47 protein-coding genes, 2 tRNA genes and 2 pseudogenes are annotated in these 57671 nt (G+C 41.4%); 21 read left to right on the forward strand and 30 right to left on the reverse strand.

Going from position 1 to position 57671, the window contains the following annotated elements:
* Positions 1-275: 275 nt before the first annotated feature.
* The gene (gene ribB, locus MSHOH_RS19560; RefSeq protein WP_048142202.1) at positions 276-1019 is read right to left on the reverse strand and encodes a 3,4-dihydroxy-2-butanone-4-phosphate synthase; all 744 of its coding nucleotides are present in this window, start codon (positions 1017-1019) and stop codon (positions 276-278) included.
* Positions 1019-1693, reverse strand: coding sequence for a winged helix-turn-helix domain-containing protein/riboflavin kinase (locus tag MSHOH_RS19565; RefSeq protein WP_048142204.1), 675 nt, complete (start codon positions 1691-1693; stop codon positions 1019-1021). The genes ribB and MSHOH_RS19565 overlap by 1 nt, the downstream gene beginning before the upstream one ends.
* 193 nt (positions 1694-1886) lie before the next feature.
* Between MSHOH_RS19565 and MSHOH_RS19570 the strand changes: the two genes are divergently transcribed.
* The 7 genes from MSHOH_RS19570 (at position 1887) to MSHOH_RS19600 (ending at position 6542) form a co-directional block, all read left to right on the forward strand.
* Entirely contained in the window at positions 1887-2381 is a 495-nt protein-coding gene (locus MSHOH_RS19570) for an HVO_0476 family zinc finger protein (protein ID WP_048142206.1), read from the forward strand.
* Positions 2382-2564: 183 nt separating this feature from the next.
* Positions 2565-3197: an HVO_0476 family zinc finger protein gene (locus MSHOH_RS19575; protein ID WP_239451070.1), complete on the forward strand. Its 633-nt coding sequence runs from the start codon at positions 2565-2567 to the stop codon at positions 3195-3197.
* Entirely contained in the window at positions 3157-3873 is a 717-nt protein-coding gene (locus tag MSHOH_RS19580; protein WP_082089429.1) for a protein-L-isoaspartate O-methyltransferase, read from the forward strand. The genes MSHOH_RS19575 and MSHOH_RS19580 overlap by 41 nt, the downstream gene beginning before the upstream one ends.
* 113 nt (positions 3874-3986) lie before the next feature.
* Complete coding sequence (locus MSHOH_RS19585; RefSeq protein ID WP_048142212.1) at positions 3987-4451, forward strand: bifunctional nuclease family protein; 465 nt, start codon at positions 3987-3989, stop codon at positions 4449-4451.
* A gap of 196 nt (positions 4452-4647) precedes the next feature.
* Positions 4648-5469, forward strand: coding sequence for an imidazole glycerol phosphate synthase subunit HisF (hisF, locus tag MSHOH_RS19590; RefSeq protein WP_048142214.1), 822 nt, complete (start codon positions 4648-4650; stop codon positions 5467-5469).
* Between the two features lie 142 nt (positions 5470-5611).
* Positions 5612-5899, forward strand: a complete 288-nt coding sequence (locus MSHOH_RS19595; protein ID WP_048142216.1) for a MazG nucleotide pyrophosphohydrolase domain-containing protein — start codon at positions 5612-5614, stop codon at positions 5897-5899.
* 241 nt (positions 5900-6140) lie between these two features.
* On the forward strand, positions 6141-6542 hold the full coding sequence (locus MSHOH_RS19600) for a hypothetical protein (RefSeq protein ID WP_048142218.1): 402 nt from the start codon (positions 6141-6143) through the stop codon (positions 6540-6542).
* 208 nt (positions 6543-6750) lie between these two features.
* On the opposite strand, the gene MSHOH_RS19605 is transcribed toward MSHOH_RS19600, so the two are convergent.
* Positions 6751-7605: an NmrA family NAD(P)-binding protein gene (locus MSHOH_RS19605; protein ID WP_048142220.1), complete on the reverse strand. Its 855-nt coding sequence runs from the start codon at positions 7603-7605 to the stop codon at positions 6751-6753.
* Positions 7606-7778: 173 nt separating this feature from the next.
* Between MSHOH_RS19605 and MSHOH_RS19610 the strand changes: the two genes are divergently transcribed.
* From MSHOH_RS19610 to MSHOH_RS19620, 3 genes are all read left to right on the forward strand, one after another.
* Positions 7779-10382 (forward strand): DUF3656 domain-containing U32 family peptidase, encoded by a 2604-nt coding sequence (locus tag MSHOH_RS19610; protein ID WP_048142222.1) that lies wholly within the window; start codon positions 7779-7781, stop codon positions 10380-10382.
* Between the two features lie 24 nt (positions 10383-10406).
* A complete protein-coding gene (locus MSHOH_RS19615; RefSeq protein WP_048142224.1) occupies positions 10407-10856 on the forward strand; it encodes a nucleoside 2-deoxyribosyltransferase in 450 nt (149 codons plus the stop codon).
* 151 nt (positions 10857-11007) lie between these two features.
* Entirely contained in the window at positions 11008-11265 is a 258-nt protein-coding gene (locus MSHOH_RS19620; protein WP_048142226.1) for a pro-sigmaK processing inhibitor BofA family protein, read from the forward strand.
* Between the two features lie 108 nt (positions 11266-11373).
* On the opposite strand, the gene MSHOH_RS19625 is transcribed toward MSHOH_RS19620, so the two are convergent.
* A complete protein-coding gene (locus MSHOH_RS19625; RefSeq protein ID WP_239451071.1) occupies positions 11374-12084 on the reverse strand; it encodes a class I SAM-dependent methyltransferase in 711 nt (236 codons plus the stop codon).
* Positions 12085-12101: 17 nt separating this feature from the next.
* A complete protein-coding gene (lysS, locus tag MSHOH_RS19630; protein WP_048142228.1) occupies positions 12102-13715 on the reverse strand; it encodes a lysine--tRNA ligase in 1614 nt (537 codons plus the stop codon).
* A gap of 131 nt (positions 13716-13846) precedes the next feature.
* Between lysS and MSHOH_RS19635 the strand changes: the two genes are divergently transcribed.
* Positions 13847-14113: a hypothetical protein gene (locus MSHOH_RS19635; protein ID WP_048142230.1), complete on the forward strand. Its 267-nt coding sequence runs from the start codon at positions 13847-13849 to the stop codon at positions 14111-14113.
* Between the two features lie 621 nt (positions 14114-14734).
* Here the strand turns inward: MSHOH_RS19635 and mtbB are convergent.
* The 8 genes and pseudogenes from mtbB to MSHOH_RS19680 all read right to left on the reverse strand — a co-directional run bounded on the left by mtbB (position 14735) and on the right by MSHOH_RS19680 (position 23138).
* Positions 14735-16138 (reverse strand): annotated as a pseudogene (mtbB, locus tag MSHOH_RS19645) ([dimethylamine--corrinoid protein] Co-methyltransferase).
* A 57-nt stretch (positions 16139-16195) separates the two neighbouring features.
* Positions 16196-16345: a hypothetical protein gene (locus MSHOH_RS24860; RefSeq protein WP_204245353.1), complete on the reverse strand. Its 150-nt coding sequence runs from the start codon at positions 16343-16345 to the stop codon at positions 16196-16198.
* Between the two features lie 20 nt (positions 16346-16365).
* Entirely contained in the window at positions 16366-16659 is a 294-nt protein-coding gene (locus tag MSHOH_RS19650; protein WP_048142233.1) for a hypothetical protein, read from the reverse strand.
* Between the two features lies 1 nt (position 16660).
* Positions 16661-17722, reverse strand: coding sequence for a DMT family transporter (locus MSHOH_RS19655; protein WP_204245354.1), 1062 nt, complete (start codon positions 17720-17722; stop codon positions 16661-16663).
* A gap of 505 nt (positions 17723-18227) precedes the next feature.
* On the reverse strand, positions 18228-18878 hold the full coding sequence (locus MSHOH_RS19660) for a cobalamin B12-binding domain-containing protein (protein WP_048142237.1): 651 nt from the start codon (positions 18876-18878) through the stop codon (positions 18228-18230).
* Positions 18879-18908: 30 nt separating this feature from the next.
* Positions 18909-20396, reverse strand: a pseudogene (gene mttB, locus MSHOH_RS19670) ([trimethylamine--corrinoid protein] Co-methyltransferase).
* 26 nt (positions 20397-20422) lie between these two features.
* Complete coding sequence (gene mtbC, locus MSHOH_RS19675) at positions 20423-21064, reverse strand: dimethylamine corrinoid protein MtbC (protein ID WP_048142243.1); 642 nt, start codon at positions 21062-21064, stop codon at positions 20423-20425.
* 913 nt (positions 21065-21977) lie between these two features.
* Positions 21978-23138 (reverse strand): (Fe-S)-binding protein, encoded by a 1161-nt coding sequence (locus tag MSHOH_RS19680; RefSeq protein WP_048142245.1) that lies wholly within the window; start codon positions 23136-23138, stop codon positions 21978-21980.
* A 292-nt stretch (positions 23139-23430) separates the two neighbouring features.
* Between MSHOH_RS19680 and MSHOH_RS19685 the strand changes: the two genes are divergently transcribed.
* Together MSHOH_RS19685 and MSHOH_RS19690 are read left to right on the forward strand one after the other, a co-directional pair.
* Positions 23431-23991 (forward strand): CDP-alcohol phosphatidyltransferase family protein, encoded by a 561-nt coding sequence (locus MSHOH_RS19685; RefSeq protein ID WP_082089430.1) that lies wholly within the window; start codon positions 23431-23433, stop codon positions 23989-23991.
* 178 nt (positions 23992-24169) lie between these two features.
* Positions 24170-24247 (forward strand) — tRNA-Pro (locus MSHOH_RS19690).
* Between the two features lie 95 nt (positions 24248-24342).
* On the opposite strand, the gene MSHOH_RS19695 is transcribed toward MSHOH_RS19690, so the two are convergent.
* Complete coding sequence (locus MSHOH_RS19695; protein ID WP_162197665.1) at positions 24343-26271, reverse strand: hypothetical protein; 1929 nt, start codon at positions 26269-26271, stop codon at positions 24343-24345.
* A 172-nt stretch (positions 26272-26443) separates the two neighbouring features.
* Here MSHOH_RS19695 and MSHOH_RS24435 point away from each other — a divergent pair, with 172 nt between their 5' ends.
* The 5 genes from MSHOH_RS24435 (at position 26444) to MSHOH_RS19720 (ending at position 34049) form a co-directional block, all read left to right on the forward strand.
* Positions 26444-26626 carry a hypothetical protein gene (locus tag MSHOH_RS24435; RefSeq protein ID WP_048142250.1) on the forward strand — a complete coding sequence of 61 codons (183 nt, stop codon included), beginning with the start codon at positions 26444-26446 and terminating at the stop codon, positions 26624-26626.
* Between the two features lie 327 nt (positions 26627-26953).
* Positions 26954-29656 (forward strand): DNA mismatch repair protein MutS, encoded by a 2703-nt coding sequence (gene mutS, locus MSHOH_RS19705; protein ID WP_048142251.1) that lies wholly within the window; start codon positions 26954-26956, stop codon positions 29654-29656.
* Positions 29657-29795: 139 nt separating this feature from the next.
* Positions 29796-31835, forward strand: coding sequence for a DNA mismatch repair endonuclease MutL (gene mutL / locus MSHOH_RS19710; RefSeq protein WP_048143673.1), 2040 nt, complete (start codon positions 29796-29798; stop codon positions 31833-31835).
* 538 nt (positions 31836-32373) lie between these two features.
* A complete protein-coding gene (locus MSHOH_RS19715; RefSeq protein WP_048142253.1) occupies positions 32374-33393 on the forward strand; it encodes a cobalt-precorrin-5B (C(1))-methyltransferase in 1020 nt (339 codons plus the stop codon).
* Between the two features lie 68 nt (positions 33394-33461).
* Entirely contained in the window at positions 33462-34049 is a 588-nt protein-coding gene (locus tag MSHOH_RS19720; RefSeq protein ID WP_048142254.1) for a cobalt-precorrin-7 (C(5))-methyltransferase, read from the forward strand.
* Between the two features lie 93 nt (positions 34050-34142).
* Here MSHOH_RS19720 and MSHOH_RS19725 read toward each other — a convergent pair whose 3' ends face one another.
* Positions 34143-34907 carry an A24 family peptidase C-terminal domain-containing protein gene (locus MSHOH_RS19725; RefSeq protein ID WP_048142256.1) on the reverse strand — a complete coding sequence of 255 codons (765 nt, stop codon included), beginning with the start codon at positions 34905-34907 and terminating at the stop codon, positions 34143-34145.
* Positions 34908-35167: 260 nt separating this feature from the next.
* Here MSHOH_RS19725 and MSHOH_RS19730 point away from each other — a divergent pair.
* Positions 35168-35241, forward strand: a tRNA-Val gene (locus tag MSHOH_RS19730).
* Here MSHOH_RS19730 and MSHOH_RS23250 read toward each other — a convergent pair.
* The 8 genes from MSHOH_RS23250 to MSHOH_RS19760 all read right to left on the reverse strand — a co-directional run bounded on the left by MSHOH_RS23250 (position 35230) and on the right by MSHOH_RS19760 (position 43407).
* On the reverse strand, positions 35230-35535 hold the full coding sequence (locus MSHOH_RS23250; protein ID WP_082089431.1) for a hypothetical protein: 306 nt from the start codon (positions 35533-35535) through the stop codon (positions 35230-35232). The genes MSHOH_RS19730 and MSHOH_RS23250 overlap by 12 nt on opposite strands.
* Before the next feature lie 497 nt (positions 35536-36032).
* Positions 36033-36581: a hypothetical protein gene (locus MSHOH_RS19735; protein ID WP_048142258.1), complete on the reverse strand. Its 549-nt coding sequence runs from the start codon at positions 36579-36581 to the stop codon at positions 36033-36035.
* A 98-nt stretch (positions 36582-36679) separates the two neighbouring features.
* Complete coding sequence (locus tag MSHOH_RS19740; RefSeq protein WP_048142260.1) at positions 36680-37213, reverse strand: hypothetical protein; 534 nt, start codon at positions 37211-37213, stop codon at positions 36680-36682.
* Positions 37214-37509: 296 nt separating this feature from the next.
* A complete protein-coding gene (locus tag MSHOH_RS24115; protein ID WP_158024243.1) occupies positions 37510-37680 on the reverse strand; it encodes a hypothetical protein in 171 nt (56 codons plus the stop codon).
* A gap of 320 nt (positions 37681-38000) precedes the next feature.
* Positions 38001-39491, reverse strand: coding sequence for a type I restriction-modification system subunit M (locus tag MSHOH_RS19750; RefSeq protein ID WP_048142262.1), 1491 nt, complete (start codon positions 39489-39491; stop codon positions 38001-38003).
* Entirely contained in the window at positions 39484-39747 is a 264-nt protein-coding gene (locus MSHOH_RS25900; protein ID WP_338037953.1) for a Fic family protein, read from the reverse strand. The genes MSHOH_RS19750 and MSHOH_RS25900 overlap by 8 nt, the downstream gene beginning before the upstream one ends.
* A 143-nt stretch (positions 39748-39890) precedes the next feature.
* Positions 39891-41921 carry a restriction endonuclease subunit S gene (locus MSHOH_RS19755; RefSeq protein WP_239451072.1) on the reverse strand — a complete coding sequence of 677 codons (2031 nt, stop codon included), beginning with the start codon at positions 41919-41921 and terminating at the stop codon, positions 39891-39893.
* A complete protein-coding gene (locus MSHOH_RS19760) occupies positions 41899-43407 on the reverse strand; it encodes a PIN domain-containing protein (RefSeq protein ID WP_162197666.1) in 1509 nt (502 codons plus the stop codon). Before MSHOH_RS19760 ends, MSHOH_RS19755 begins: the two co-directional genes overlap by 23 nt.
* Positions 43408-43799: 392 nt before the next feature.
* Between MSHOH_RS19760 and MSHOH_RS19765 the strand changes: the two genes are divergently transcribed.
* Positions 43800-44369: a hypothetical protein gene (locus MSHOH_RS19765; RefSeq protein ID WP_048142266.1), complete on the forward strand. Its 570-nt coding sequence runs from the start codon at positions 43800-43802 to the stop codon at positions 44367-44369.
* Positions 44370-44539: 170 nt separating this feature from the next.
* Here MSHOH_RS19765 and MSHOH_RS19770 read toward each other — a convergent pair whose 3' ends face one another.
* Positions 44540-46219 (reverse strand): RNA-binding domain-containing protein, encoded by a 1680-nt coding sequence (locus MSHOH_RS19770; protein WP_158024244.1) that lies wholly within the window; start codon positions 46217-46219, stop codon positions 44540-44542.
* A gap of 217 nt (positions 46220-46436) precedes the next feature.
* Between MSHOH_RS19770 and MSHOH_RS19775 the strand changes: the two genes are divergently transcribed.
* On the forward strand, positions 46437-47816 hold the full coding sequence (locus MSHOH_RS19775) for a hypothetical protein (RefSeq protein ID WP_162197667.1): 1380 nt from the start codon (positions 46437-46439) through the stop codon (positions 47814-47816).
* Positions 47817-48401: 585 nt separating this feature from the next.
* On the opposite strand, the gene MSHOH_RS19780 is transcribed toward MSHOH_RS19775, so the two are convergent.
* The 6 genes from MSHOH_RS19780 to MSHOH_RS19810 all read right to left on the reverse strand — a co-directional run bounded on the left by MSHOH_RS19780 (position 48402) and on the right by MSHOH_RS19810 (position 57522).
* Positions 48402-51155: a type I restriction endonuclease subunit R gene (locus MSHOH_RS19780; RefSeq protein WP_048142270.1), complete on the reverse strand. Its 2754-nt coding sequence runs from the start codon at positions 51153-51155 to the stop codon at positions 48402-48404.
* A 582-nt stretch (positions 51156-51737) separates the two neighbouring features.
* Positions 51738-52613: a hypothetical protein gene (locus MSHOH_RS19785; RefSeq protein ID WP_162197668.1), complete on the reverse strand. Its 876-nt coding sequence runs from the start codon at positions 52611-52613 to the stop codon at positions 51738-51740.
* 601 nt (positions 52614-53214) lie between these two features.
* Positions 53215-53865, reverse strand: coding sequence for a YggS family pyridoxal phosphate-dependent enzyme (locus tag MSHOH_RS19795; protein WP_052730944.1), 651 nt, complete (start codon positions 53863-53865; stop codon positions 53215-53217).
* Between the two features lie 340 nt (positions 53866-54205).
* Entirely contained in the window at positions 54206-55453 is a 1248-nt protein-coding gene (locus MSHOH_RS19800; protein ID WP_048142276.1) for an RNA-guided endonuclease InsQ/TnpB family protein, read from the reverse strand.
* Complete coding sequence (gene tnpA / locus MSHOH_RS19805; RefSeq protein ID WP_048140969.1) at positions 55416-55856, reverse strand: IS200/IS605 family transposase; 441 nt, start codon at positions 55854-55856, stop codon at positions 55416-55418. Before tnpA ends, MSHOH_RS19800 begins: the two co-directional genes overlap by 38 nt.
* A gap of 1345 nt (positions 55857-57201) precedes the next feature.
* Positions 57202-57522, reverse strand: a complete 321-nt coding sequence (locus MSHOH_RS19810) for a M14 family metallopeptidase (protein ID WP_162197669.1) — start codon at positions 57520-57522, stop codon at positions 57202-57204.
* Positions 57523-57671 lie beyond the last annotated feature (149 nt).

Below are 57671 nucleotides of genomic sequence, written 5' to 3' on the forward strand. Positions count from 1 at the left end.
AAAGGCTATGTAAGCCAGAGATAATGCTATTATTGTATACTAACTTGCGCTGTTTTATATTATAATATTCTGCTGTCATTAAAATGCAGATTGTCCACTGTTAAGCAGTTAATATTTTGGGACTCTGGTTTTCTAATATAGTTGAAGATTAAACCTGAAGTGATCGAAACCTATCGGGCAGTAGTAAATAGTGCCTGTCAAAAAATAGAAAAAAGAAAGTTAACAAATAAGTTGGGAGTTAAAAAGGACAAGAAGGGAAACAAAAAAAGAATATTTCAGCAGCCTGCACCTGTCCACAGCATGTAAGCTTCAACTATTTCCTGCCCTTCAAGGAAGATAAGCCCGTGATCTTTGCCATATTCTTTAGATTTTTCTTTTGAAAGAGCTTTTCCGCTCTCATCGTCCAACATCTCACAGACAACCATTGCAGGGGTGATTCCTGCCATCCGGGCAAGAGCGACTGAAAGTTCGGTCTGACCCATACGCTCATCAAGAAGACCTTCGGCAGCCCTCAGGAGAGCCACGTGCCCCGGAGTTCTGAACTCGTTTCCAAAACGGACTCCGTTTCCTGAAAGGGATCCTTCTGTGATTTCTCCTATTTTCCTGATTGTAAGAGCTCTTTCAATATCAGGAATACCTGTCCTTGTATCCCTGTGGTTGACCCAGAGAGAGAAAGAAGAATGTGAATCGTATTTAAGATCCCCGTCTTTTTCAACTACTTCTCCAAGGGAGTCGCTGGTTTTGCTGGCTTCTCTGACAAGTTCTGCCATAAAGGGTAATTTGAGCTGCTTTGATGCCACAGGGTCCACTGCAACGCAGATAAGCCCGCCTGCATCTTTTCGCATCCACTTCACATCCGTGTAAGTGACAACCTTTGCAGGGATTACAAGATCTGTTTCTCCTTCCCTGGAGTCCGAGTCATAGATCTGGATCATTTTCCCGGCACGCAGGGCTTCCAGCGCCCTGTTGATGTTCTCGTTACCGTACTTCAGGCATTCGTATACCGTGCTCTCACTCATTACTGTCCCTCCGTACCCTGCTTTTTTAGCCTTGTCACAATTTTATCTCCGTCTTTTAATTTCAGGGCATCCCTGAGTTTTACCGGTGCAATAATCTCAATTAAATCTGAAGGGTAATGCGTCCTGTCAGGGACGACAACAGCAGCCTCTATGCCCCCTACTCTGACAGGATAACAGTTTCCACCCCCGAAAGTGCGTTCCCCGTCATTGAAACCGTCTATCCGGACAGCAGGCATTTCTCGCAGCCTGTTTCGAAGAGCTGAGCTGTTTTCCGAAAGCTGCACGTTAAGGGTTCCCGGAAAGGGTACGAAGTGCAGTTTTTCTTCAAATTGTTTCCTGTATCCGGGGATGTTTATATAGTACTGACCTTCGCCAAGGCCTTTAAGCACGTTTCCTTCTAGTTCCAGAGTATCGGGCTCTGAGGAAAATATCCTGCTGTATTCAACATATTCGTTCTTTAGGATTTCAATCCCTTTTTCTGTCATTTTTATCAACTGGCCACCGGGAACTATTTTTCTTTCAATTAGCCGCTCTTCCTCAAGCTGTTTTAGCTTTCGTGCTGCGGTTTTGGAACTATCCCCCGTATGCTTGTGAAACTCACTAGAAGAGACCTTAACAGTTTTATTTACTGCCCCTCTGAGGGCAAGTTTCTTCAGGTATTCAATGTCCGACACGCTCGGCACCCATATTGCCTTAATTTTGAGATGCGTCTCAATTATGAGATACTAGACTACGCGTTTCAATATAATAAAACTTTTGATATCGAGCAGACTGATAGGAAACAGGAAGCAGTATTCCTAACATGCATATAAAAAGCTTTACGAAACTATTAAGTAGAATAAGAAGAATTAAAAAATCAGACTTGCCATGACACAGCATATCAAAATAGAATGTCCCTCATGTTCGCCTGAGGAAAGAGTCTCGCATGAACTGATAAAACTTGGAATAAGCCCTCTGGTGCACTGCCTTGAGTGCGGGCTTGTTTACGTTGCCCAGGGGATAAAAATTCCTGAAAAAGTAAGCGTAAGGGTCTTCGTAAACAGGATAGAGCAGCCCTTCACCCGCTGGGTAAAGCTGAGTGCCGGAGAACTTCTATGCGAAGATGAAGAAATAGTCCTGGATAAAGTAAAAACCGGCGACGGCAGCCCATTTGTTATAACTTCGCTCCAGGTTGGAGTAAGGAGGGTTTCTTCTGCCCTTGCTGAGGAGCTTGACACAATCTGGGCAAGACCTCTGAACGAAATTACTTTCGCAAAGAGAAGAAAAACAAGGCAAAAACACCCGATATCCTCTGAAAACATGACATCCGTAGCTGGAATTTCTGTTCCTTCAGAATGCTTGAAAGCAGTCCAGGAAAGCTGATTTATAAACAGGCGATTACAGATCATAAATCCTTAATATAGTGAAATTCTGCTTTTGCTCTTGCTTTTTTATTTTCCTGTAACTTTTTTTCTTCCTGACAACTCCGGCAGAATACATTCTGGAAAACATCACCGGAGAAGTTAAGTATTTAGTATCTTGAATCCATCTATTGATTAGACTATGATGAGAGAAATTGAAGTGGAGTGCCCCTCATGCTCTCCGAGAGAGGAAATAGGGCACGAGGTCCTTAAAGAAGGACAGAGTCCGCTTGTCCGCTGTCTTGAGTGCGGACAGGTACATGCAGCGAAGATAAAAACCCCTAAATCAGTCAGTTTGAAGGTTATAGTAAGCAAACAGGATATTTCGAATACCTACAAAACCGAACTCGATTCCGAGACTATCCTTCAGGTAGACGACGAACTGGTTGTTGACGATGAAGAAACAGGTGTAGTCTGTCCTATCCTGATTACAGCCCTTGATGCGGGAGGAAAAAGGGTCAAAGTAGCTAAGGCAGAAAACACCGAAACAATATGGGGGAGAGCCATCGATGAGGTGACTGTAAAGTTTTCTGCACAGGAAGGAACTGAAAAAACAGAGGTAATTGAAAAACGCGTTCCTGGAGATTACGAATTTGTTGTGGGAGCGGAAGAAAAAGTTGGGAACACCCGCCTTTTCATCAACAAAATAAAAGTCAGAGACGGAATATTCAGGTCCAGAAAAGGCGATGTCGTACTTGCAAAATATGTGAAAAGGATTTTTGCCAGAAAGAAGGGGGATGGTTCTGGTCAACGCAGTTTCAGAAAAGGACCGTGGTGAGGATAGAAAAAAAAGAGAAGAAGAGAGAGAAGAGTTCGAAAAGCTCCGCAAGCTTCTTGTAGAAGGGCTTGAAGGTTTCGTACTGGACGAAAAAGTGCTCAGGGCCATGCTCCGTGTTCCCAGGCACATGTTTGTTCCGGAATATGAGCAAAGGGCAGCTTATACGGACAGGCCCCTGGAAATCGGCCATGGGCAAACGATATCTGCCCCTCATATGGTTGCTATCATGTGTGAAGTCCTAGAGCTGTCTGAAGGACATAAAGTCCTGGAAATAGGGGCAGGTTCCGGATACAATGCTGCAGTGATGGCAGAGCTTGTAGGAAAAACCGGGCATGTTTACACTGTAGAACGAATAGATTCTCTTGTAGATTTTGCAAGGAATAACCTGAAGGAAACAGGGTATGATAACGTTACAGTATTACTTGAAAATGGGTCAATGGGTTACCCCGAGTATGCGCCTTATGATAGAATAGCTGTAACATGTGCAGCACCCTCTATTCCAGAGCCTCTGCTGGAACAGCTGAAACCCGGAGGTATACTGGTAATTCCTGTAGGAAATTATTCGCAGGAGCTTATAAAGGTTAAAAAAGATAGTAAGGGCAATATACACAGGAAAAAAAAAGGCGACGTTGTTTTCGTACCTTTGATTGGTAAATATGGCTTCCGAAGAGGTTAAGACTGCAAAAACTGTCGCTGAAAAGAGATACGAAATAAGTCTGTAGGAATCTTCTTTAATAAATTAAAAAAAATTAAATAAGGTATTAATAAGTGTGAAATTAACTACTTGATATGGACATCGACATATACGAGGACTTTGAAGAAATTCGTGTCAAAGATGTATATATAGTCGACGTCTTCAACGACCCCACACCTGTTGTACTTCTTGAGAATTTAAAAGGTGAGATGCTTCCGATTTATATCGGGCATCTGGAAGCCCTTTCAATAGGAAATGTGCTTAAAAATATCTCTCCTCCTCGCCCCATGGCGCACGACCTGATGGTCAATATTTTTGACCGCCTGGGAATTAAAATTGAGGGCGTAATGATCGATGACAAGGTGGATAGAGTATATTATGCCCGCCTTCTGGTAAGAAAAGATAATAACATAATGCAGTTTGATGCAAGGCCAAGCGACTGCATTGCCCTCGCTCTCCGGGTGGGAGCTCCGATAAGGATAAAAAAGAAAGTGCTGGAATGTTCCGAGATAGAGATGTCCAGACTTGAAGGGGCACGAGTGATGAACATTTTTGGTTAAGTCCCGGCGTCTTTTGCATAAGTTCTGGTTTAGTTATCTATCTTTGCCTTACCTTAAGTACTCCATTTCTGCCTCTTCTAACAGCCTCCGTCTTTTCTAACAACTTTTATCACTTCCAGCAGCCTGCCGCCTTTTCGACATTTATCGGTTTAATTTCAATAAGCTTTTAATAACAGTTAATTTCATTATCCCTTAGATGCTCACCAAAAGAATCATACCATGCCTTGATGTAACCCTTGACAGAGCAGGCGGCTGTGTTGTCAAGGGCGTGGAGTTTGTGGACCTGAAAGAAGCCGGAGACCCTGTGGAGCTCGCCAAGCGTTATAATGAAGACGGTGCGGACGAGCTTGTTTTTCTGGATATCACAGCTTCCGCTCACGGCAGGGAAACCATGATCGATGTCATCGAAAGGACTGCAGACGAAGTCTTCATCCCTCTCACTGTGGGAGGCGGGATCAGTTCGATTGATGCCATCCGACAGATCCTCAGGGCAGGCGCTGATAAAGTTTCTGTCAATACCTCAGCCGTGAAGAATCCTGACTTTATCAAAGAGTCTTCCGACATATTCGGAGCCCAGTGCATTGTTACTGCTATTGACTGCAGACGAAACACAGATGTAAAGAACAATCCTGAAAAGACTATTCTCGAGCTGGAAGACGGGACTCCTGCCTGGTACGAAGTGGTAGTTTACGGAGGTAGGGAAGCCACAGGAATTGATGCCGTGCAGTGGGCAAGAAGAGCAGAAGAGCTGGGCTCCGGAGAAATCCTGCTTACAAGCATGGATAGGGATGGAACATGCGCGGGCTATGATCTCCCCATCACAAGGAAACTCTCAGAAGAACTGGATATTCCAATTATCGCTTCGGGAGGAGTCGGAAATCCGCAGCACATCTATGAAGGGTTTTCTGAAGGAAAAGCCGATGCTGCCCTTGCAGCAAGTATCTTCCACTTTAGCGAATATTCGGTACGGGAAGTAAAAGAGTACCTTAGAGAGAGGGAAATTCCTGTAAGGCTATGAACTACTAAAAAAGGACAGCAGGATATCTATCCGGGCAGATATCTGTCAACTGGATGTTCTCGAGGTGGACATTTTGTCAGGGTTATCAGTTTAGACATTAACGAAAGAGAATTAAACAAAATATTGGCAGAGGAGAAAAGAGATGGAAATTTCAGAGTTTCAGAAGCTTATGCATGAACTCTATGCCCATAATGACAGAAGGCGAGGAGGAAAGGCTACAATGCTCTGGCTTGTGGAAGAGGTAGGAGAACTTGCCGAAGCCATTCGCAGAGAAGAGCCTGAGAACATAGAAGAGGAACTTTCAGACTGCTTTGCCTGGATAGGAGCTCTTGCCAACCTTTACGGAGTCGATCTGGAAAAGGCATTCCTTAAAAAGTACCCCGGGGTCTGTCCCACCTGCAAGCAAAAGCCCTGTATCTGTACAGATTAAGTACAGGTTATATAGCAGTACTTCCGGCATGAAGAGAGCCTGAAACTCAGAACTTTTTATTTTAAGAATCTTTGTTTGCCGGAGAGATATTTTCCAGGCTTCAGTTAATTCGAGACTTTACTCTTTGGTTTTCTTTCCTTTAATTATTATATTAACTCTCAGATATTTTGAGATACTTTTTTATTTATTAGAGGTAATCTCTTATCTGAAATTTATTCTTTATTTATCGGGGTAATAAAAGATGTCAGAGACACAAACTATGGAAGTTCTTGAAGGCTTGCAATTGAAGATCCTGAACAATACCGAGGAGAACTTTGTGCTTCAGGCTCAGAAGATTGAAAAAGGGATGTACAAAAAAGGCCACACGGCTCCGGAAAATGTCGGGTCCTATGAGGAAAAAAGCTTTGAGCTCGTTGCATGTGAAGGGAGCTGTGAGGGTGGAGCGGATATTGAAGGCTGGATCAAGTATGGCATAGGGTGCTCGGAAGGATACTTCAAAATACACTTCAAATATACAGGAAAGCAGGACAAAGTCAGCTATTCCTGTGAATCCCACATGCACGATGGAAAAGTACTCTGCGAGACCTCAAAAGATCAGGAAAACAGCAGGATTGTGACCTGGATAGTTGGACCAAAGGTATAAACCCGAAAGAATTTCTTTTTGGATTCTGTCGGCAACACTATTCATAACCCCTATTATTTTGGCTCGGTCACAACCCTGGTTGTAAATCGCAACCTTGGTTGTGATTTAGTGTTTTTTAGCAGAGCATTTTGTTTGTTCTGCTAACTTACCCAATTATACCCCAATTATACCCGGAAGTTTAGAAAAAAGAAGTTCCAATAAAGAAATTTTATATAACGTTTTTCAAGTACTTTTTGAAATCTGTAGGAAAACAAATCCGATTAGTCGTTTCATTTTTAGTTTTTCCGTCAATAACTGCTTTTGTCATAAGTACAAGATTTTTTGCCCCATCTTTTGAGAACCCTGCCTGTACCAGTGTACTTTCCCATTCCTCAGGCAGCACTTGCTGTAAAGTGACATTTCTATTCAGTACATCTTCAAATACTTTTGTTATGTCTGAAGAACTATAAGCACGAGGTCCTGTTACTTCATATATTCTTTCAAGGGGAGTTTCGCATATCATCAAATCTGACAAGAATTCCGCAACATCTGGTGGAGCAATCATAGGTAACTTCATCTCAGGTGGGAAAAAAGTTGGCAGTATTCCATACTCCTTAACCGGTTCCAGATATCTAAGCCAGTTGCTAAAATAATAAGCAGGTCGAACAAAAATCTGTTCAATTTTAAGGTCAGAGAATGCGTGTTCCAGTATATAAGATGCTACCAGATTGCCTGTTCCAGATTCGTGCTGTGCTCCCATAGAAGATAAACCAATAATCTTAGTGACTCCAGATGATGAAATAGCCTCTCTATAATTGTTTATAATCATTTGAGTTTCACTTATAAAGTTCTCAGATTGAGGATTTTCAGGTGTTAATAGAAAAACCGAACTCCCACCTTGAAAGGCTACTTTTAAGGCTTCTACATCAAAATAATCTGCAATCTTAACCTCAGCTCCCTTATTTTTTAATTCCTGTGCTTTGAGACCGTTTCGAATAACAGCTCTTACGGGTTGACCTTTCTTTAAAAGATTATCGACAAGCATTGAGCCTATCTGTCCTGTTGCTCCTAATATTAGATTCAATTTTATGCCTCCGGCCTCGCAAATAGTTTGCAGTTAAATCTAGTATGTAAATAGACTGATAGAGTTTTCTCTACATTAGATAATTCCATTAATTAAATAATTACCAATCAGGTTCACCGAAGAGAGAAAGGATGCCAAAGCTTAATTAAGATCATATTCCGTAATCCCATCTGATGAAGCCTGCAAAACCTGAACTGCTGGCTCCAGCCGGCGGCATGGAAGCCCTTATAGCAGCCGTAGAAAACGGAGCCGATGCTGTATACCTCGGAGCGAGGGCTTTTAGCGCCCGGGGATATGCATCCAATTTCTCAGAAGAAGAGCTTGAAAAAGCTATTGACTACGCTCATCTCAGAGGCGTGAAGATATACGTAACCGTGAATACCCTGCTCAAGGAAGAAGAAATGGAAAGTGCCCTTATGCTGCTTTCCCGCCTGAGAGAAATGGGGACAGACGCGATCATCATTCAGGACCTAGGGCTTATTTCCCTTTCAAGAAAATACCTGCGTGACCTGCCGCTTCATGCAAGCACGCAGATGACCCTTCACAACAGTGGAGGAGTTAGATTTGTAAAAGAGCTTGGGATCGAAAGAGTTGTACTCTCGAGGGAAGTTTCACTTGAAGATATAAAAAAGGTAAAAGAAAGAAATGCTGTAGAGATTGAAGTTTTCATACACGGAGCTCTCTGCATTTCATATTCAGGTCAGTGCCTCCTGAGCAGCTTGATAGGAGGAAGGAGCGGAAACAGGGGATACTGCGCCCAGCCGTGCCGCAAAAAATACAGGCTGTATTGTGAAGGAAAACAGATTAAAACCAGCGGCAGTTACCTTTTGAGCCCGAAAGACCTTAACACGACCTCAGGCCTCGGCTCCCTTATAGACGCAGGAATCGAGTCTTTCAAAATTGAAGGCAGGATGAAAAGGCCGGAATATGTTGCAGGAGTTGTCAGGATCTACCGCCGCCTGATTGACAGATACCTGAAAAACCCTGCCGAGTACTCGGTTTCCGAAGAGGAACAGGAAAATCTTACCCAGCTTTTTAACCGCAGCTTTACTTCAGGCTACTTTTTTGGAAACCCTCGTGGAAAACTTATGAGCCGGGAAAACCCGCATAACCGAGGGATCCCAGCAGGCAAGGTTGTCAGCTATGATAGGCGCACGAAACTCCTTCGTGTAAAGCTCTCAAACTCCCTCCGCCTGGGAGACGGAATAATGGTCGAAAACGCCGAGACCCGGCCTGAAGATAAAGGAAAAATCATATCCTCAATGTACACTGAAAAAGGTCAGGTATACAGCGCAGGAAAAGACGAAGTCGTAGAAATCCCCTTTGACTCAAGAGCTCCATCAGGAAGTACGGTTTACAGGACACACGACAAAAAGCTTATGGATTCCCTTAAAAAAGAAAGCGAATCCGGAAACCTGAGACCAAAGATCCCGATATCTCTCACAGCAATTATTACGCCAGGGAAACCTGCAAGGCTTGAAGTAAAGGACAGCAATTCAAATATGGTGACGGTTGAATCCGAATATCTGATCGAGAGGGCGAAGAGATCTCCAACCTCAAAAGCCCAGATAGAAAAACAGCTCAACAAGCTCGGAAACACTCTTTTTGAGGCATCTGAACTTAATGTAATTATAGAAGGAGATGTTTTTATTCCCGTAGGGCAACTGAATGATCTGAGAACGAAGGCAGTCTCTCAGCTTGAAAAACTGCGCATATCGAAATGGAAGCGAAAGCCTCTTGAGAATTTGCAGCTTCCTGCAACCGGAGAAAAGAAGGAAAAGGGAATAAAAGAAACAGGAGCGATAGGAGAATTAGAGATAACAGGGAAAACAGAGAAAGTAAAAGCCCAGAGCCTTCCTGAAAAGCCCTTACTCTCGGTTTCCGTATATTCTTCTGAAGGGCTTGAAAAAGCTCTTGAAGGTGGAGCAGACTGTGTTTACCTCGGAGAAGGGCTTTTCAGGAAACCGAAAGTAGAAGAAAAAGAGAAAGACTCCAGTGAAAAGGGGGTTTTCAGCAGAAAACTTGGTTTTATTCTTGAAAATTCTATTCTGAAAACCAGAGTTGCAGGTAAGAAAATCTACTTCAACACTCCGAAAATAGTGAAGGATTCCGAAATGAAACAGGTGGAGGAAACTCTTTCCAGTGTGCAGAAATTCGGAGCTGACGGTGTACTTGTTTCAAACCTGGGAACATTTAACCTCGCAAAAGAAAAGGGGATCCCATGTATTGCAGATAGTCCCTTAAATATTTATAACGGCTATACTCTTTCTCTCCTTTTGCAAAATGGAGCAAAAGTGGTTGTAGCTTCTCCCGAATTAACGCTTGAAGAGCTCAAAGAAGTGGCTTCTTGCGGACCTGTAGAATGCATTGTTCATGGCCGCCTCGAACTGATGGAGTCGGAACACTGCCTTGCAGGCGGGCTTCTGGATAAAAATGGAGAGCAGTGCAGCGCTCCCTGCAGCTCAGGAAATTTTAAGCTAGTAGATGAGAAGAGTTATGAGTTTCCCCTGCTCATGGATTACCAGTGCAGGACTCATTTACTGAACTCAAGATCCCTGTGTATGCTCGAAAATATTCCCACACTTATCGAAAGCGGAGTATCAAGCCTGAGAATCGAAACTCTGGGAATGGACAGCGTAGAAGAAATCAGGAAAGTTGTAGAAAAATATCGGAAAGCAGTTGACTCATTTTATGAGCCCGGAGAGAAGGCAACGGAAAAATGTGAGAGTTTAGGAAAAGGCTTTACCACAGGGCACTATTTCAGAGGCGTACAGTAAGAAATCCTGGCAGGTGAAAAAGAAATGGAAAAAGCTGTAGTTTCAGGGCAGAATAAAAAGAAAATTTTCGTTTCAGGCTCTATCCGGGGAGGAAGAGAACTTCTTGAAACATACCGGTTTATGTGTGACGCTCTTGGAGAAACAGGAGCAGAAGTGCTCAGCTGGCATGTCGCAGATCCGGAGCTGGAAGAAACAGAATCAAAAATGACTGAACAGGAGATTTATGATAGAGACATGGGTCTGCTTGCAAAAAGCGATGCGCTCATTGCTGAGGTGACAGTACCATCCACGGGTGTTGGCTATGAAATATGCAGGGCTCTTGACCAGAAAATTCCTGTGCTCTGCCTGCACAGGCCCGATGCGGTAGTTTCTGCAATGGTGCTTGGAAACCCCTATCCTTCAATGAAGGTACAGACTTATTCAAACGAGGAAACACTTAAAAAAATTATTATTGAATTCATCCGGGCTCTCTGAAGAAAAATATGCCGTAAAATAGTTTTTGTTCCTTAAATAAAAAAGATCGAATGACATTTTCACAGATGTCTGGCACAATTTTTTAAAAACCCATAACTGATTCATAAAACTCAATGATAAATATAAATAATTTGAACACTATGTATAATCTATGGTAGTTGGTATTACCGAAATCTCAGTATTGATTCTGGCAGCAGTAGTGGCGTACGTGCTGTACAAAGTTCTCAAGACTGCCACCAGCCTTGCAGTAAATGCAGTACTTGGGATCTTAACCCTGATCGTAGCAAAGTTTTTGCTGGGACTTGAAATCGCAATCACCTGGATAGCAGTCCTGATTTGTGCAATCGGAGGAATTTTCGGAGCCCTTGTAATAATAGTGCTCAATTATCTTAAGATAGCTTTTGTATGAAAATAAAAACAAAAAGTAAAAATATGGTTGTTTTTAAAGTTGTGTAGAGGGTCTAAAACTGCAGCAAAGACAGGTGAGTCAGGAGTTAAGAAAAGATCCGAGTTAAATTCAAAGTTTCCGGAAAACTCCCCTGACCATGTGCCTTAGATAAGATTTCCCTCTAAAAGTTTTCTCTTTTGTTATATTTTCCAGTTCAAGAACTTCAAATTCGTAAAAAAGTGCTTTAACTTCTTCTTCAGTAAAATAATGGTAGATTATGCCATTTTTCCGGGCAAAAGTTCGTTCTTCAAACAGGTTTGAAGGCTCTCCTCCGCAACGCATATCCTCGCAGCCGAAAGCCTCGAAAAAAACGAGACCTCCGCAACTGAGAAGACGGGAAAATTCCCTGACAGCAGCCTTCCGTTCTTCTTTAAAGAGATGCTGGAGTACCCCATAACAGATTATTCCATCAAATGACCCGGACTTGAAAGGAAGAGTGTGCACGCTTGCCCCGAGATGTTCTGCAAACCTGCCGCTTCTTGCAAGCTGCATTCGGGAATTGCCAAGAGCAATTAAAGAAACATCCACACCTACCGCAGTGTAACTCCTCGAAAGCTCTCCAAGATACCTTCCGTCCCCTGAACCGGCATCCAGCACTCTCGCTCCCGGGGCAAGGTAAGCCTTCAGATCCCGGATAGAAGCAGGACCTCCCCATTTAAGGTGGGCATATTCTTTATTCCAGGCAAGAAAATGTTCCTTTGAAGAGCTTGCAGATTTTTCCATTGGTTTATCTATAATCTTTGTGTCTGTGTCTTCTATTTTCATATCCATTGTTTCCATATTCACCTGCCCTGTACTCATGCGCGCTTTTCAGGGCTGTATGTTGAAGCTTCCCTGAACCTGGTTATCAGGAAATCTTCCTCAAAGGAGGATAAGAACCAGCCTGCTTTAGGGCCCGAACTCTGCCCGAGAATTGAGGTGTAAATAGCTTTGAAAAGGTCTTTAGGGTCTACCTGAGGAGCCGGCACATTTAGCTTTTCTGCAATCAGCCGATTCAGTTCGGAACCTTCGTCTTTTGCAGAGTAGACCAGCATATGATATTCTTCTCCGCTGATTTTGCCTTTTGCTTCAATAAGGTCTGCAAACGCCCCAAGGAAGACTTTCTGGAGTTCGGAAAGGGTTGCTACCTGCACGGGAACCTTTTCTTTTACGCTAAATTTCACAAACGGAGGAGCGTAGAGTTCAAGCCATTTTGAGACATTATCTACAAGTTCCCTAATACACTTTTTATCTTCAATTGAAAAGCCTGAACGCTTTACAATTTGCAGGATCTGCTCGAAATCTCCCCTGGCAACCTGGAAAATAGTAACCATCTGCTTGAAAGGAATTTCTGGATGACAGATGCCGGTAGCCCTGGACAGCTCGTAAATCCTCCTCTCAAAATCCCCGAGGGAGGGGTCATTGTCGCGGAATTTATCTCTGAGTCTCTCGTATTCGTCAACTATAGTTAGAAGAGGCTGCCCCGGATCGAACTGAATATGTTTTTCAGGCTTCGTACGGATAATTAGATAGCGCAGGACTTCGGGAGGCACTACCTCAAGCATATCCGAAATCGAGACAACAACTCCCGTGGAAGAAGACATTGCTCCCTGTTTTCCGAGCATTATCCATTCGTAGACTATAGGGTAAGGAGGCTCATGCCCGTAGATTTCCCTAACTATCCGCTTTCCGGTATCATAAGAGCCGCCCCTTGAAGCATGGTCTTTTCCCAAAGGCTCGACGGTCACCCCGAGCACAGCCCAGCGAGCAGGCCAGTCCACTCTCCAGGTAAGCTTGCCCCCTCCTGCCATAGGGACTGTCCCCGAATGCCCACAGGCGCAGACATAGTCCACAGTTTCGGCTTCCAGGTCAAAACCCGTTACCTTTGTGGTCGTTATTTTTCCGCACTCATTACATCGTGGATTGAAGGGACTCCATTCCTCTGCCACCGTTTTGCCGGATACCTCTTCAAGAATCTTTGCAATTTCATCTCTTTTAACAAGGGCGGTCTTTATCGCTTCGGTATACATTCCTGCCCTGTACATTTCGTCTGCCCTGTAAACTTCAGGGTTGATACCCAGGCGCCTCAGGGCTTCAAGGAAAGGTTTCAGAAAATGTTCTGCATAGTTTGCACATTCGCCGCAGGGGCAGGGAACCTCGGAAATGGGTTTTCCTACATGTTCAGCATAACTTTCAGGCAGGAAAGGGTAAACCTTGCGCAGAGGATCGTAGTTGTCGGCAATGTAGATAAAACGGGCATCTGCTCCCCTGTCAAGAAGAGCCCGATAAGCAGCATCAGCAGTCACTACCTCTCTCATGTTCCCTATATGGATATGCCCTGAGGGAGTGATTCCTGTGGCAACCAGGTGTTTTCCGCTCTTATTTAACACGTCTTCTGCTATAACATCTGCCCAGTGAATTGTGTCAGCCATAGTTCTCACCAGAATTTCGAGTAGCTGTAGAGTCAGGTATGAAAACAAGAGATCAGGATCTGTTCATGCAATATCTACAGGTTGGGTTTCCTGCATAATTATCGTATCGACTAATAAACTTTGGGCTGGCAATGAAAAATCCCCAGAGCAATTCGATTTTTTCCTTATCACTATACGGGAACCGGAAAAGAGGAAAGGACAAAAGAGAAAGGGCAAAAAATAGAGAATTAACTCAAGGAGACAAAAAAAGGAAAAAAAGTAATGGAGGTTCAAAGGCAAATCTTCACAGGAGTCTGCAGAATTACGGAGATTTAAAATGGCGCTTTACAGGCAAATCAAGTAAATTTGATTTACCAATAAATAAAAGCACGTATAAATATATAAATTTATCGCATTGAGTCGATTACGTCCTTAAGAAAATAGAAATTGAAGAACAACCTTGATGAAAACAATCTGCGGAGAGTCTGAGGTTAAAAAAAAATCAAATATGAAAGAAAAATTGCAGGTTAGAGAAAATAAAAGGAAAAATAACTACAGAAAAATAAAAAATGTTAAGATATAAATTTGTCCTTGAATTTCGCCTCATTAACCATAATATGACAATATCCACAAAATTAAACTAAATATTTACTTAATGTAGTCCCTGATCAAATGATCAATAAAAGTATGTTCAGTTGAAGATTCGGGAAAGATATTCGCCATAGATCCAAAAAAGAGATCAGAGAAAGAGATTCAATCAAAAGTGTTTAATAAAAAATTAAAAAAGCAGTAGAGAGCGATTTTTGTTTTCAAGGAAGAACTTTCGAACTTGTTATGACCTCAAGAGCCGTTTTTAGATCCTGTTACTTTTGACTCAATTTTAACAGAACCTGATATCTCTCCCTGCTGCATTATAATAGAAGGAGGCAGGCTTATACCCAGGATCTGGGTTATGCCTGATACTCCTTCAATGGTCTATTTTTTAATCAACCGTTTTTAAATTGACCGTTTTTACTGAACGTTTTTAATTGACCTTTTCTTTACGGGGTCTGTTTTCTGAAGAGATTGCAGGAGTTTATCTTGACATCGAGCAGCTTCTCGATGTTCATTTTTGCGGCAATGCCTTTTGCAGCACCAGGAACTGAGGTGATCACGCCAATATCGAGCTCCTCACGGAGTTCGCGCATAACGTGCTCGTCTGCGAGGTCCCTGATTTCTACATTGAGCTTCTTTGCCACGTACTGTTTTGCTTCTTTGATCTTCATGTTCTTTGAGAACTGCATTCTTGCTACAAGGTCGCCTGCTGCTCTCATTCCTGTCATACCGGAAGCCATTATGTGAGAAATCGGCATACCCAGCGGGTCGCCGACCCCGATCTATATGCCGTCTACTCCGGCAACCTCGACCATTGCCTTGCTTGCCCTTGTAACGGCATCAATCGGAGGAGTCTCAAGCATGGGGATTCCGCCTACACCCATACCCATGTCAACGTGACAGGGAATTGGAGAAGCCTGGACAGCTGCCTTCATAAAGTTTACAGCGCGTGCAAGGTTCCACGGAGAAGTCTTGCTCGTGTTGGTGTTGCAGACTGGTCCGAAGACGTTTGCACCTGCTTTTGCAATTAAGGGAGCCTGCTGATGAGGCCAGAGCCCGGCAAGGGTCACGCCATCATACTGAAGGTTTCCGTGCATACCAAGTACGCATTCTCCAGCCATTCCAGCTTCGATGTACATGTTAGGGAATTCCTTTCTGAGAGCTTCAATTGCATGGAGAGTACCATACATGTCAGCGTCACCTGCAGCTGCGGTCGTGTCGAAGTTGACACCGTCCGCACCCGAGGCAAAGATCTTCTGCATAACCCATACGGTGTCCCTTGTAAGGTGCTCTGCTGCATGTTCCATGGAGTCCCAGGCTTCCTGGATTTTGAAAGCCTTCATCAGGTCTCCGGGGTTTTCGAAAGGTCCGTCAGGAGTATAATACAATCCCATATTCGGCATTGCGCCGTAAAAGAGAGGGATAATCATATTCTGCTGGCAGACTTCCATTGCCTGGCACTCGTTTGCAACAACCGGCTTTACAGGTTTGTAACTGTAGTCGATGTGCCCGAGTTCCATTGTGTCTGCACCAAACGCCCTTTCGTGCATCATGCAGCCTACAAGACGGCTTGAAGGAATTCCTACACCACTGTTGCCCTGATCACCGTCAAGCCTGAGAGTCCCTATGTCGTGAGTAACTGGCACTTCCATGCCGTGTTCCACACTGACCGTCTTTCCGGGCATCATAAGGATTTCTGCAAGCTTGTCGATTTCATCAGCGCTGAGATCAGGAATTTCTCCAAGGTCTGAGGCATTCGCCATTCCTGCCTCAAGTTCCTCCATGATCTTCTCTTTGGTAAGGAAGATCCTCTTCCCGTCTCCCATTCTCAAAGCATATTCGGTTGCCATTTTTTTCACCATTAATATTGTTTATAATACTAATCTGGAGCTGTATTCTTCTGGGGTTCAGAATTTGGACACGAAAGTCCTTGCCTGCCAGAGAGCAACTACTGCCAGAATAAGGATAAGGACCATCCACATGATGTCCCCGGCCGGTATGACAGAATTTGCCCAATAAACGTTGTAAGCTTCAAGAGCTGCTGCTGTTTGTGTCATTTTTAAGTCCTCCTTTAAGATTACACATACATCAGGCAGGCATCAGAACCCCGGACTTTTCCGAAATCGGTGATCACATATTTGTGCAGGAGGAAATCTTTTTTGTAGATTCCTGCTTCATCGACTTTCTGTTCGACATCTTTCAGCATCCCTCCGGATGCAAGTTCGATGATATCGAAGTTGATGCTGTCCCTGCCATAAGCACTGTTCATATTGTACTCTGCCTGGATCTTTGAAACAACCTCATAGTTCCAGTGCTCTTTTCCATCAAGGAAAAGCTCCAGAATCCTGAACTTAATAGGCCTGTTTCCCATCTTATTCACCTCTCAAAGTTTCAAGTGCACTTGCGTCTTCTGTGAACATAATGAAACTGCCAGCAATACAGAGAGTGCCGCCGACAAGAATTGTCCACTGCGGGACATCCCCGAAGAAGAGGAAGATGAATATGATTGCACAGAACCCATAGAGGTTTCCTATGCCCTGACCTCTTCCGACTCCGATAAGAGGGAAAGACTTGTACCAGCAGACATAACAGAAACCGAATGTGATACCTGCAAAGATCAGTACCAGCAGAGTAAGAGGTTCAAACGCCTGGAGTGCAAAGGAATACATAGGGAAGCCAACGATTGCCAGAATAGGCACAATAATGATCCACCAGATAATGTTTTCTCCAAGGAAACGAAGAGTCAGCCCTGCATCAGGCTCGGAAATGTCAAGCCCTTTGCCTGCGATAGCACCTTCAATGCCCCAGCCTGCGGCAGCCATCAAACCTCCGAGATATCCGATCCACTGGACGTTGCCTGACGAAAGTTCGGTCAGAAGCCCGCCGCCAAAGATTGTGACGCCTCCTACAATAATGACTGCTATGCCCATTGCTGCCCTTTTTGAGATTTTTTCTCCATACCAGTAATAAGCAAGAATCGAGCCCACCACGGGATAAAGAAGACCGGCAACTGCTGCAAATGCTCCGCCTATAAAGCCCATGGCAATAAAAGAACCGAGAATAGCCATAGGACCACCGAAGATCGAGGCAAGGAAGAACCATTTGGAACACGGATGAAACTCCTTAAGAGTCCTGCCAAGTTCTCCGTATTTGCCAAGCACTCCGTTCCAGAGCATAAGAGCAAGCATAACTGTGAGAGCATTGAAAGCGGTAATCAGTACAGCAGTTATAACCAGGGACATACCGTCCCCACTTGTTTCGGCAATAGCACTGTACATTTCATCGAATGGGTTAAGTACCCATACAACGGTCCCTGGCAAATACCAGATACCCCAGAATACAGCACAGAAAAGGGCCCACATGTACCCTTTACTGACCTTTCGTTTACTTTCCTGTTTTTTTAAGGTTTTCAAATCCACGGAAAATCCCTCCATTTTTCAGAAGCACTGTGAAATTCCCTCAGGGCAGGAATCCGTCCAACCCTATTCCACAGCCTGAAAGCACAGTTTGCGAACCCTCTATCGGGCATTTATATCTCAGGGAACTATATTCACTTTAATATTAAATTCCGACACTACAGTTTCTAGGGGACTATATTTATATTTAACTACAGTTCTAAATTACAGTCTTTGTTCTTTCACTACTATCCCATTTAGCTGCAGTTTCAGGCTTTTTGACAATCATTCAAATTTAGATTTTTAGACTTTAGAGAATTGTCAGCAGCCTTGAGATTTGCCAGAGTGTAATACTGAACAGACTTACTGCACAGTCTTTTCCATGCTTACTGGATTCCCGTGAGTTATGACAGATCCGTGATTGTGAACGGATGCGGAATTTTGTCTATGCCGTCAACTATAAGTTTCGCAGCGACTGTACAAAATAAAATTGGGCAGAGAATGCATTTGATAAAATCTTCTGCATTTTCTGCTTATCGAGCCTTTAGAGTAAGGCTGCTTTTACCTTGCTGACGACATCGGTGGCACTTTCCCCATAGAGGTCTGCGCCGATCTTGTCAGCCCAGTCCTGGGTAACGGGTGCGCCTCCGACCATGGTCTTGACCTGTCCGCGGATACCTGCTTCTTTAAGCTGTTCCTCGATCTGGATCTGGTTGACCATGGTTGTGGTCATAAGGGCGGAGGATGCGATTATCTGTGGTTTTACTTCCTTTGCCTTTTCAACGAAGGTTTTTATTGGGACATCTCTTCCGAGGTCCACGACTTTAAAGCCTGCAATGTTAAGCATGGAAGCAACAATGTCCTTTCCGATAGAGTGGATGTCGCCTTCGATGGTTCCGATGACGATGGTTCCGAGGCTCTTGGTCTGAGACTTGCGTTTTTCCATTTCCGGCTTGATGACTTCCATACCTGCGTTCATTGCTTCGGCAGCTGCAAGCACGTGGGGAAGGAAAAGGGTACCCTGTTCGAACTGTTCCCCAACTTCCTGCATACCTGCGGTAAATCCTTTTTCAATGAGCTCTACAGGGTCAATCCCTGCAGCGAGGGCTTCTTCTGCAACTTCTGCTGCGAGTTCATCATCAAAATCGGTGATTGCATCTTTTGCTTTTGCAATAATTTCTTCTTTGCTTGCCATTTTTAGATCTCCTGAATATCCTTGGTAAAATTACATGCCTCTGAAAGCTTTGTCAGCTCTGTCCACGACTGCTTTCATGTCCTTGAGGATGTCTGCATCGATTGGCTTTACTACGTGGTTCTTGAGAACATCCACGACTTTGTCGTGTGCAGCGGCTGCAAGATCCTTAGAGCCGGCTGCTGCCCAGTCTCCGAACATGCGCCTGTCTATGAGCATGGGGTCGGAGGGGTAGTTCACAAGCTGCCTGGTCTGTTTGAGGGCGAGGAAGTTGTTTCCGATACCTACTTTCTGGATGGACTCGACAGCAAGGGTTTCCTCATTAACAGGGACTCCCTGCAGGGCTTTTTTGGTCATCTTGATGATGTCGTTGTCAATAACGAGCTGTTCCATAGAGAAGGTCATACCGAGCTCAAGCATCCCGGCGCCGTACAGGGTGTTTGCACCTGCAAGGGCTGGCAGGAGACAGGTCATTGTCTTTTCGTGCCCTGCCTGGTTATCCGGGACCTTTGCATCAGACTAGGTGCCTGCCACGAATGCGGGTAGGCCATAGAACTGGGCGAGCTTTGCGACGGATGCGCTGATCAGGCCGAGTTCGGGAGATCCAACGGGGGCAGTGCCCTTCTTGAGGTCAAAAGTTGTAGTAGAGCTTCCGTACCATACCTTGCTTCCAGGAACTGTGAGCTGGGCAAGGGTGATACCTGCGAGAACTTCTGCGTTGTGGGTTACAAGGGTTCCTGCAAGATAGACAGGAGAAGAACCGCCTGACATTGCCATACTCAGGACGTTTACAGGCATTCCGAAACGTGCACCTTTGATAATGACCTGGCAAGCATTGACACTGAGTTCAAGAGGGCTGGTCGGGCAGAGGAGCATTGAGAAGATTGGCTTCTTCCTTGCTTCTTCTTCATCGCCGCCGTAGTAGGCATTTACGATGTCGCGGTAGTATTCGACGTTCTCGCCCACTGGGTCAATGTGGTGGAAGTGTTTTGCAGTGTTTGTAAGAGGGGTGAAGGTCTCGTGAACGTCCTGTGCACCCTGGCCTGCAATATCCCTTGCGGAAACAGGGAGAGAGAAGTAGTCGATGTTTTCTGCCCAGTCACAGAGCTTTGCAATGTCTGCAATGTCCTGTTCTACGGAATCAACGGTTACGTATTTTCCGTCCTGGTACTTGCACATCTTAACGCCAGTACCGAAGCAGGTCCAGTGAACCTTACCGCCGGCTTCCTGGACAGTGTTGTGCTTTTTGTCGCGTCCCCAGAGGACAAACCTGGAGGGAGCAAGCTGGAGAGCTCTTCTTACAAGATATTCAGGGATTTTTACAACATGGGTCTGTTCGTTAACTTCACAGCCATTTTCTTTGAAGATCTGCCTTGCCTCGGGGTCAGAGACCTGGACACCGGGGTCCATCAGAACTTCCATTGTGGCGTAGTGAATTGCTTTGAGTTCGTCAGTAGTAAAAAGGTTTAATTCTACACCATTAAGTGCGTTAAATCCTGCAACTGCATTACATTTTGCCATTTTTGTAACCTCCGAATAAGAATGATTTAAGCCAGCAGTTCCTTTGCTTTTGCAACGGCTTCACTTGCGTTTTCTGCATAACAGTCTGCGCCAATCTTGTCAGCCCATGCCTGGGTTGCGGGTGCACCGCCGATCATGACCTTTATTTTTTCCCTCAGCCCTTCTTCTTTGAGAAGCTCGATAACTTCCCTCTGACCTGGGAGAGTTGTGGTCATAAGAGCGGAAAGCCCGATCATATCAGCATTGACTTCTTTTGCCTTCTGGACAAAGTTTTTGATCGGGACATCACGGCCGATGTCATACACTTCAAAACCGGCAGACTGGAGCATTGTGGACACGATCGACTTGCCGATGTCATGGACATCGCCTTCTACCGTACCGTTCACAATAACGCCCATTTTAGTGCTCGCAGAGCCTTCAGGCATAAGATCCTTAAGGGCATTAACTCCTGCAGTCATTGCATCGGCAGCCATCATTACATGGGGTAAGAAAAGTTTACCTCTTTCAAAGCGGACCCCCACTTCATTCATGCCTGCTGCGAGTCCTTTTTCAATTATTTCGGAGGGATCCAGTTCTCCTTTTGCCTTTTCAACGGCAGCGAGTACCGCATCCTTCTTACAGGTAATTACTGCACCTGCAAGTTCCTGAAGCAGTTCTTCTTTGCTAATATTGCATCCTCCGTTTTATTTTTTAAGCTATGGAGACCTCTCGACAAACTATCATGATTATTTATGATTGTCTGGACTGCTAGCTCACGCTCTCCGAGTCATGAGGTGCACGAGAAGTAACTCATGATCACCATGGGTGGGAAACCACGATTACCACAAGCAAAACTGCAAAATCATGAATTCTTCATGATTGCTTACTGGGGTTCATGAGCATTTAGCAGAGGGAATGTTTTTTGTGCCATTTTAAATCCCGTCTGTTAACTCATCTTCACAGATGTCTCCAGATTAAACTTCTCTTTACTGGTATAAATATTTTGTTAAAAAAGAGAACTCAAAACTAGGGGTAATATATATAATTTTTGGTTTAAATTTTTTATAGATAGTGTTCAGAGAGGAATTTAAGGAATGAACAAAAAAATATAAATATTAAACATTAAAGATGGACTTTTAAAGGCATGTAGGAAGAGAAAAAATAACCTTATCATTTTAAGAGATTAGAGGAACTAAATTAAATATAATTTTCGCTCAGTAAGGTTCAAGAGAAAAGACTAAGGCTTCTGGAACTGTTTTTGATAACAATTTCAAACCATGAATTAGAATGGTAATCAATAATCTCCTTTTTTGAACATCATTTTTCCTTATTCTAGAAGTCTTAACAGAAATCAGACAAAAAAATAAGAAAAAAGAGAAAAGAATATATATTAGATTTTTTACCGGGAAAGATTTTCTTCACAATTTTCGCCCGAAATAGAAAAACAGCTATCCAAAACACTGGGAAACCAAAAAAGAAAACAATAATAAAATAAGATAAAAGAGGGAAAGAGAAGATGAAGGAAATTATAGTCAATGTTAAGGTTTACGCAGATTCATTGAATAAGAAGAGAAGTGAAAGGAAGAGATAGGGAGTTTATGTTCAGGAGAAATATGGTTTCTTGTAACCCGAAACACATGAGCTGTAAGCCCTGTTCACAATCTCGATCATTTTCCGATCTTCCCTGTCTGTTTTCACTCCACAAGCAAGGGCAAGATATTCGGTGAGATCAAAGATCTTTATATTTTCCCTTACATTCTCATTCTCTCCGGCTTCGATAAGGTTCTGCATACAGCCCCCACAGTTTGTTACGATGACATCGCAGCCCATCTCCCTGGCAGCCCTATAGCGATCTGAAGCTACAGATAGGGATTCAGAAGGATAATTGACCCTTACTCCACCACCAAAGCCGCAGCAAGCCGAACCTTCGGGAGTTCTGTTTGCAAGCTCGGTGCCCGGAATTTTTTCAAGTATGTTCCTTGCTTCCGTGTAGATGCCCATACCGCGGGTAAGATGGCAGGGATCGTGATAAAAGACCCTGTGCTTGAGGGCATTTTCCGGAGTAAGTTTGCCTTCTTTTAAAAGCCGATCAAGGTACTGCGAGACCTGAAGAACCTCAAAGTCAAGTTTTCCAAACATGCGCGGGTAGATATCCTTAAAAGCTCTGAAGCACCCGGGACATGCAGTGATAAGGATTTTTGCTCTTCTTTTTCTGATTTCTTCGATGTTCTGCTGCCCGTGCATTCGGATGGGACCCGGATCCCCTGCACCTGCAGATACTGCCCCGCAGCAGTACTCTGTCCCGCTCAGCACAGTATAATCAACTCCTGCCTTTTCCAGAAGGGCAACAGACGCCTGCGCCATAACTTTATTGATGTAAGTGCCGGCGCATCCCGGAAAATACACAACAGACCCTGATCTGTTTGTAAACTCAAGAGTTTCATCCATTTCAGCAATCTTTTTAAAGAGATTATTTTCAGCCTCTGGGTCTACCATGGTCTGCCTGTCAGTAAGTCCGTTTTCATTAACCCATTTCTGCCGGGCAGGAGAGATCAGCGGTTTGATCCCGAGCTTCTCAGGACAGGCAGAAACACAGAGCCCGCAGGTGAGGCAGCGAAGCAGGGAGTCAGGATGGATATTAGAAGAACCCTCCAGATATTCGTAAAGTCGATTAAGCAAACTGAGATTATCATATCGAGAGCAGACCAGAAGGCACTGTCCGCATTCCATACACCTTTCCCTGTGTTTTTCCACTATATTCATATTTTAACTCCATATTATTTTAAACTCATGAGACTTTATTCTTATAGCGATCCTTAAAACCTCTTTCTGGAAAATTCCATCCCTGCAGACCATTAAATCATGAAAGCCGCCATTAAAAGATATAAAGGGTTCTCCCAACGGAACTTAGAAACTCTAATCCGGAAATCTTTAGAAAGAAGATAAGACTAATATCCAAAGATACAGTATCAATAGCCAGATAAAGGAAGGGATTGAAATATTCGATGACTTAAAAAACAGCGCAAGAAAACTGGTAATTCCATTTGCCCGCTCAATACCTCTCTCCCCAAATACTCTTACTCTGTTGGGTTTCGCTGTAAGCGTGGCTGCCGGAGCTGCGTTTGTTCTGGGCGAACCTTTTGAAGGAGGGCTCCTGATTCTCTTCAGTGGAGTCTTCGATATCCTTGACGGAGGGGTCGCAAGAGCAAAAGGCAGGATCACCCCTTTCGGAGGCGTGCTGGACTCGGTATGTGACCGCTACTCAGATGGGCTCATGTTTCTGGGGATAATGGCAGGAGCGATAAACGGAAGGCTTGTGATTCCCCCGATCATCGGAATTGACGGATGGCTCTGGTCAGGCTATGCTCTTATAGGTTCTTTTCTCGTAAGCTACACGCGTGCCCGCGCCGAGTCTGCAGGCTGTAGAAAACTATCCGTCGGAATTGCCGAACGGACGGAAAGAATGCTTATCCTGGCTTTTGGAGCACTTTCAGGATTCCTCGGATGGGCACTTGTTCTTATAGCGGTATTCTCACATATCACCATGATCCAGAGAGTAATTCGGGCAAAAAGTATACTGAGCAAGCCGTCGGAGCCCGATATCCAGAAACCGTAAGCCGAAAAAGATCCAAAAATTCGGGCAAAAGAATTCGGGAAGGCAATAGAAAAACAGTAAAGATAAGATGCTGGCTATTTTCTACCGATACGCATTTATACTACATGTTTAATTACAATAGTTGGTTGATGGCAAGTAGACGAAATCCTTTGTCATCCGATAAACAGATCTGCTCTGCGGGGCCGTAGGGTAGCTTGGTCCATCCTGCAAGACTGGGGGTCTTGCGACTTGAGTTCGAATCTCAACGGCCCCACCAGAATCAGTTTCGGCTTTTTGATGTTTTTTCATATTTTAGCAATTTTATCTTATCTGTCCGATCTTATTATATCAACCGCTAACTTTACAGAATCCTCACTTTCTTTTATGTAAAAATACAGCCAGCAAACTGAATACCCCACAAACCATTTCAAAAGCAGGTGTATTTTCAGTTCCTTTCTCAGAATTACTTACATCGTTAATCACGAAATGATGTGTTCCTGGGCTGACTGTATGAAATACATAATACACGTTATCCGCGTGAATTACATTATCAGTACTAAGAGCAGAACCATCGTATTGAGCCTGTATACCGTTCTGAATATTTGTAAGTTTTAATGTGAAGTTCTCTATCTGTTTAGTTGTGGTGATGTCCACTGAAACACCATTAGGTGTGTTATGTGCTTGGATCTTTGCGTTTTTGAGATTGTTATAGTCAGCGATCTGATCCAGGTTAGAGAAAGCCGTATAACCATGACTTCCATTTACATAATCCAATAACTTCGACATATTTTCATATAGATCTGGTCTTGTCATTATTCCCTGTATATGGCCACCAATAATGTAATTTGCCGGAAAATTGATATTATAGAAATAATTCATCCCTTCAACATTCTGTGTGTAGAAGTCTTCCGCATTATTGCAGCTAATATCAAAGGATTCCGGAATCTCTATCTCTATGAGGTTTGACTCCTTATCGTACAGAATCTTTTGTTTCGGGAAGAAAGCATTGTTGCTTGATGTGTACCCGATTGGCACATTACCTGTATACCATCCATAGTTTGTACTAATGGCAAATCCAGCATCCGATGCTGCCTGGTATGCCGGCATTGTTGCGTTGATTGCAGGGAACCGGATTGATGAAAAATCATAGTCTGAAACGCCGTAAGCTTTATTTATTATATTTTCTGCGTTAGTGACGTTTTTTTGGAACTGAGAAATGTTGTAGGCACTGGATGTCCAATCAGTGATGAAATGCGGATGGATTGTATGTGTGTCACCATACTGGGCATAATAATCAAGCCCTGTCTTTGTTGTTTTAGTGGAATTTGGTATTATGAAAAATGTGTTTAGATTCTTTACATCGGTCAGGTTTTTGCTTGCTTCCATATCAAAGAACGGTTGTACTTTAGTTATCTCTGAATCAGATGCAAGGATGTCATCTATCGTAATCGTAAATTGTTTGTCTCCTTTTGGATATGTGATACTAATACCATATGTATTATTGTCAAATCCAAGCATCCAGGCTTTCACGCCTTGGAATAATTCCGTTGCAGTCGCTCTATCGAAATAGTTACACGAGCCTCCGCTGATGAACATATTTTCATTACTATAGATAGCTCGAGCTCCGGTTTCAGGGTTTTCGAATTTTATGAGCATATCACCATCCCGAGAATTGAACATTAAAACCCTGTATCCAAAGTCCGAAATAGTTCCAGAATCAGGATTGAACGCTCTCATATATGTTGATTTTTCAGTAGAACCAAGAGAAGTGTAAGTATCACTCATACCATTTGTAATCGGATCATTTGTATCTACAGAGATCGTGCTATAGTTACCGACTATGGCCTCGGATGGTTTTCCTAATATATTGATTCTATTTGCAGATATTGTACCATCCTCTTTCAGCCGTGGATCAGCAAAAAACCAAACTCGGCCACCGCTGGAAAGGTATTTGTTGATTGCTGAAGCCGTGGTATTTGACATATGTTTGTCAGGAACAAGCAACAAATCACAGTTATCTTTAGTGAGGTTCTCAGATATTGTGGAGTCAGTGAGATATGATAACTTATATTCGAAAAACATTGATGTAAACAAAGGATCGTGAGCTACAGTATCAGTGGATGGGAGATAGACTGCTATTTTCAGTGTGTTATCTAGACAGTTTGTGTTTTTAGAATCCGCCACTGCTGGTGCGGTTATAAGTACAAGACATATTATTATGGAAAGTTTGTTTTTGATATGCATGTTAACCCCGTTAAGTACCCTAGTTCTCCAATATCCGATTACTTTCAGGTTATTCATCTTTCAGGTTGTGCATATTGCTAGTGTGAAAACTACAACAAATCGCAATACTTTTCAGATAGGCTCTTAATCGTTTCTTTTACTCCATACAGAAGTTTTTAAGTAGTAAGGTTGAATTTCCTGATAAATTTAAAGGATTAAAAGGGATACAAGACATATATAATTAAGATTAGTGATCCGCATCCTCTCTCTCCCGCATATACTTTTCCTTGATTTTCTCAATCATCTCCTCATTAGCCTCGATAACAAAAGCTCCGACATACCCGCATTCTTTGCAATGGTAGACCGCGCCTGCATATCCGCCAACCTCATAGTAAATATCCGCACTCCCGCAGACAGGACAGACTTCAACTAATTTTTCCCGGCTCAGGGCAATTCCCTCCTTTGATAAGGCTTACAATACCGAATTGTTAAATTATATATAAGAAGCATGATTCAAGATAAAGGCATAGTATTTCTAACTGATACTCAAACAGATATCCAACTAATATCCAAACAATTCAAACTCGTACTCAAACTGATACCATCAAGATCTGTCCAAATTGACATTGTCAAACTGGTACGCGAAGATACCGGGTTGATCAGTTGATACAATCAGCCGTTTATCCATCTTCTCACGCTCCAGACTCAGAGATCCGTTCCAGATTTAATACTAATATTCAAGGTTTACAGTGAGTAAAAAATGACTGAAATGATGACCCCTGCAATGCGCCAGTACTACGAAGCCAAACAGGCATACCCTGACACCCTGATCTTCTTCCGGATGGGAGACTTCTACGAATCATTCGGGGAAGACGCAAAAACCATTGCAAAAGAGCTTGAGATTACATTAACAGCCCGCGGCAAGGACAAATCAGGGGAGAGAATGCCGCTTGCAGGAATTCCCTACCATGCAATTGACACATACCTGCCCAGGCTGATAAACAAAGGGTACAAAGTAGCTATCTGTGAACAGCTTGAAGACCCAAAGCAGGCAAAAGGCGTCGTGAAGAGAGGGGTTATCAGGGTGGTAACCCCGGGAACAGCAATAGATTCTTCCATGTTCTCGGATGCTTCAAATAACTACCTTATGGCAGTTGCAGGAAGAGAAGTCGGAAAATCCGGAAAAAACGGGGAAAAAGAAATGGAGTTCGGGCTTTCCTTCCTCGATATCTCTACAGGAGAATTCCTAACAACCCAGTTTACAGATTCGGAAAGTTTCGAAAAATTACTCAGCGAACTTGCCCGCATGCGGCCTGCGGAATGCATCCTGCCCCCTGCCCTGTATGGGAATTCGGAACTCGTAGATAGGTTAAAGGACCAGACAATCGTGCAGGAATTTGCGCCGGAAATCTTCGGAATAGAAGAAGCCGGGGAAAAACTGAAAACTCATTTCAGGGTCTCAACCCTGGAGGGCATGGGCTGTGAAAAACTGGAATTTGCAGTCTATTCTGCCTGGGCTGCCCTTGAGTATGCAAAGACAACCCAGATGAGAGACCTTGAGCATATCAATACCCTCAGGACCTACTCAAACACCGAGTTCATGATTCTCGATTCCGTTACCCTGCGCAATCTTGAAATAGTGAAAAATGTGCGGGACGAAGGAGACCAGAACTCCCTTTACAGAACCCTTAACTGCACAAGGACACCTATGGGAAGCCGCATCCTGAAAAAATGGCTCTTAAAGCCGCTCCTTTCCGTAGAAGAAATCAACCTCAGGCTGGATGCAGTAGAAGAGCTGGCAGGAGACCCTCTGCTCCGCTATGATATCCGGAATTGGCTTTCGGACGTGAGGGACATTGAACGCCTCGTAGGCAGGATAGTTTACGGAAACGCCAATGCAAGGGACCTCGTAGCCCTGAAAAAATCCCTTGATGTAGTGCCCTCTATCCGGGACTGCCTCCTGGAAAAAGCCTGTGCAGAGGTGTTAAAAGAGGTTGCGGAAGGACTTGCAGCCTTTTCAGAACTGGAAGAACTGGACGAGATGATCGAGAAAGCAATTGTTGAAGAACCTCCCATAACCGTCCGGGAAGGCGGAATGATAAGACCCGGATTCAGTGAGGAACTTGACGAACTCAGGGATATTTCGAGCAACAGCAAACAATGGATTGCAGCCTTCCAGCAGAAGGAAAAGGATAGGACAGGGATCAAGTCCCTGAAAGTCGGATACAATAAAGTCTTCGGATATTATATTGAGGTTACCAATGCAAACAGCAGCCAGGTGCCTGATGACTATATAAGAAAGCAGACCATGGCAAATGCGGAACGCTTCTTTACACCTGAGCTCAAAGAAAAAGAAAGCCTGATCCTGACAGCAAACGATAAAGCCGTAGCTCTGGAATACGAAATCTTCTCTGAAATTACAGACACCCTTGCAGCTCATTCAAAGAAACTCCAGGAAACAGCAGAAGGGATAGGTTGCCTTGATGTCCTTGCAGACCTTGCCGAGGTTGCAGAAAATAACAATTATACACGCCCGCAGCTTACCGAAGACTGTAAGATCCTTATCAGGGATGGACGGCATCCGGTAGTCGAAAGTACGGTATCGGGAGGTTTTGTCCCGAACGATACCGAAATGGATTGCAAGGAAAACCAATTTTTGCTGGTTACAGGCCCGAACATGGCAGGAAAGTCCACCTATATGCGCCAGACCGCTCTTATTGCGATTATGGCTCAGGCAGGATCTTTTGTCCCGGCGTCCTATGCCTCAATAGGTGTTATTGACCAGGTATTTACAAGGATAGGGGCTTTTGACGACCTTGCAAGCGGACAGAGTACTTTTATGGTCGAGATGGTAGAGCTTGCAAACATCCTGAACAATGCAAGCCCGAAAAGCCTTGTACTGCTCGACGAAATCGGCAGGGGGACAAGCACCTATGACGGGTACAGCATTGCAAAAGCAGTTGTTGAGTTCCTGCACAACAGGGGAAAGGTAGGCGTAAGGGCTCTATTTGCAACCCACTACCATCAGCTCACAGCCCTTGAAGAGAAATTAAAACGGGTGAAAAATTATCACATAGCAGTAAAAGAAGAAGGCCACGAGTTAGTTTTCCTGAGGAAAATCGTTCCCGGAGCAACGGACAGAAGTTACGGAATTCATGTTGCAAGGCTTGCCGGAGTCCCGGAAAAAGTGATCGAAAGAGCAAACGAAATCCTCAGGGAGCTCGAAAGGGAAAGCATACTTGAGGAAACTGAGGACAGTGAAAACGGGAAAAAGAGAAAAGGCAAAGCAACCGCCCGCTATACCCAGATGCTGCTTTTCGATCCCGGAAGCAGCAGCGGAAATTCGGAAAGGGCAAAAGGAATAAGTCCTGTAGAAGCAGCCCTGAAAAAGATGAATGTGGATGAGATGACGCCAATAGAAGCCATGAACAAACTTCATGAGCTTAAGAAGTTGCTTGGTTAAAAAAATAAAAAGGAAAAAGGGATCGAAACAGGTCGAAGAGCAAATAGAATAGATGATGGAAGGACAGATGAAAGAGCAGGTTGAAGGAAAGCTTGAAGAGCAAACAGGAAAGCAAGCTGAAAAAAAGCTGGAAAAGAATATGGAAAAACAGGGAAATAAAATCCGGATTCTTGATAAAGACACAATAAACAAGATCGCAGCCGGAGAAGTAATAGAGCGTCCGGCATCCGTGGTAAAGGAATTGGTAGACAATTCGATCGATGCCGGAGCAACAGAAATCCGCATAGAAGTTGAGAAGGGAGGAAAACATTCCATCCTTATCCGGGACAACGGCTGCGGGATGAGCAGAGACGATGCTCTCCTTGCGTATAAAAAACACGCAACAAGCAAACTCACGAGGATCGAAGACCTGGATACGATCTCTACAATGGGTTTCAGGGGGGAAGCTCTTGCCTCCATAACCGCCATTGCAAAGGTGGAAATCCTTACCCGTCCCCCGGAAGAGATTGCAGGCACGAAAGTTGTAATAAATGGAGGAAAAGTAGAGGAGACATCGGACGCAGGCACGGCTCCGGGAACATCGGTGCACGTAAAAGACCTTTTCTATAACACGCCTGCAAGGCGCAAATACCTGAAAACCGACCGTACTGAACTTGCCCATATCACTGATACCGTTATGAGACTGGCTCTGGCAAATCCGGGAATTTCCTTTACCCTGCTAAGCGAAGGAAAGCCAGTCCTCAGAAACACGGGGTCAAGTGATCCTTTTAACAGCATGGTAAATCTGCTCGGACCTGAGACTGCTCGGGCAATGCTTCCTCTAGAGTACATGACAGAAGAATTTGAAATTCGGGGCTATATCTCAAAACCCGAACTGAACAGAGGAGATAGTGACCAGCTCTTTCTTTTCGTAAACACCCGTCCTGTAACTTCGAAAACCATTAACACAGCCGTCCGTGAAGGATACTACACAAAAATGCCAAAAGGCCGATATCCTGTAGCTGTGCTTGCCCTTACCCTCGATCCTGGAGAAGTGGATGTAAATGTCCATCCCCGAAAAGCCGAAGTCCGCTTCAGCCGGGAAAAGGAAGTAGGGGATGCAGTTGTTCATGCAGTTGAAAAGGTCCTTTCTGAACACGGGCTCGCCCCAGAGATAAGGGAAAAAGAAGGAAAAGGATTACAGAAAACCTTTGAGGTTCCGGAATCATCAGGAAAACTTCAGAGACCAGATATCTCAGGAGCAATTCTTAAGAAGAGAGTGACGGAAGAAATAGGGAACGAAGGGAATGAAGCCGGAAAAGGAGCTGGAAGCGAATCAGGGACTCCAGGGGTTTCAGGAATTTCAGAGGAGTCCGGGATTATGGAAACCGGGAACAGGGTCTTGAGAGATAAGTCCGAAGCTTATACCTATCCGGTAAAGGATACGGAGAGAAGGCTGAAAAAATCCGAGCGCCTTCTTGAGTTTGCAGGAGAGAGTGAACAGAAAAAGGCAGAAGAGAAAGAAGGAGAGCTGGCGAGTAAGAAAACAGAGGAAAAATTGAGTGAAAAAATAATCGCAGAGGAAAAGCAAAACGAGAAGCTTAGACAAAAAGCAAACACTGACCTTCTCGAAGACCTTCGGATCATAGGTCAGGTTTCCAGGATGTATATCCTCGCCGAAAGAGGGGAAGACCTTATAGTTATCGACCAGCACGCAGCCCATGAGCGTATCCTTTACGAACAGGTTTTGAAAAGCAAAAAGTCAAGGGTACAGGAACTGATCACCCCTGTAATGATAGAACTTACTCCAAAAGAAAAGGTGCTCATGGAAGAATACATACCCTGCCTTGAGGAGTACGGATTCGGGATTTCGGAGTTTGGAGATAATACCTATGTGGTCACCTTTGTGCCCGAAGTCTTCGGAAGGCTTGAGGATACTGACGTAATCCATGATGTGATATCTGACCTGCTGGCTGAAGGAAAGGTCAAAAAGGACACAGGGATTTCGGAAAAAGTGAGCAAGACCCTTGCCTGCAGGGCAGCAATTAAAGGAGGAGCAGCCTGCACCCCAAAGCAGATGGAAGATTTGATAGAGCAGCTCAAAACAGCTGAAAATCCCTACTCCTGCCCTCATGGAAGGCCGACAGTCATAACCTTTACGAAAAGCGAACTGGATAGAATGTTTGCAAGAACCTCGTAAACGACGTTAACCGAATAAAGAAAGAGTTGAAAAAATCCAGAAACAAAAGATGTTCAGGAGAGAAGATGCCCATATAAAAAATACAATCTTTCGATAAAATATATAGAAAGGATACTGATTATTGTTTATTAAGGGACCAAACGGGGTTCCACTTGAAATCTACCTTTATTTTCCTATAGATTTATATAATATAACTGATATTTAGAGTAGATGTCAGGCTAGTACTGACATCACAGGCATCATTCCACAAGGCTATTTTTCACACACCAACCCCCCAAACCCCAACAAAGAATGGTCACCCCCCATTCAAACCCCCAAGAGAAATACCCCCCACTTCCAGAAAAACGAAAACTCCATTTTTGGAATGATGCCATTCTTTTCTATTATTAGATTTTTACTATTATTGTTCCGTTATTTTACATATCGGCATATTTGGACACTAGCTGTGTTTGAGCTATGTTTATTGAGTCTCTCTTCTAATTCTTTTCCGATTTTCAGGTCAATACATTTATAATAAAAAACCTCCGAGTATTCTTCCATGATAGATCCTGTTAACAATTTCAAGATCCCTGAAGAATGGATTGCCCGCACAGGGCTGCCCAGGGAAGAACTTGAAAAAAACGTGGCATCCGGCATGGTCGTGGTCTTGAGTGACGGGTCAGTCCTCAAGCGAGGATATACGACAGGAACCACAGCCAGTGCTGCTGCAAAAGCTGCTGTCCTTTCCCTTAAGAAAAAGATTGACAGCGTATCCGTTCCTACCCCGGTAGGACTGAGAGCTCACCTTGAGGTCAGCGAGTCTTCCCCCGGACGTGCAGTTGTAAAGAAGATTCCTAATGACCATGAATCCGATGTCACACGCGGGCTTGAATTTGTTGGTGAAGCCAGAGAAACCCAGGGAATCCGCATCCTCGGAGGAAGAGGCATAGGGGTTGTAAAAAGGGACGGACTCCAGGTCCCGAAAGGCAAGCCAGCCATAAACCCGAAACCCATGGAACAGATAACAGCAGCCGTGAAAGAAGCTGTAGAGGAGCTGGGGTTGCAGGGAGCCGAAGTCACAATTTCAATTCCTGAAGGAGAAAGGATCGGGAAAGAGACTCTGAATAGCAGGATAGGAGTCGAAGGTGGGATTTCTGTCCTCGGAAGTACAGGTTTTGTTGAGCCATGGAACGACCATCTCGGAGAAATGAGAGGAGATCTTATCCGCTGCACGGACAAGGTGGTTTTGACCACAGGGCGGATAGGGATGCGGTATTCTCACATGCTCTTCCCTGAATATACCGTTGTTATGGTAGGAAGCAGGATATCAGAAGGGCTTGATTATGCTTCAGGAGACATTATTATCTGCGGGCTTCCCGGCCTTGTCCTGAAATGGGGAAACCCTGAGATGCTTGAAGGCAGCGGATATGCAACTGTAGTTGAAATGCTTGAAAAGGCTCCTGAGCACGAGCGCCTGAAAGAAGCTTTCGAGATGGCAGTCGAGAAAGGAAAGGGTGCAAGAATCGTTGTAATCGACAGAGACGGGTCTATCCTTATGGATAGCAAAAGTGAGAAGTAAAAGAATCAAAGCAAAAATTAAAGCAAAAATTAAAGTGAGAATAAATCGGACAGAGGGGAAGAAAAACTATGATAGTGGTAGGAGTCGGGGTCGGGCCCGGCATGCTTACGGAAGAAGGCATAAGGGCGATAAAGAAGGCTTCGGTCGTTTACGGTGCAAAAAGAGCGATTGAACTTGCACAGGAACATATTACCTGCGAAGCAAAAACAATTAAAGACTATAAGTCTCTCCACCTCCTGCCCGCAGATGCAGTTGTCCTGTCCACAGGAGACCCCATGTTTTCCGGGCTCGGAAAATTTGCAGGGGAAAAGGATACCGTAATTCCCGGAATTTCTTCAATGCAGGCAGCATGTGCCAGAACGAAAGTGAACCTGACAAACCTCTGTGCGATAACAGCCCACGGCAGGGACTTTGAGCCTGCAAAAGCCGAACTGATCCGGGAGTTGAAGAACGGAAGAAATATCTTCCTGCTGCCGGAAGAGACATTCGGCTCCCACGAAGTTGCAGAAATTCTCAAAGAGCTCGGGATAGAAGCTGAGCTCTATACCTGTGAAAACCTCGGCTATCCGGAAGAAAGGATAGCAAAAGGAACTCCTGATAATCCCCCCATTGCAGAAACTATTCTCTACGGACTGCTTGTCGTGCAGAAAAAATAAAAAGAGAAAAAGAAAAAAAATTCTACAGACTTTCGGCTTATTTCAAAGTTCAAAGATTTTCAGTTTACTCTGAATGTTTGATTTATATTCGATTTAGCTCCCAAAAAAGCTAAAGACGGCATAAAAGATCAAGTCCCCGAAAATAACTGCGGTTATGAAGCCTGCTGTAATTGAGAGCATAAAAGGCAGGCCCGGAGTAACCCATACTTCTTTTTCAATTAACCCTTTTTTTAAGTATTCTTCAAGTTCGGGTTTCCGGTTTGCGTCAAAGTCAAGCCCTGTCCGTGCAAACTTCCTGATGACAACCCCGTTTTCGTCAAGCTCGAATTTTTCAAGCAGGCCCAGATGTTCCTTATTTTTCAGGGAGGAAACTTCAGTCCTGTACCCGATGAACATGTAGAAAGGCTTTTTGAGCATTTCAGGTGAGTAATGCAGAAGGTTGTAGCAGAACATCCCGAGAGGCACGAGTACAGTTACAAGGAGAGCATTTTCCAGCACCGTGAAGGTGAAGAGCCCTATCGAAGGCAGCCCTAACAGGGGATAGACCTTTCCCGAAAGCTGGAAAACCGGATAGAGAGGGAATAAAATGGAAAGCACTATCAACCCTTTTGCGTCCCCGCCCCCGAAGGCTCCAAGCTGGAAAAGGATGTAAATCGAAATAAAGACAATAACTGCCGAAATAATTAGAGATTTAAGATAAGGAATCCCCCCGGTAAAAACTTCATAGATTACAAATACAGAACCCGATGCAAGCATGTATTTCCAGACTTTGTTCGAGACTCTGCGTGCCTTCAGGTCGGTGTAGCACCCGTAGAGCAAAAACGGCATGGTGAAAAGGATTTTCAGGATTTCTATCATACAAACCAGGCAATTAAATTATTCCTATAGTTAAGAACATTATTACTTTTTTACTTTTTTACCTTATCGCCTGAGTAAAGGTTCCCGAAATAAAGCTGGAAATTTAAGTCGCTAACTGAAAAACTCCTGCTGGAAAAATACGAAATTAATCACATAACAGGTCCGGTCAAGCCCAAAATAAGGACGCAAGCGATAAGCTTATACACAAGAAGTTCTATTTTATGGTTGCTTAACCCTTTTAATTTTCAATTTCAATCCGTGGGCTCGTGGTCTAGACGGTTATGACGTCGCCTTCACACGGCGGAGGTCCTGAGTTCGAATCTCAGCGGGCCCACTTTTCTTTATCATCTTTATTTTTGGATTCTAAGAACGTATTGACCTTCTTTTCGAGTGCTTCTATTCTTGCTTCAAGGTCAGATTTTACGTCTGGTTGTATAATATTAAGTTCGCCGTTGAATTTTTCATCAAGGGAAATAACATAGACAGGCTTACCGTTATATTCAGTTTTGAATATATGTCCAGTTTCCCCAACGTGATCCAATTCAGATTGAGGTAGCCTTATTAAAATATATGATATATCTGGTTTTGCTTGCAGTTTTGTGAGCTTTGATTTCCCTAAATGCTTCATTTTTTGCCTCCACGATGTTAATAATTAGTTGTTAACCTTTATACAACTTTTTATTTTTAATAAGGAGATAGACGGATAAAAAAGGGAAATGATTTCTCTATAAAAATCTATCAATTTTTGTGAAATTCTATTTCAGGTTTCTCACAGAGGGTCTGCAAAGTTTGATAAAAGGTACTGAGCTCAAACATTTGCCCAAAAAGTAGTTTAAATGGCTATAGCAACAGGGACCCAATGCCAGAACCTTTTCAAAATAATCCTGCTTCGGTGATTGAAACTAATTGACAGTTATTTCAGACTTGTAATTTTGGTAACTGACAGCCAGAACCCCCCTCAAAATTCCACAGAACTTTTTTAAAATACCGTATCCCTCGTAATTTGAGCCAATATTTTAAGTTTCAATAGTTTCAAAAAAAATACACTGATATAAAATTCAATCGTTAAATATTACTCTAAAATTTAAATTTGTGTAATTTTATTTGCACAATAGTGATGTTATATCAATTACCTCTATCCAATTGCTCTTCAAATTGTCTTATAAATCTATCTGCATCCTTTTCTTTTAATCTCTTTCTTACAGTTTTCTCTCTATAAAAAATTACCACTTCGATAGGTAGTGCTTTATCTAGAAAATCACCTTTATTGAGTTCAGTAAATCTATCAATAGCTGTTCTTGAAAAGCCCCATGCAGCGTCTAACGATTTCGTTTCACCTGCAAGAAGATCAAATTTTGTAGTATTATGCAACACATCTCCTTTCATAGTTGGATGTAAAGCGAGTGGATCCAATTTTTTAAAAGTAACAAGACCCTCACAATTTAGAGCGTCTCGATGCCCTTTGTTGCAAACTTCTACACTTATGCTAGAGATAGTACACTTCCATTCTTCATCCAGTTCCCCTTCATCATCCAGTCCTCTTTCACCACCCAACCCTAGATTAATCGACTTAATCTTTATTATGGGTTTATTGATACCAAAAGCATATGCAACCACATTTGTTAATGCAAGAATCAATTTTTTTAAAAAAGGAGAGAAAGTTAAATCAGTCATCACTCAGCACCTAATTCAATTACGATAAATCCTAAGAGAGCGTCTTTAATCAAAATCTTGGCTCTCATCATATATGCTTCTGTAAAAGTCGTACACAGTTATGCGCATCGATAATCTTGTTCTTCACTATTTCTTATGAGCTTATCTACATCCTTTTCTTCTAATCTCTTTCTTACAGTTTTCTCCCCATAAAAAATTACTACTTCAATAGGTGGAACTTTATCCATAAAATCACACTTATAATATCTAATAGGCTCAGTAGGATTTGTTTTTGAAAAACCCCATGAAACTGACAGTGTTTTTGTTTCACCAGCAAGAAGATTAAATTTTATAGTTTTATGAGACCCATTCATTTCTTCAACTGAATACAACGTGAGTGAATTCAATTTTTTAAAAGTGATTACAGCATAACAATTTTGAGCATCTTTTTTTCCTTTATTGTGAACTTCTACTACTATGCCAGGGATATAATGCGTCCATCCGTCATCATGGTTCCCTACACCATTTATTCCAGGATAAATCGATTTAATCTTTATTATGGGTTTATCGATGTAAAAAGAATATACACCTACTAAACCAAACAAAAGAGAAATTGCTCCCATTAAAAAAGAAGCTATATTTAAATCAATCAATGCTTAACACCTAGTGCTTCTATTTCAAAATCAATTCCTTATTTATTGGGAAAATCCGTGATCATCAGATCTGTTTAAAAGCCAAGTTTTATGAATCTACTTCGGAATCGCAGTACTAGTTCAATTACTGTAAATTCCAAGAGTGTCTTTAATCAGAATCTTGACTCTCATCATACATTCTTCATTAAAAGCCATAGACAGTAATATGTCATAATATATATTAAACGTTTTTATTTTACTGAGTACCTAGGATATTTATTGGTTTAGAGGTTTTTCGTTTTATTGGGGTTATAGTTTTAATTTTCAACAGATTCCGAGATTGGGAATGCAACTTCAATATCGGCATTTTCCTCTTCAACTGCTTTCTGAGCTTCTTCAACCGTAGTCTCATACCAGAGCAAAACAGCAGAGGCTGTAATCCGAATATTTTTGCTGAAAACAAACTCACAAATTCTAGAAAATATCACCGCAATTTCCCGGCAGCTCCTTTCTTGCGCATATCAAGCACAAGTTGGGGGAGGTTCTACAATAGTAACCTTGGACATCAAAAATCTCCTTAATCTGTTGAACGTGTATTGAAAGGCTGTAATATAAATTTAAGGATTATTGAGCTTTATTCAATTAACAAGGCGGAGGTCCTGAGTTCGAATCTCAGCGGGCCCACTTTTCTTTAGCTTCTCCTGGAACTTACTTTCTAATTTTAAGAGTTAATCAGGTTTTTATTTCAGGTTTTCAAGTTTTTTAAGAATAGATGTATGTCTGCATAAGCAGACAAATGTTTCAGTTATCACTCACCATTTCCATTAATTGTGAGCAGGATCTCCTTAAAACTTGCAAGTGAAGCCTCCATGTTCTCTATTATCTCATTTGCGAGAATATCAGGGTCAGGAAGGTTATCTAGGTCAGCTAGACTTTTATCTTTGAGCCAGAAAATGTCCAGGTTCGTTTTGTCTCTTGATACAATTTCGTCATAGCCGAATTTCCTGAACCTGCCTTCGGGAGTTTCTTCACTCCAGGTTTCTTTACGACTGTGACGGTTTTCAGGGTTGTAGCATTTGATAAAGTCTTCAAGGTCCGAATATCTCATAGGGTTCTTTTTCAATGTGTGGTGCACGTTGGTGCGGTAGTCGTAGATCCATACCTCTTTTGCCCAGGGTTCTTTAGCTGCTGGTTTTGCTTCAAAGAAAAGAACGTTTGCCTTTACCCCATTTGCATAGAAAATACCTGTCGGCAGGCGCAGGATTGTGTGAAGGTCGGTGGTTTCTAAAAGCTTTTTGCGGATGGTCTCTCCTGCTCCGCCTTCGAAAAGGACGTTATCAGGCAGTACCACTGCTGCCTGCCCACCGGTTTTGAGGATTGTGTGGATGTGCTGCAAAAAGTTGAGCTGCTTGTTGTTTGTGGTTGTCCAGAAGTCTTGGCGGTTGTAAGTGAGGTCTTCTTTTTCCTGCTCGCCTTCTTCGTTAGTGAAGGTCATGCTGCTCTTCTTTCCAAAAGGCGGATTTGTGAGGATGTAATCGTAACGGTAACCCGGATCGGCTATGAGCGCATCGGAATTTGAGATCATGGGCTCTCCGTCTATTTCCCCTATATTGTGCAGGAACATGTTCATCAGGGCAAGTCGCCTTGTCCCTGCAACGATTTCGTTTCCGCCGAAAGTTTTGTTTTTCAGGAAGCGGCTCTGTTCACGATCTAGCCGATAGTACGAAGTAAGGAAGTCATAAGTTGCTAAAAAGAACCCGCCTGTACCGCAGCAGGGATCCCCGATTGTTTTCAGGGGTTCGGGCTGGAGGCACTGGACCATGACCTTGATGAGAGGCCTCGGGGTGAAGTACTGCCCGGCTCCGCTTTTTGTATCTTCGGCATTTTTCTGCAGGAGCCCCTCGTAGATCTCTCCTTTTGTATCCACACCCATCATTACCCAGCTTTCTTTGTCGATCATGTCAATGATCTTGTACAGCATGGCAGGGTCGCTGACTTTGTTCTGAGCTTTGAGGAAGATCTGACCGAGCATCCCGGGCTTTTTCCCTAGCGCTTCCAGAAGCTCCCTGTAATGAGTGTCGAGTTCTGCCCCACGCTGCTGTTTCAGATTATCCCAAGTATATTCCTCCGGGATGCCGATATTTCTGTTGTACGGCGGCTTCCTGTATTCTTCAGCCATTTTCAGGAATATGAGGTAGGTCAACTGTTCCAGATAATCTCCGTAGCTCACGCCCCCGTCCCTCAGGACGTTGCAGAAGCTCCAGACTTTGGAAACGATGGATGAGGTATTTTCAGACATGGTTTGGATCCTTGAGTTTGGAATAATATTTTTGATTTGGGCTACTTGGTTTATCAGGGATGGTCATATGGAGAATACCGGCCTCCAAAAGAGGTTTTAATATATGCTTTCGGAAATGTTCCCTATGTGTTAATTGTAAGTGTTCCATAATCTCAGTGGCTGTTTTAGGTTCCTTACAAAATTCGATTATTATTTCCTGTTTATCGACATGTGAGGTAGCTTGCGCGGTAGCTTGCGGGGTAACTTGGGGGGTAATTTACAGGATCATTTACGGTATCACTTACAGTATCATTTAACCAGCCAGTGATATCCTTTGATCCTGTGGTTTATGTTTTTACGCCCTCAATTGCTCCTTCAATTGAACTCTCAGTTTTCTCACTATCAATAGGCATAATCAGATTACAATTCATTTTCCTTTTCCATTTTTTTCATTCCCTGTTCTTTCCGCCTTATTCTTTCCAGCAAAACCTCAGCCGGCTCCCAATCCTCTGCCCCTTGAACCTCTGCAAGTTCCCTTTCATTAAGCAGCTTCCCCTCAAATGCTTTTTTCAAAATACTCTGCCGCAGTGCTTCGGCTTTTTCCAGATTTGTTTCAATATCCTGCTCTATTTTATCGCAGATTGAAAGGCGGGTTTCTATTTCCTGAACAATGGCTTGTTGTTCGGAAAGAGAACATAGAGGGAATGGATAATTCCCAAGCTTTTCACCGTTTATATTTGATTGATTAACACCATCGGTTTTTACGGAATTACCATGAACTTTTGCTATATGACAATTCAAAAAGTAGTTCAAATAGTCTGCAACTACTAATTCTGGAAGTTGATTTATTCTTATTAGATAACCAGCAAAAATAGCAGGTCTTTCACCTTTATAAACAGCTGTTTTACCAACTAATTCAGGACTATTGGTACGATTAAAAAGAACATCATCTCTTCTTAATAAATATTTTTCAATTTCGATTTTATCACGTGAATAAACTAGATTACTCCAGTCAAATCTTCCGTTTTGAATATTTCCCATACGCAGTACAGCAACATCACCCGATTCTTTTGATTTCGCTGATGTTCCATACTCTACGCCAAGTGTAAGATCTCCAATCTTTACCCAATTCCATTCACTTGGCAATCTATTCAAATCTTCTAATTCGTTCTCAGTGAAAGGTTTAACCTGTTTCAATTTTTTGCCTGAGACTTTTGCAGCTTTTTCTTTTTCCTTCCTGATCCTTTGAAGCAACTCCCCAGCATTCGGCAAATCCGTCTGCTGCTCCCGCCATTTTTTCGTTAGCTCCCCCTCAAATGCTTTCTTCAGCACCGCCTGCCGGTAAACTTTGAGTTGTTCCTGTGCCAGTTTGAGGTTTGAGATTCCATTATCCAATTCACTGAAGAGTTGCTCGATTTTGGAGACTATAGAGCGTTGTTCAGGAAGTGGTGCAAAAGGGATTTTTTCACTCTTTAAAACTGCACCTGAGATGGCCTTAAATGTAGTACCGGTTCCTTTTTCATCTAACTCATTTTCAATTAATCTCAAAAAGTAGAACACATACTTGTTACAATGGGGGTAACGAATAGCTGCTAATCCTCTACCAATACAACACTTTTGGTTAGCTATATTTGTTGCTCCAACTGGAGCTCTAACTGAAATTAGAATATCGTTTGTTTCAGCGATCTTATTTGGCTCTAAACACCATTTTGAAACAATGGGGTGCAGTTCAGTAAACTCTGCTTTTCCTTGAAAGAACGGAAGACCGATGCTGTTTTCGTTGTAAGTTGAAGATGGTGGTGATTGTCCCATTATGATTTCAGCTATTTGATCTAATTCAGTTTCTACCCATCCAACTTTTTCTTCTTTAATTATGCTATTTTTCAGCAACTCTTCCGACAGTTCGGTCATCTTCTGAAATTCATTTCCATTGAAAAACTTAGTTTGTTTTTGTGTTTTGCTGTTGTTATTATTGTCATTTGAATTAGTGAGATATTCATTATCTGATTCCAATATCACTATATCTTGATTTTTTACTCTTGAAATACTATTGATGCTTTTGTTTTCAAAATAATCCAATGGTAAATAACAGTAAGATTGCGGTGGTCTAAAGTTCTTTTTTAATTTATAGGGATTAATTGGCTCAGATAATTCATTAAGATTGGTTATTTCAATTGCATAACCAATATCTGAATTTTTGAAATAATCAAAAAAGTCATTTTCAGAGATCCCCCCGTATTTCTGGCACTTATCCCAGAGTTTTTGAGGAGAATCGGCAATGATTCTGGCAATCTCGAATGATGCAACTATTTTTTTGACAGGAGAACTCGAGTAAATGAATACTTTACTTATATCTTTTTTCTTGAAAATGGATTTTCTAAATTCGAATATCTTTTTACCAGCTAGGATTTCATTGACATAAATTGGTTTAATTGATAGTAAAACGTTCATCGAGTTTGCCACCATTTTTTAGGATTAGATATCGTTCATGGTTTATTTCAGTTATCGATTGTGGAACACCTTTCAAAATACCATTTTCTATAAGATACTTCAGATTCAGAGGGTTGGGTAAATATAAATGATGCTTGAAACGAATTATAAAAACTGATTTTTCTGCCCATTCTTTAAGTTCTTCTTTAGAATATACACTTCTTTTACCTACAATTCTTTTAAGTTCATCTAAATTACTCGTTCTTGTCGGCTCCTGATCAATAATTCCTAGAGAAGTTATCGCTCTTTGATCATGTGAACGATAAAAAAGAATTATGTCCCCGAGTCCCAACCTTGAAGAGAATCTTGATGATAGATATGCTTTTTTTATTGCATTACCAGGAATATTGATTTCAAAATAATCTGTTAATTTCATTTGCCTTCTTTTGTATTCAGGAAATAGAATATCGTGATATTCAGGACGAATCGGGATCACAAATTTATTAACACTTTCACTATCTTTAAAGCAAGGATAGTATTTTCTAGCAATCTCTAGTGACTGCAATTCGGTAGTTTCCGGGATAAATTTCTTTAGATATACCGGTTCATTATTTTTTGCTAGCTCTCCAACTTTTTCAAAACCAAAGTTCTCAATGAGATAAGTTAAGGTATCATCTTCAGTTTCAAAATGAGTTAAATAAATTTCAAAAATCTGATTATTTATGCAATACTGAAAAGCCATTTTAAGGAAGAGTTCACCAATTTTAGAGCCACGAAAATCAACCTTTAGCGTTGCAATTTTAACTCTTTTTGTGGCAGGAATGGGATGAGTATGCGTTTTAATGACTTCATTTTCTTCTTTTAACATAAGAAAAGCTTTAACTTCTTGATCCACCTCATAAGTATAACATTCACGGCCTTCTTTGATACACTTCTCATACCATTTTTTAAAATCCACATCTCCATAGTCTGATTTCAGTGAGTCAAAAAAAGGTTGGTTAATGTCAACTTCATGAGCATAGCATTTTCTCAATAAACTATGACTAGGGAAAAAACGTCGATAAAGGTCAGCAAAATAATTGAGAGCTGAATCTATTGAAAACACTCTATCATCAAGATTCAGTAAATTAGCTTTTTTTACAATTCCTCTATCTTCTGTTATTAGGAAATCGACAAGATTTTTCTTAAGTGAAAAAAGAATTTCGTTGTCATTTTTATCATGTGAATTTACCGGAATGCCAACTAAAGATGTAAATTCATCATCTGGAATAGGAGGTGAAGGAAGTAGAGGATAACCACGAAGCTTTGATAGAGTTATTTTCTTTCTTTCAGCATTATTATCATTATCAATATCTTTCAAAGAAGCAGGATGGATAAACTCTTGATGACCATGTTCTCGGATTATTGTTAACAATGCTTGTAGATTTGGAGGTAGCTCTTTTGGATCTTGAATATGAATTAAAATATTTGTATCATGTAGAAGTTTCATAATTCCAATCAGCCCCATTCATAAGAAAACAGAATAAATTTATGCTATTTAGGTACGTATAAATGTATTTCGAACCGTAAAACAGTAAATTTTAATTGAATGTTACACTTTTGTGTTCAAGCTTTCCAATTTCATAAATCATGACACACAACTATATTCCTCCGTTTGATATTCATGCCGCCAGAGCCTCATATAATTCTGTATTCGTACTTTTCTCCAAACCATTCATTATTAATTTTGGAGTACTTTTAAGATGTCAGTTAATTAAATAATTGTCTACTTGTATCTTTCAGCGATCTAATTAAAAATTTTAATGAGAAGTCTTATACAATATAGTTGCCATATCGTTTGAAAATGAATATTATTCCACATAGCAACAATTATCGAACTAAAGGTAAGGGGGAAGCAGATTGAGATTTTCATTAGATACTATTGCAGAGGACCTTTCTCCTTTAAGCGTTGCTATACTTGAATTACTGAAAGAAAAAGATAAGAAACCAGTAAAAGGAAACGTTGCTTTTCAAAAAGAGATGTTTCTGATAGCGAATTACATTGATAAGGTGAATGAACGAGCGGAATTCATTCCCCATATTCTCGGTCCATATAGTGAAGCTTCTGAAGTTAGTATTGATAACTTGGTATCAATGGGTCTTGTTGAAAAAAAGGACAATACTTACAAAATTACTCCATCGGGTATCAAAGTGTTGGGGCTGAAGCAGGATACCTTTTCTTCAGAAGAAAAAGAATCAATTGCTGACTTCAAAGAATTTATCAGTAATCTCACCAATGACGAAATTCTTCTTTTTATATATGCTTCATATCCTGATTACACCATCGAATCAACTGAATATCGCAGAATAATGAAATCAAGGGTTAAAAACTCGATTTCTATTTACAAAAAAGGCATCGTCAGTCTGGAAAAGGCTGCTTCTCTTGCAGGTGTAAACATAGAGACTTTTCTTGATTTACAGAAGAGGTAGAAACCTGAAAATATTTGATAACTCCTGAATTGTATGTTTATTCCGAACTTTTCTCCCAATTTTTCACCCAACCTTTTACTCCGAATTTTTCACCCCACTTTTCACCCACTTTTCACCACAGTTTTCATCACAGTTTTCTCCGAACTTTTCTCCGAACTCAATCTTAGAAATTAAATTTTATTAAAAGTGTCGGCAAGTTCCGGATCGACTTCCCAATGCCCACCTTTTGCAGGACCTATACGCTTCAAAATGCCCTTTTCCTTGAATTTTGTAACGTTGTTCTCAATAGCAGTAGTGCTGATCCCTATTCTCTGACTTAGTTCTACAATTGTGATCAGAGGGTCTTTTATTATTTCCTTAATTATCTCTAATTGGTTTTCACTCAACTTTTCACCCAACTTTTCACCCAACTTTTCACCCAACCCTACATCAGGAGTTAAGTTCTCTTTGAGGAAAGTAGCAAGTTCCTGGTCAACTTCCCAATATCCGCCTTTTGCGGAACCGATACGCTTCAAAATGCCTTTCTCTTTGAGTTTTGTAACGTTGTTTTCAATTGCAGTAGTACTAATTCCAATTCTTTGACTTAGTTCTACAATTGAGATTTGAGGATCATTTATTATTTTCTCGATTATCTCCAGCTGGTTTTCACCCAACTTTTCACCCAACTTTTCACCCAACTTTTCACCCAACTTTTCACCCAACTTTTCACCCAACTTTTCTTCCAATACCATATCTGGAGTTAACGCAAGTCTTCGGAAAATGACAGAAAACCCACTATCAAATGAAAATTCCACTGAAGAATTTTCATTCTCAGCCACAGCCTGTTTAATGCGGTTAATTCCTGTACCTACCTTTTCTATGTAATTTATGCGGTTTAAGAGAGAGGCGATAAGAGGATTGCGGGCAACGCTTTTGCTTCCGAAGTCAGAAGGCTTCAGGCCGCTCGGCAATCCACCTGGATTGGAGATCTCAACCCTGTCGTCAAAAACCTCAATGAGCACATTTGCGCTCTTATCAAAATAATCGCGGTGACAAACGGCATTTATAATAGCTTCTCTGAGTGCTACATCCGGAATATCAGGAATCTCTTCCCGCTGCAATTTCTCAATCTTGTATTGCACGTTTGTGTGCCTTTTGACGAAAAGAATGGCATTGTTGATGTTTTCAACAATATTCCCCTTGAAATCCTTCTTGTCAAGGATATTCACTTTTTCCGTTCCCTTATACAAAACACAGACAACTATGGCATGGTTTAACAGGAAATCGATATCTCTGGCAAAGAACAAAACTCCGGCATTGGTGAACTTGTTATCATCAGTGATGCAATCTAAATTCCTCAGCAAAGACATCTTGTCAATAGAATGAGTGATTCCTGCCAGATTCAAGAAATTTTCGAATGCCCTCTCATCAAAATCGTTTTCAAAAATCGCTTTATCATTTTTCAGCTCGTCAAAACGAACCCGACCTTCTTTCTGGAAAAACTCGATAATCTCATTGCGGGTAAGTTTCTGGGAGTTTGCTCCGTTTCGAATAAAGAATCCTCTGGAACAGGCGTAAGGTTTGTCGTTACCATCCGGCACGTCAACTACGATAAGATTGTCTTTGACTTCTATATCAACATCAAGATAGGGTTGCAATTGCCGTAGGGAATCCTGAATTCTTGATCTAAAACTGTTATCAGTATTTATTCCCTTTATGATTCCCTTATCGGAAACTCCGAGGATAATCTTACCTCCGCTAGAATTGGCAAAAGCACAAACCTCCTCGATAAATGATTTTTCAAAGGATTCTTTAAACTCGATGCGATACCCTTCTCCAGCATCTATCATATCTTGAATTGAATTCTCCATCTTCACGCCGCCAGAGCCTCACATAATTCTGTATTCGAATGTTATCAGTTTTGGAGTACTTTTAAGATGTCAGTTGATTAAATAATTGTCTACTTGTGCCTTTCAGTAATCTAATAAGAAATTTAAACTGATAAAGGCATATATGCCTGTATTATAGTCACAAACGAAGAAAAAGAGTCTCGAAAATATTGTAGCATTGAAAATTAACTGGGGATGATTGGGATTGCGAATTTTAATACTTATTCTGACAATCTTTGTTGTTATTAGTGGATGCGTTGAAGAAAATAATGCATCTCAATCAAATGAGTCGGCATATCAAGAGTCAGAAAATGTATCGTCTACAACCCTGTCACCCGAAGAAGAAAATATCCCTGAAATTGAAGTAACATCCTTTTCAAGTATTTATATGCGTGATAATACTGAAAGAGTGTATGACTACCTTTTTAGCTGGGATAACGTCCCTGGGAACGAAAATCAGAGCTTCATAAGTTACCTCAAGAATGATATGGGTATTGATTGGGCAGATAATGCGCAGATTGTCAAAACCAATGATAATGAAACTATTCTTGTATTTACATCCGAAAATTCGCTGGAATTTACGCTTGAAGATAATAAAAGTAAGATTCTAACGACCATTGGTTCCGATTCTTATTACGATTCTAAAAAAATCAAAAATGAAAACGGTAAGATTTGTGTCTGCCGGCTTGAATACGAACCCGGACCCAATATCACTGAAAAATATTATGCGGTATATAATCTGTCAATAAAGAATAATGGTTCAAATAACCTCGATTTTAACTTAAATGAACTTCATGTACGTGATGGGAATCACATATTTAATACCACAATTGACCCTGAAAGTCAATATTCGTATAGAAATGAGATGTTTTCAGATCTTAAAAAAGAAACTAAAATTGAAGATACAACTCTATTTCCAGAGCAAACTACAAGCGGGTATGTGATTTTTCAGGTTAGTTCACTGTATAATGAATCTTTCCTATTGATGTATAAGGGAACTCCTATTACCTCAACATCTTTCGAAAAGGGCGTAAAAGTTTTGAGAACAGCGGAAAGTTACAATTACTCGGTAATTTTTGGTATACCACCGTATGATTGTGGTGGCCTTAACTACACTTTTGAACCTGACTTTAAGGAATATCCGTATATATGGCCCAACTGGGTAAACAGAAGCGTATTTGAAGTTTTAAATAAGGCTGACTCCGAGAATATGGCAAAATTATCTATAGAAAACACACTCTCGAAAGATATGGAGCAAATACCCCCGATAAACATAGTATACGCATTAAAAGTCATACCTGAAACGAACGTAACAATGGTTCCAAATATTCGTTCCTCACACTTCTCACCATATACCCTTTGTGTTGATGATACTGGAGAGGAATTAATTAACTCCGAGTATGGTAAAATAATAGTTCTGAATTCACAGATGGGTTTCTCTAACGCAACAATAGTAAAAATTTCGTATCAAAACGTTTATGGACGGAAAGATCGTTTATCATTTATCGATCAGGATCTTATACTGGATGACGAACTGAATATAGTTGTAGCAAAGTATTATTGTGGAAATTTCGTCTGACATTATACAGATGCTCAGTAATATCCCATAAATCTAAAACGAAAATCTGAGGAAAGCAGTAAAAGAAGAGAAACGATTTTTATGATTTAACTTTGATTAAAAGAGTGATAAAGGGTTCACAAGGTTTGGTCTGCAACAATGAAGGTATTGTGGGACCAAGATTTACTCTGTCCTGAATTTGCTTCATTTTAAGCTTACACGTCAATGAAGTATATTACGGGATCAGGTTTCAGACTGCCCTGAATTTGCTTCATCTCGCAGTTTACGCCATAAATGAAGGATATTACGAGATCGGTTTTCAAGCCGTCCTGAATTTGCTCCCTTATAGCTACGCGTCAATGAAGTCTAATACGGAATCAGGTTTCAGACTGTCCTGAATCTGCTTCATTTTAAGCTTACACGTCAATGAAGTAGATTTCGAGATCGGTTTTCAAGCCGTCCAAGATTTGCTTCATTTTACAGCTTAGTTCCTTGTGAACAATATATAATATATAAGTCCCAGTATATAACACTGGCGGTATAATTACCGAGAGTAATATACATCGCTGTTTTCTTTGCTAAGTAGATATGTACTCCGAACTGAATTCAAGCTGTCAGAGCCTCATTCAGTTCACTAATCACAGTATTCATTTCGTCCCCGAAAAGCTGGTACATCCTGCCGCGCCCGCCAAGAGCGTCAAAAGGAGTGTAGTCGAGGTCGTCGATTTCCAGATGGAAGCTGGTTGCAACGTAATCTTTTATCATTCGAAGCAAGTTCATCTGGTCTTCATTGAATTTCAGGGTTCCCGCCTGTTTTTTGAATACCCAGTCCTGGAAATTGCGGTTTACGGTCTGGTCATATGATGTCAGCACAGGGTCAATCTCAGTTACCCTGCGGATCAGGGAAACAAGAGCTATAAGTTCATTTTTCGGGGAATTTCCGTTCACCTTTTCCAGCTGCTCGTAAGCCTGCCATATCCTGGAGGGGGCGAAGTGGGGCTTTTCCAGCCTCAGTTTTTCCATCACTTCTTTTATCATCGCATAGGTAACTTCCCTGCGCCGGTAGGGCTGGTTGTAGAAAATTCTCAGGGCTGTGATCTCGTCTTTATTAGCTTCCAGATATGCTTTAAAATCGTTGATCAGCTTCTCGTCCTTCGCCAAAATATCTGTATCCCATCCAGACTTTTTGAGGGCATCAAGATTCACGGTATCGATTATCTGTTCATGGACTCTGCGGACGTTTTCGATATACTCGTTCAGCTCGCCGGAAAAGGTAGATCTGGCAACATCAATAAGAATTTCCTGTGCCTTTTTCTTTGCATCTGTGTCCTGAATTTCCGGCTGGCGCAGTTTAATCTCATCAGATTTGAGGTCAATCATATCTGGGTTATATGCGTTGAGCAGGTCCTTTACAGTTTGATTGATAGTTTTTCCATTAGCTTTTTCAGCAAAAGTAGCTCTTTCGTCCTCGTTTATCTGCCTGTTCAACCTTGCAAGCCTGTTAGCCAGAGAAACATAAAGGTCTTCGTCCTGTGCACCAAAGGTTACTGCTGCAAGCAGGTCTTTCAGAGGTGTACTTTTCTTGCGTTCAAGAGGCCGGCTGTCGGTCTTCATGGTTTTTGTAACACCTATGGCGTCCACAATTACAAAATGAGTTTTAGCTGAAATGGCGGATGGTGTCACTTTGTGCAGGTCATCGAAGTCCAGAGTTCGTGTGCCTCGCCCCTTCATCTGCTCAAAATAATTGAGGCTTTTTACATCTCTCATAAAGAGCAGGCATTCCAATGGCTTAACATCAGTACCTGTTGCAATCATGTCTACTGTAACCGCTATTCTGGGATAGTAATCATTGCGAAAAGCTGACAATATCGATTTTGGATCTTCTTCAGCTTTGTATGTCACTTTCTTGCAAAAGGCATTGCCTTCTCCAAACTCTTCCCGCACTATATGGATAATATCATCGGCATGGCTGTCGTTTTTGGCGAAAATTAGGGTTTTAGGAACTTCTTTTCTGCCAGGAAAGATTTCGGGCAGCTTTTCCTTAAATGTCCTTATTACACGTCGTATCTGGCTAAGATTGACCACTTCCCTGTCCAGCTGCCTGGAAGTATAGGTGAAATCTTCGTCCAGCTGCTCCCAGCGTTTTTTGCGGGTAAGTTTCTCACGCCTGTCCACAAACTCCTGAGCAGGTATATTAGCCCCGTTTTTACTAATGTCAGTCTCGATTGTATACACATCATAGCCAACATTCACGCCGTCTGCAACTGCTTCTTCGTGGCTGTATTCGCTTACAACATTCTCATTAAAAAACCCGAAAGTACGCTTATCAGGTGTTGCAGTCAGTCCTATCAAAAAAGCATCAAAATAGTCCAGCACCTGCTGCCACAGGTTGTATATGGAACGGTGACACTCGTCTATGACAATAAAATCGAACTCCTCAATGGGAACCTTTTCATTATATACAACAGGAAGCGGTTCCTTTGGCTGCCAGCTCCTCTCGGCAGGGTTTTCCTCTTCGGTTTTTTCATCCATTTCTTCACCTTTCAGGATGGAGTAAAGCCGCTGGATTGTGGAAATGCATACCTGGCTGTCGGATGAAATATAGCTGGAACGCAGGCGCTGAACATTGTACAGCTCGGTAAATTTGCGGTTATCATCATTGGGCACATAAGCCATAAATTCCTGTTCCGCTTGTTCACCCAGGTTTTTGGTATCGACAAGGAAGAGTACTTTCTTAGCATCCGCAAATTTCAGCAATCTGTAAATGAAGGTTATTGCAGTATAGGTCTTTCCGGAACCGGTTGCCATCTGTATTAGAGCCCTCGGGCGGTAGTCCTTAAATGACTTTTCAAGGTTTGAAATAGCTGTTATCTGGCAGTCCCGCAGACCTCTGGTGTTCAATTCAGGAATATCCAGTAGCCTTTCACGTAGTGGTTTCTTTTTTAAGTGTTCTTCAAATGTCTCGGGACGGAAAAAAGAAAAAATAGGTCTTGACCTGGGTTTAGGGTCGCGAAAATCTGTAAACCGCGTAAGTTCCCCGGTACTCTCATATACAAAAGGAAGAGGGTCATTGTTGAGGTACTTTAGCTTACTTGAAGCATATTCAGCTGATTGTTCTTCAACAACGGTTAATCTGTGGCCTTCCTCATCCCTTTTTGCCTCAATAATTCCTACTGGCCTTTTATCAACAAACAGCACATAGTCAGCAGGTCCCACATCAGTCAGATATTCCTTAACTGCGATACCCCTTGAAGCACTCCAATCTATCCTGCTCTTTTTCTGCACAATCCAGCCAGCATCATTTAGTTTTTTATCAATTTCATTTCTGGCTTTTTGCTCAGGGGTCTGGTTATTGCTCATTATTTTACCTACAATTCATTTTCATTTTTTTGTCCCTAAATCCGAATATCGAGGCTAGTACCCTATATCTATGACCAAAATTAGAGATTCACAATTAATAGAAATTTTTTTATATAGTCACAATATTTTGAATTTAGTTGCCATAACCTGCTAATAATATTCCACATTATCATTTATAATTTTATTTTTACAATCTTCAGTTTTCTAAAATTATTAGAAGTTACTTACATAATCTTAACAGGTTTAAGAAGATAGTATACACTCTCGTTAGAATGGTATACTTTATATCAAGAAAAGTTTTCGTTATCCAGAGACTTCACACAGCGGAGGTCCTGAGTTCGAATCTCAGCGGGCCAACTTTTGATTTTTGTTTTCTAATTCTGAGAGCTTATTAGTTTTCAATAATAAAGCATAATCTTAAAGGCGTAACAGGGATTATATAAAATTCACAAATAAAAAATGATTTGATAAGAATTTAAAGGCAAATCACTTGGTTGCAATGTACCCAAAAATTCTTGTTACCATGGTGAACCTATTCGAATTATAGTGTTAATTCCAACAATTTAGATAGGGATTAATACATCATTCTTTTCTTTGACCTGTCCATCCTCCACTCCATGTTGCACCTTCTGAACCATATCTCCAGTTACCAGTGAACGAATTACCGTCTGAACTTAACTTTAATTCTACATCTCCTGCATCATTCGGACCTGTATATGATGGACTTTCAGACCACGTTCCAATAAAAATATCGCCATTTACGACACCTACCAGTTTTCCTTTGTCATGGGTATATTCGCCGATAATTTGATTTCCAGATCTCTCGAATTTCATATCTCCCCAATTTGATGTCCATTCGCCAACAAAGCTATAATCCGTTTCTTCTACTTCAAAACCACTTTGAGGAGCTATGAGTTCTTCTTCATTTCCAGACTCAGAATTAATAAGAGCTACATCATTAGACAGAATTTCTAATGGTATTGACTCAGTGGGGCCATCAATTATCTCGAATTCAACAGACTCTGAAACTCCTGAACCCGTTATTTTCACTTCGTATTCACCAATTGGCCATCCGCTATCTGGCTTTTCGAGAATGAATGCTCCTCTTCCGAAATCTTCTCCCGTCTCGGACTCAAATGTGTGTATTAGATAATCTTCGTTCAGATAAGTCCATTCGATAGTTAAGACATCATTGTTAAAATTATCATAAACAAACCATACATATAGTTTGTCTGAGTCTTTTGAATATTTTAGTACTTTATCAACAGGAATAAAGTTGTTTATTGAAGAAGTCATCATAACTTCCAATAATCTTGGTTCGCCGTCCTGTGTCATATCTCCATACTTCTCAGTTATTGCATTAACCATTTCAGATTCTTCTTCTGTTGCACCAAAATTTCCTGGTTTATAAGAATCTGTAATGTCCACACAACCAGATAGAAAAATGCTTACTGTCAATAAAATGTATAACAGCGTTTTGTATTTCATTATATCACATTATTAAATAATAAATTATGATATAAAAATTCTTTTGAAATGTTAGTCACATTTATTATAGTGAATTTTCGTAGATTCAATGTTCCCTCTTGCTATCGATTTTAAAAAATATGTAGCTAATTACTTGTTTACATTACAAGAGATGACAATATCTGTGCAAAGACTGCCGATACACATTTATTTTATATTTTTTTAATATGTCATCATATGAATCCAGATACTTTATTTTTAAATTTTATTAGAACATTGAAATAATTTCTTTTAGTAGATTCAGAGATTTTCTTATGGAGCAGCAAATCTTTGAATTTGTCCTTATGTTCAACCCAGATATTACTAAGAGCATAATCCTTTTGTTCATCAGTATTCTGCTGTTCGGGTATTTCATTCAATGAACGAGAAGATCTATTATTTTTTGGCTCGCCAAATACGGTGCTCGCGTCGTTTATTCCCCAGCCTTCACACGGCGGAGGGCCTGAGTTCGAATCTCAGCGGGCCCACCATATATTTCACTATCTTTTTCGCCTTTTTTTGAGTAAGGAGTTTTTTCCACAAACCAGCACTTTCAGTACTTCCTCTTCCCGAATATGGCAGAACCCACACGTACCATGGTGGCTCCTTCCTCAATGGCAATCCTGTAGTCACTGGACATGCCCATGGATAGTGTCCTGATATCGATATTGTCCCGGTTTTCCTGCTTGATTTCATCAAAAAGGGCCTTCATCTTCCTGAAATAGGAACGGGTTTGTTCAGGGGGTACAAAAGGAGGGATGCACATGAGGCCTTCCACACGGACATTCCTTAAAGAGCGGATCTCTTTTATTGCGTTTTTTATCTCATCAAGTCCGAGTCCGTATTTTTGTGGCTCGTTGCCGATGTTAACCTGAAGATAGACTCTCTGTACTTTGTCAATATCCCTGGCTCTCCTGTCAATAATCCTTATCAACTTCAGGGAGTCAATTGACTGAATAACATCAAATAGAAGTACGGCTTTTTTGACTTTATTTGTCTGTAAATGGCCTATAAGATGTGTCTCACAGGGCAGTATATCATCACGTTTATCCTCGTACTCCTGAACCCGGTTCTCTCCAATAATAGTGGCTCCGGCCCGAATGGCTTCGTTTATCCTCTCAGGCTCAATCGTCTTGGTAATGCAAACCAGTGTTGTGCTTCCAATCTTTTCAAGGATCAACTTTGTATTTTCATAGACTGGCATTGCTGTCCCTAAATCTGTCTTTATTCAAAAGTAGCTGTATTTAAATGATTCCAATTATGGCTTTATGGAGTGAGAATATAATCCATCCTATAGACATGCTGAGATATTTTTCAGGCTGTTTTTTATTTTTGTCTTAACTTTCTTTTTCGGGTTGAGAGGCAAAGATTGTATAGACCGATAGGTTTTGGCACTTTTGTATATGTGTCCGTGGGCGCTTGCTATCACTGCTATGATGAATTGTTAAGAGCCTGACCTTTTTGTTCGTCAGTATTCTGTTGAGTGAACTACCCCTCCCTGCTTTCTTCGAAAGCGAGGACGGAGCTTCCTTCGAGTGATTACGTCACTTGGATATTTGCAGAATGCATGTATCCATCAGTAAACCTGTTTGTCGAAGATTATCAGAAAACTTCTGATAGCCTGTCCACAGGGCATTCTGTGATAAGAACCGCTTCATAATATTGATAGCACTATTTCTATCTCTATCAATTACGTTTCCACAATCACATTTCATAGTCCGTTCATAAAGAGGCATCTCGTGTCTTTTTCCACAAACATAACACTCTTTTGAAGTATAGCTTTCATCAATTTTTATTACCCTTTTACCTATAAATTCTGCTTTATAGGCTAAAAATTCGATGAAGCGAGATAAATATCCTTGATTTTGGGTTGATCTGTTTTGAGAACGTTTTCTTTTTCCTTTTAACTTCTTAGATTGAGCCATTTCCTTGACACTAAGATCACCAACAATTATAGTATTGGCTTTAGTGTTCTCAATCATGGTTTTAGAAAGCTTATGCTGAAAATCTTTGATCTGATTAGATTTCTTTGCTTCTATTTTTCTATATGTTTTGTGTAGTCTATTCCATCTCTTGCTTCCTTCTTTACAATGATCTCTTCTGGATTTAATTAGATCTATCTTCGAATTCCAATATTTATCTGTTCTTGGTGTTTTAACTTCAAAGAATTTTCCTTGAGTGTTTAGTGCTGTCACTATTTTTGTAATTCCTAAGTCTATTGCTTGATACAAATCGTTATCAACATACTCTGTGATTGGAGTTTCTTCGTATGTTATGGATACAAAGAATTTTCCTCTGCCCTTATATGGATCATCATTGTAAATTTCAATCTGCTTGATTGCCAACAAATCAAATGCGTTTCCTACTTCGAAAGATAATGGGATTTCATTTACCTTATGAGAGAAACTGAGTTTTCCATCCTTGATTTTGAATCCGCTTTGATTGTAAACCAGAGTTATAAAATATTTTCCACTTCTGAATTTTGGTGGTCTTGCAGATTTATCACCATTTTTCCAGAGCGAAAAGAATGATTTATAACTAGCATCGAGCTTTTTCAGAACTGATTGCAGTACTTTAGAATACACTATATTGTACTCAGGAAATTTTTCTTTTAATGTTGGAAGCTGATTCTGTTGTTCTACATACTTTACACTTCTCTGTTCAGTTTTCCATGCTTCTTTTCTTTCAGCTAGAGCGAAATTATAGAGGCATCTACACTGTTCCGAGAGTTGCCAAAGAACATCTACCTGTTCTTCAGTTGGATTTATCTTGATCTTCTTCGTCAGATGCATATTTGCCTTGATTCTCCACATATTTTTTAAGTACGTCTAGGGTTACCTGCCCTGTCGATGCTATAAAATACGATCTTGACCAGAACATATCTTTCCATAACATAGTTTTTACTTCAGGAAAATTTTTTCGAATCTCCCTTGAAGTTATTGTTTTGATGGTGTTAATGTACTTTGGAATATCGAGTGAAGGTTTTGCTGAAAATAATAAATGAAAGTGATCTTTGTCACACTCTATATTCAACACTTCAACTTTGAAGGTTTCACTTATGTTATGGATTTTAGTTTTGAGAAAATCAATAATTAGAGGATTAGTTAGAGCCTTTCTTCTATATTTCACACATTGGACGAAATGATAATGGAGTGAATATACAGAATGGCTTCCTCGATCCAGTTTATACTGCATAGTTATTACTATATTGATATAACTATAAGTATAATAATTATGCTAATGTTGTTTTGTAGAAGTTGACGGCTTTCATCCCCCACCTGCCAGCCTGATGGCTGTCGAGGAAGGGGACTTCCCGCCTTAGAGTTAAATTGCTCATTCAATAAAAAAGGAAGACTGATCGAAGTTGGCTCGTCATTTACTGTGCGTGCATCGCTTATATCCCAGCCTTCACACGGTGAAGGTCCTGAGTTCGAATCTCAGCGAGACCACTTTTTTTACCTTCTTTCTTTTCTGATTCTAAGAGCTTATAGAGCTTCTTTTCTAATGCTTCAACTCTTGTTTCGAGGTCAAATTTTGCTTATGGTTGCACAACTTTAAGTTCGCAGTTAAGCTCTTCTTCAAAAGCGATTACATATACAGGCTCTGCCTCTCCTCGATTCTGGGTCATTGGAGCGATTTTGAATTCCAAGGAAAGAAAGTTATTGGGCACATAGGAACCAAAAATCCTTACTATGCTCTCTGAGCCTCTCATAGCTCGAAAAAAAATTCTTGAAGGACTACTTTTACTCCAAGGAGCGAAAACTCCGTTCTGAGCGTCAATAAAACCGTGGTCAAAGCAAAGCTGGTTATGGAAGAATTGGAGAGGACAAAACATAAGATGGCGGAAAGATACTCACTTCTTCAGATATTTACCTTTTTCTCAGTTCTGAAACTGTTCATGAAGAACACCGTATATTTGTGAAAAAGTCCAGCAGTAGAGTCATGGTTCAAACGATAATGGAGAAAATGGTGGAACTATATCCGGAAAAGGTCAGAAAGAGCAAAAAGAGGAAGGGGAAAGGAACTTCTTTTTGGATTATGAAGGAACGCGATAACGATTTTTGAGCACACAGTACCTAAAGAGTATGGTTTTCCGTACTTTACCTTATTTAGTATGTACTTCTTTGAGGATCAGTTGAGGGGAAAAATGACATTTTTAGCAGAATAATAAAAGAAGATTGCCCCATCTGAAGGGTAAAGCTGGAAAAGATATGGAAGATTTTACTCCAATATATTGAAGAGATTGATATGGTTAGATGAGATTGTAAAAAGATTTCATGAAATTAATTGGTAGAAAGTACGTTTCCAATACTTTCTTTTAGGTTTGACCGTATGGTGCTCAGTACGGTTATTTCAGTCGGGGTTAAAGTTATTCTTCGGATTGACTTGCGGTAACTGACATAGAACCCTCTGTCAGTATCTTACTAAATTTTTTGGAGTATTGTGGCCCTGGTGATTTCGATGAAAAATTCCATTAATTTCAGTAGCCACTCCCGTTTAAAGCTATATTAAGCCTAAATTTCAACGAAAAAAATGAAAATTATATACAAGATACTAGTTTGATTAGTTTCGAAGACCCTTCGACAAGGAGTTCAATAATCACAGGTTTAACTAAATCATCCCATAATGATTTAGGACCTAATTGATAACCGTAATCATATGGATCCAATTGATAACCGTAATCATATGGATCTAATTGATAGCCGTAGTTGTATGGATTTGATTGAGAACCATAACTATATGGATAAGCAGAACCCACTCCAGCAGTGCTTACCATCATTAGAAACACTACAGCGATGATCTTTAAAACTGCCATGATATCACGTTCTGAACTTTGTTTCTTAAATGTTCGTTCATTCAAAATACTAATAAGCCTTTTTCATAAATAAGGATAATCAGATTAATTATAATCATTTAGTAGATATTAATTGAAAAATTGGTTTTTACAAATTCGAAGGGAAGTTTTATAAAATCATCTATATCAAATATGCTATTGTAGTGGAATTAAAC

The sequence above is a fragment of the Methanosarcina horonobensis HB-1 = JCM 15518 genome (assembly GCF_000970285.1).
Taxonomy (GTDB): Archaea; Halobacteriota; Methanosarcinia; order Methanosarcinales; family Methanosarcinaceae; genus Methanosarcina; species Methanosarcina horonobensis.

Coding starts and splice junctions, on each gene's coding strand:
- MSHOH_RS19660 (WP_048142237.1), bottom strand. CDS start 18,878: ATGGCAAGCAAAGAAGAAATTATTGCAAAAGCAAAAGATGCAATCACC.
- hisF (WP_048142214.1), top strand. CDS start 4,648: ATGCTCACCAAAAGAATCATACCATGCCTTGATGTAACCCTTGACAGA.
- MSHOH_RS19770 (WP_158024244.1), bottom strand. CDS start 46,219: ATGGAGAATTCAATTCAAGATATGATAGATGCTGGAGAAGGGTATCGC.
- MSHOH_RS19625 (WP_239451071.1), bottom strand. CDS start 12,084: ATGGAAACAATGGATATGAAAATAGAAGACACAGACACAAAGATTATA.
- MSHOH_RS24860 (WP_204245353.1), bottom strand. CDS start 16,345: ATGACACAAACAGCAGCAGCTCTTGAAGCTTACAACGTTTATTGGGCA.
- tnpA (WP_048140969.1), bottom strand. CDS start 55,856: ATGCAGTATAAACTGGATCGAGGAAGCCATTCTGTATATTCACTCCAT.
- mutL (WP_048143673.1), top strand. CDS start 29,796: ATGGAAAAACAGGGAAATAAAATCCGGATTCTTGATAAAGACACAATA.
- MSHOH_RS19655 (WP_204245354.1), bottom strand. CDS start 17,722: ATGGAGGGATTTTCCGTGGATTTGAAAACCTTAAAAAAACAGGAAAGT.
- MSHOH_RS19720 (WP_048142254.1), top strand. CDS start 33,462: ATGATAGTGGTAGGAGTCGGGGTCGGGCCCGGCATGCTTACGGAAGAA.
- MSHOH_RS19725 (WP_048142256.1), bottom strand. CDS start 34,907: ATGATAGAAATCCTGAAAATCCTTTTCACCATGCCGTTTTTGCTCTAC.
- mutS (WP_048142251.1), top strand. CDS start 26,954: ATGACTGAAATGATGACCCCTGCAATGCGCCAGTACTACGAAGCCAAA.
- MSHOH_RS19695 (WP_162197665.1), bottom strand. CDS start 26,271: ATGAATAACCTGAAAGTAATCGGATATTGGAGAACTAGGGTACTTAAC.
- ribB (WP_048142202.1), bottom strand. CDS start 1,019: ATGAGTGAGAGCACGGTATACGAATGCCTGAAGTACGGTAACGAGAAC.
- MSHOH_RS19595 (WP_048142216.1), top strand. CDS start 5,612: ATGGAAATTTCAGAGTTTCAGAAGCTTATGCATGAACTCTATGCCCAT.
- MSHOH_RS23250 (WP_082089431.1), bottom strand. CDS start 35,535: ATGAAGCATTTAGGGAAATCAAAGCTCACAAAACTGCAAGCAAAACCA.
- MSHOH_RS19780 (WP_048142270.1), bottom strand. CDS start 51,155: ATGAGCAATAACCAGACCCCTGAGCAAAAAGCCAGAAATGAAATTGAT.
- MSHOH_RS19635 (WP_048142230.1), top strand. CDS start 13,847: ATGAAAAATCCCCAGAGCAATTCGATTTTTTCCTTATCACTATACGGG.
- MSHOH_RS19795 (WP_052730944.1), bottom strand. CDS start 53,865: ATGCCAGTCTATGAAAATACAAAGTTGATCCTTGAAAAGATTGGAAGC.
- MSHOH_RS19620 (WP_048142226.1), top strand. CDS start 11,008: ATGGTAGTTGGTATTACCGAAATCTCAGTATTGATTCTGGCAGCAGTA.
- MSHOH_RS19680 (WP_048142245.1), bottom strand. CDS start 23,138: ATGAATATAGTGGAAAAACACAGGGAAAGGTGTATGGAATGCGGACAG.
- lysS (WP_048142228.1), bottom strand. CDS start 13,715: ATGGCTGACACAATTCACTGGGCAGATGTTATAGCAGAAGACGTGTTA.
- MSHOH_RS19760 (WP_162197666.1), bottom strand. CDS start 43,407: ATGGGGCTGATTGGAATTATGAAACTTCTACATGATACAAATATTTTA.
- MSHOH_RS19580 (WP_082089429.1), top strand. CDS start 3,157: ATGGTTCTGGTCAACGCAGTTTCAGAAAAGGACCGTGGTGAGGATAGA.
- MSHOH_RS19750 (WP_048142262.1), bottom strand. CDS start 39,491: ATGTCTGAAAATACCTCATCCATCGTTTCCAAAGTCTGGAGCTTCTGC.
- MSHOH_RS19585 (WP_048142212.1), top strand. CDS start 3,987: ATGGACATCGACATATACGAGGACTTTGAAGAAATTCGTGTCAAAGAT.
- MSHOH_RS19615 (WP_048142224.1), top strand. CDS start 10,407: ATGGAAAAAGCTGTAGTTTCAGGGCAGAATAAAAAGAAAATTTTCGTT.
- MSHOH_RS19715 (WP_048142253.1), top strand. CDS start 32,374: ATGATAGATCCTGTTAACAATTTCAAGATCCCTGAAGAATGGATTGCC.
- MSHOH_RS19650 (WP_048142233.1), bottom strand. CDS start 16,659: ATGGGAAACAGGCCTATTAAGTTCAGGATTCTGGAGCTTTTCCTTGAT.
- MSHOH_RS19610 (WP_048142222.1), top strand. CDS start 7,779: ATGAAGCCTGCAAAACCTGAACTGCTGGCTCCAGCCGGCGGCATGGAA.
- MSHOH_RS19755 (WP_239451072.1), bottom strand. CDS start 41,921: ATGAACGTTTTACTATCAATTAAACCAATTTATGTCAATGAAATCCTA.
- MSHOH_RS19575 (WP_239451070.1), top strand. CDS start 2,565: ATGAGAGAAATTGAAGTGGAGTGCCCCTCATGCTCTCCGAGAGAGGAA.
- MSHOH_RS19800 (WP_048142276.1), bottom strand. CDS start 55,453: ATGCATCTGACGAAGAAGATCAAGATAAATCCAACTGAAGAACAGGTA.
- MSHOH_RS19570 (WP_048142206.1), top strand. CDS start 1,887: ATGACACAGCATATCAAAATAGAATGTCCCTCATGTTCGCCTGAGGAA.
- MSHOH_RS19600 (WP_048142218.1), top strand. CDS start 6,141: ATGTCAGAGACACAAACTATGGAAGTTCTTGAAGGCTTGCAATTGAAG.
- MSHOH_RS19735 (WP_048142258.1), bottom strand. CDS start 36,581: ATGACTGATTTAACTTTCTCTCCTTTTTTAAAAAAATTGATTCTTGCA.